The organism is Streptomyces sp. NPDC102451 (assembly GCF_044765485.1).
GTDB lineage: Bacteria > Actinomycetota > Actinomycetes > Streptomycetales > Streptomycetaceae > Streptomyces.
In genome coordinates this window covers 395013-452683 of sequence record NZ_JBIWKD010000006.1, presented here as the reverse complement: position 1 = coordinate 452683, position 57671 = coordinate 395013, and the positions used below count along the sequence as shown (strand labels likewise).

Sequence of the window (57671 nt, the reverse complement as noted above, 5' to 3'; positions counted from 1 at the left end):
AGCCCCCGGCCGCCCTCGTCGCTGAGGTCGGCGTGCTGGATCTGCGGCAGGTCGGGCCCGGTGTCGGCCAGCTCCACCTGGAGCCGCTCGTCGCACAGCAGCCGGAGCCGGCCCGGGCCGCCGCCGTAACGCATGGCGTTGCCGACCAGTTCGCTGACCACCAGCTCGGTCACGTCGGCGAGTTCGGTCAGGTCCCACCGTGCCAGCTGTTCGGTGACCAGCTTGCGGGCGGTGGAGGCGGGGTTGCCGTCCGTGGGCAGGTCCCACTCCCGCAGCCGCACGTCGGGGGAGAGCTCGTGGCCGCCCGCGACCAGCAGCACCGCCTCGTCGAACCGGCCGTCGTCCTGCCGCGGCGAGGTGAGAGGACCGCCGGCGTCGAGCTGCTCGGGCGTCATCGCGGCCACGGACGCGCGCAGCCCCTCCAGTTGTACGTCCACGTCGTCGGTGCGCGTCTTGATCAGGCCGTCGGTGTAGAACACGAGCCGGCCGCCGACCGGGCCGCGCAGCCTCAGCGGGTCGTAGGGGATGACCCCGGCGCCCAGCGGCGCTCCGATCGGCACGTCGGGATACGTGGCGGTCCCGTCCGCGTCCACCAGCAGCGGCGGCGGATGGCCCGCGCTCGCGATGGTGTAGCTGGAGTCCGCCGGATCGTAGACCGCGCACAGACAGGTGGCGACCTGGTCGTCCTCCAGGTCCCGGGTGGCCAGGTCGAGCCGGGCGAGCAGCCGGTCGGGGGCGATGTCCAGCATCATGAGCGTACGGGCGACGGTCCGCAGCCGGCCCATCGTGGCGGCGGCGGGCAGTCCGTGGCCGGTGACGTCGCCGACCACCAGCGCCGTGCGCCCGCTGGGGAGCGCCACCACGTCGTACCAGTCGCCGCCCACCCCGTGCGCGTCGACGGCCGGCGCGTAGTGGGCGTGCACCCGCAGGCCGGGGGTGTGCGGGGTGGCGCGCGGGAGCAGGGAGCGCTGGAGCGAGACGACGTGCTCGCGCTCCCGCCCGTAGAGCCGGGCGTTGTCCATGAACACGGCTGCCATGGAAGCGAGTTGGCTCGCCAGATCCAGGTCGGCGCGGTTGAAGGGCGGACTGTCACCGGCGCGTACGAAGTCGGCGGAGCCCAGCAGGACCCCTCGGGCGGTCAGGGGCACCGCCATGTAGCTGTGCACCCCCTGACGGCGCATCGCCTCCGCCGCACTCGGGGTCGGCGCGACGCGCTCGTAGTCCTCCGCGGTCATCCGGCTGACCAGGACGGGCCGGCCGTTGCGCAGGCACTCGGTGGTCAGCAGGGTCTCGCGGCGCTCCCGGCGGTCGACCACCTCGCCCACCGGGGCGGGTTCGAGTTCGTCCAGCGCGTCGATGGCCCGCACCGCCATGGCACGGGTGACGGGCACCGCGGCGCCGGTGACACGCTCCCCCTCCTCGCCGCGCAGCACGGACTCCAGCAGATCGACGGCGGCGGCGTCGGCCAGCCGCGGGACGCTGAAGGCGGCCAGCTCCTCGGCGGTCCGCTCCAGGTCGAGCGTCGTGCCGATCCGGGTGCTCGCCGTGTTGAGCCAGCGCATCCGGGCCGCGGTGGTGAAGCGGTCGCCCCGGGGCGGTCCGGCGGGTTCCGGCCGGCGGATGTGCAGCTGCCGGGACGTGCCGTTCTGCGCGGCCAGCCGACGGGCCAGGCGTCTCGCTCGGCCTCCGCCGCCGTTCACCGTGCTGACCTCCACTCGCGCCCGGTGGGACGCCTCGCTGTCATGCCGGTGGCCTCGCGGCCGGACCGGCAGGGCTGTCATGTTAGCGAGATCACGGCGAAATCACCCCTGCCGGTACCCGGTGGACCGGTGGGGGCACGGGACGGGCCCGGCGCGCGAGACGCCGGGCCCGCCGTGGGCGGACGAGTTCAGCGCAGGATCACCCCGCCGCCGTCGACCGTGGCAGCGTTCGGCACGGCGACCAGGCCGAGTTCCGCGCCCGAGGCCAGCAGCCGGTGCGAGGGCAGGACGCGCACGGTGTAGCCGTAGGGGCCCGTACGGTCGAGGGCGAGCGGGCCCTCGTAGAGCCAGCGGCCCTCCAGGTCGTGGCCGCCCGCCGGCTTCAGCGGGAACGTCTGGGCCTCCGCGATCGCGTCCCCGGAGTCGACCCGCCCGGCGACCACCTGCACCTCCACGTCCTCCGGGTCGAGACCGCCCAGCGCGATCCGGACCCGGAGCGCCAGGGTGGACCCCAGCTCGGCGGAGCCGCCGACGACGGTGTCGGCGGAGGCCTCCACATGGTCGACCGTCACCTGCGGCCAGGCCGCACGGATCCTGGTCTTCCAGACGGCGAGCTCACGGGCGGACGCGGGCTCCAGCGCCCGGCGGGACTGCGCCGCGGGGGCGTAGAGCCGCTCGACGTACTCCCGCACCATGCGGCCCGCGAGGACCTTGGGGCCCAGGGTGACCAGGGTGCGGCGGACCATCTCGATCCACCGCTGGGGCAGGTCCTCGGCGTCGCGGTCGTAGAAGCGGGGGGCGACCCGGTCCTCGATCAGCGCGTAGAGGGCGTTGGCCTCCAGTTCGTCGCGCCGCTCCTCGTCGGTGGCGGGGCCGTCGGCGGTGGGGATCGCCCAGCCGAAGTCGGGCTCGTACCACTCGTCCCACCAGCCGTCGCGCACCGAGAGGTTGAGGCAGCCGTTGAGCGCCGCCTTCATCCCGCTGGTGCCGCAGGCCTCCAGGGGGCGCAGCGGGTTGTTGAGCCAGACGTCGCAGCCCGGGTAGAGCTTCTGCGCCATCCCCATGCCGTAGTCGGGCAGGAAGACGATGCGGTGGCGTACCCGCGGGTCGTCGGAGAAGCGCACCAGCTCCTGGACCAGCCGCTTGCCGCCGTCGTCGGCGGGGTGGGCCTTGCCGGCGACGACGATCTGGATCGGGTGGGTCGGGTGGAGCAGCAGCTCACGGAGCCGGTCGCGGTCGTGCAGCATGAGCGTGAGGCGCTTGTACGAGGGCACCCGGCGGGCGAAGCCGATGGTGAGCACGTCCGGGTCGAGCACCCCGTCGATCCAGCCCAGTTCGGCGGTGCCGGCGCCGCGCCTGCGCCAGGAGGCGTAGAGCCGCTTGCGCACCTCGGTGACGAGCTGCTCGCGCAGCCCGCGGCGCAGCTCCCAGATCTCCCGGTCGGAGACGGCGGTCACGGCGTCCCAGCGTCTGGGGGTGCCCGCCGCCCCGCCCTCCCCACCGGTCCCCCGGCCCACCTCGGCTCCGGCGAGGGCGTTCTCCGTACGTTCGGAGCCGAACTTGCCGGCGCCGAGCCGGAGGACCTCGGGCGCGACCCAGGTCGGGGCGTGCACCCCGTTGGTCACCGAGGTGATCGGCACCTCGGAAGGGTCGAATCCCGGCCACAGCCCGGAGAACATCTCCCGGCTGACCGCGCCGTGCAGGGTGGAGACCCCGTTGGCGCGCTGGGCGAGCCTCAGCCCCATGACCGCCATGTTGAAGAGGTCGGGCTCACCGCCCGGGTACGTCTCCTGCCCGAGGCGCAGGATCCGCTCCACGCCCACCCCGGGCAGCTCGCCGTCGTCACCGAAGTGACGGGCCACGAGCTGGCGCTCGAAGCGGTCTATCCCGGCGGGCACCGGGGTGTGTGTGGTGAAGACCGTGCCGGCGCGCACGACCTCCAGGGCGGCGTCGAAGTCCAGGCCGGTCTCGGAGAGCTCCCGGATCCGCTCCAGGCCGAGGAACCCGGCGTGCCCCTCGTTGGTGTGGAACACCTCGGGCGCCGCGTGGCCGGTCAGCCGGCAGTAGGTGCGCACGGCGCGGACACCGCCGATGCCGAGCAGCATCTCCTGGAGCAGCCGGTGGTCGCTGCCGCCGCCGTAGAGCCGGTCGGTGACGTCGCGTTCGCCCGGCGCGTTCTCCTCGACGTCGGAGTCGAGGAGCAGCAGCGGGACACGCCCGACCTGGGCCTGCCAGACCGAGGCGTACAGCGAGCGCCCGCCGGGCAGGGCGAGCACCACCCTGCTGGGGGTGCCGTCGGCCTCCCGCAGGAGGGTGAGCGGCAGCTCGTTGGGGTCGAGGACGGGGTAGTGCTCCTGCTGCCAGCCGTCGCGGGACAGGGTCTGGCGGAAGTAGCCGTGCCGGTAGAGCAGGCCGACCCCGATGAGCGGTACGCCGAGGTCGCTGGCGGCCTTCAGATGGTCGCCGGCCAGGATGCCGAGCCCGCCCGAGTACTGGGGCAGGGCGGCGGTGACCCCGAACTCGGGGGAGAAGTAGGCGATGGCCGCGGGGAGCTCCGCGCCCTGGGAGAGCTGGTCCTGATACCACCTCGGGCCGCCGAGGTACTCCTGGAGGTCCTCGGACACCTCGGTGAGCCGGTGCATGAAGTGCTGGTCCCCGGCCAGCTCGGCGAGGCGTGCCGCGGAGACGGCGCCGAGCAGACGCACGGGGTCGGCGTCCGCGGGCCGCCAGCCCTCCGGGTCGGCCGCCTGGAAGAGCTGTTGGGTCTCGGTGTGCCAGGACCAGCGCAGGTTGCGTGCGAGGTCGCTGAGCGGTCGCAGGGGTTCGGGGAGGACGGGACGCACGGTGAATCGACGAATGGCCTTCACGTATCCCACCTTTACAGGGGACGTACGGATCCGAGGGGACGCACGACGGTGGGCGCCCTCTCCGTCACCCTCGACGGTAGCGGTGTGCCGTGTCGCGCAGCCACGGCGCGCGACCGGCTCAGTGGGTCCGGCCCGGCGCCCTCCGCCCGCCCCGGTCCCGGGCGCTGCACCGTGCGCGCCCTCCCTCCTCCGGCTCCCGGGCCACCCCTGTCACGGGCGTCCCGCCGGTACCTGGGATCCCTGCCGCCCCATGGGCCAGATGCGCCAGTTACGTACCCATCCGTCACGGGCGATATGGCTGATTTCCCCACCTCACGCGGGCTTGTGGCACCCCTCACCGCAGGGAAGGCTTCGGGGGTGCCCACTCGTCGGCCGGGGGACCGGCGTGCGGCCCACAGCGCGTGCTCCGTTTGCACCCAGGAGTTAACACACCACCGGGTTGGCCGCCCGAAAACGGTGGGAAGGCTCCCCCGGTAGGACAGCGGTTTCCCAGCCGGTGACACCCCCGCGCTGCACATCCCAGGTGCCCCCGGTCGGAGCAGGAATCCCCCGCGCACCTGCCATTCGAGTGCCATTCGAGTGAACGCGGACAGGAGCGGCCATGCCCACAGCCCGCCAGCCGTCAACCGAGCAGCTACAAAGGACGCAACCCCACCATCGCGGCGCGCGCGGTCAGCCCTTCACGCCCACGTCGCGCGCCGTGCATGCCGAGCTCCGACCCCCAGGTGATTCCATGATCGGTCGCATTCCCGTCCTGGACGTCCGTCCGCTCGTCGACTGCGGCAGACGGCCGGCCAAAGCCGTCGCGGGCGAGACCTTCGAGGTCAGCGCCACCGTGTTCCGCGAGGGCCACGACGCCGTGGCCGCCAACGTCGTCCTGTGCGACCCGGCCGGCCGGCCCGGTCCCTGGACGCCGATGCGCGAGCTGGCCCCGGGCACGGACCGGTGGGGCGCCGACGTCACCCCGGAGTCGGAGGGGCACTGGACGTACACCGTCGAGGCGTGGAGCGACCCGGTCACCACCTGGCGCACGCACGCGCAGATCAAGGTCCCGGCGGGCATCGACACCGAGCTGATGTTCGAGGAGGGTGCCGGGCTGTACGCCCGCGCCGCCGAGGGCGTACCCAAGAAGGACGGGCGCGAGGCCGTGCTGGCCGCCGTCGACGCCCTGCGCGACACGAGCCGCCCCGCGGCCTCCCGGCTCGCGGCCGCGCTGACCGCCGAGGTGGACGAGGCGCTGGGCCGCCACCCCCTGCGCGAACTGGTCACCGCGTCCCGGCCGCTGCCGCTGACCGTCGAGCGCCGGCGCGCCCTGTACGGCTCCTGGTACGAGCTGTTCCCGCGCTCCGAGGGCGCGCGCCTGGAGCAGGTGGAGCCCTCGAAGCCGGCCCGGAAGCGGGCGGCGAAGACCGCGAAGACCGCTGCAGCCAAGCCCGCCAAGGTCACGGCCGCCAGGAAGAAGACCGCGGCGACGGTCACCGCGGAGCTCCCGCCGCCGGCCCCCCGGACGATCAGCGGCACCTTCCGGACCGCCGCCGAGCGGCTTCCCGCCGTCGCGGCGATGGGGTTCGACGTCGTCTACCTCCCGCCGGTCCACCCCATCGGCACCACCCACCGCAAGGGTCCCAACAACAGCCTCACCCCCGGAGCCGACGACCCGGGCGTGCCCTGGGCGATCGGTTCGGCCGAGGGCGGCCACGACGCCGTCCACCCCGACCTCGGCACCATCGAGGACTTCGACCACTTCGTGGCGACGGCCCGCACGCTGCGGATGGAGATCGCACTGGACTTCGCCCTCCAGTGCTCCCCGGACCACCCGTGGGTGAGTGAGCATCCGGAGTGGTTCCACCACCGCGCCGACGGGTCGATCGCGTACGCCGAGAACCCGCCCAAGAAGTACCAGGACATCTATCCGATCGCGTTCGACACGGACCTGCCCGGGATCGTCAGGGAGACCGTGCGCATCCTGCGGTTCTGGATGGCGCACGGCGTACGGATCTTCCGCGTCGACAATCCGCACACCAAGCCGGTGGTCTTCTGGGAGAAGGTGATCGCCGACATCAACCGCACCGACCCGGACGTGATCTTCCTGGCGGAGGCCTTCACCCGGCCCGCGATGATGCGCACGCTGGCCTCGGTCGGCTTCCAGCAGTCCTACACGTACTTCACCTGGCGTAACACGAAGCAGGAACTCACCGAGTACGTCACGGAGCTTTCGGGCGAGAGTTCCTCGTACATGCGGCCCAACTTCTTCGTGAACACGCCCGACATTCTTCCCGGTTACCTCCAGGAGGGCGGCCGCCCCGCTTTCGAGACCCGGGCCGTGCTGGCCGCGACGCTGTCCCCCTCCTGGGGTGTGTACGCGGGCTTCGAGCTGTACGAGAACACCCCGGTGCGTCCCGGGAGCGAGGAGTACCAGGACTCCGAGAAGTACCAACTCAGGCCCAGGGACTGGGAGTCGACGGAACGTGAGGGCCGCTCGCTCGCTCCTCTGATCACCTCCCTCAACCGGATCCGTCGTCGCCATCCGGCGCTCCAGCAACTGCGCGACGTCCACTTCCACCCGGTCGACAACGAAGCGCTGATCGCCTACAGCAAGCGCTCGGGTTCGGACACCGTCCTGGTGGTCGTCAACCTCGACCCTCACCACACCCAGGAGGCCACGGTCTCGTTGGACATGCCGCGTCTCGGCCTCGACTGGCACGAGAGCGTGCCGGTGCGCGACGAGCTCACCGGCGACACCTATCACTGGGGCAGGGCCTTCTATGTGCGTCTCGAGCCGGGTGTGACACCCGCGCACATCGCGGTCCTGCGACCGTCCCCGCCGACCGGAGGGTCACCCACACCATGATCGTCAATGAGCCTGTCCACGACCTGTTCGAGGACACTCCCGCCAAGGACCGCGATCCCGACTGGTTCAAGCGCGCCGTCTTCTACGAGGTACTCGTCCGGTCCTTCCAGGACTCGAACGGGGACGGCGTAGGTGACCTCAAGGGCCTCACCGCCAAGCTGGACTATCTGCAGTGGCTGGGCGTCGACTGCCTCTGGCTGCCGCCGTTCTTCAAGTCACCGCTGCGCGACGGCGGTTACGACGTATCCGACTACACGGCCGTGCTGCCGGAGTTCGGCGACCTCGCCGACTTCGTGGAGTTCGTCGACGCCGCGCACCAGCGCGGCATGCGCGTGATCATCGACTTCGTCATGAACCACACGAGCGACCAGCACGACTGGTTCCAGCAGTCCCGGACCGACCCGGACGGGCCGTACGGCGACTACTACGTCTGGGCCGACGACGACAAGCAGTTCCCGGACGCGCGGATCATCTTCGTCGACACGGAGACGTCCAACTGGACCTTCGACCCGGTCCGCAAGCAGTACTACTGGCACCGCTTCTTCTCGCACCAGCCGGACCTCAACTACGAGAACCCGGCGGTGCAGGAGGAGATCATCTCGGCCCTGCGCTTCTGGCTGGACCTCGGCATCGACGGCTTCCGGGTCGACGCCGTGCCCTACCTCTACCAGCGCGAGGGGACCAACTGCGAGAACCTCCCCGAGACCCACGGCTTCCTCAAGCGGGTCCGCAAGGAGATCGACGCCAACTACCCGGACACGGTGCTGCTGGCCGAGGCCAACCAGTGGCCGGAGGACGTCGTCGACTACTTCGGCGACTACACGGCCGGCGGCGACGAGTGCCACATGGCGTTCCACTTCCCGGTGATGCCGCGGATCTTCATGGCCGTACGGCGCGAGAGCCGCTACCCGGTCTCCGAAATCCTGGCGAAGACCCCGGCGATCCCGTCGGGCTGCCAGTGGGGCATCTTCCTGCGCAACCACGACGAGCTCACGCTCGAGATGGTGACGGACGAAGAGCGCGACTACATGTACGCGGAGTACGCCAAGGACCCGCGGATGCGGGCCAACATCGGCATCCGCCGCCGGCTCGCCCCGCTCCTGGACAACGACCGCAACCAGATCGAGCTGTTCACGGCGCTGCTGCTGTCCCTGCCCGGCTCCCCGATCCTCTACTACGGGGACGAGATCGGGATGGGCGACAACATCTGGCTCGGCGACCGCGACGCCGTACGCACCCCGATGCAGTGGACGCCCGACCGCAACGCCGGTTTCTCCTCCAGCGATCCGGGGCGGCTCTACCTCCCCACGATCATGGACCCGGTCTACGGCTACCAGGTCACCAACGTCGAGGCGTCCATGGCCTCGCCGTCGTCGCTGCTGCACTGGACGCGGCGGATGATCGAGATCCGCAAGCAGAATCCGGCGTTCGGCCTCGGCTCGTACAACGAACTGCCGTCGTCGAACCCCGCGGTGATCGCGTTCACCCGCGAGTACAAGGACGATCTCGTGCTGTGCGTCCACAACTTCTCGCGGTTCGCGCAGCCGACGGAGCTCGATCTGCGGGCGTTCGACGGGCGTCATCCGGTGGAGCTGATCGGCGGGGTGCGCTTCCCCGCCGTCGGTCAGTGGCCCTATCTGCTGACTCTCGCCGGGCACGGTTTCTACTGGTTCCGGATGCGGAAGGATGCTCCGGTCAGCTGACCGCCGGTGACGGTCTGCTGACGGCGCCTCACCTCATGGGGCGCCACCCGCGGGGCGGTTTCCACCGCCCCGCACGGGGCACTCTCCCCCATATCGAGCTCTTCCGGGCTCCTTCGGGCTCTTCCTGGCCCATCGATCGAGTCCGTACGGACCATCCTCACCCGACACGTCCCGCACAGCCGGACAGCCATTGCCGCAATCCGGGACACTCTTCGCATCCTGTGGTGTGCCCGGGGAAAGGACGCGATGCCATGTCGGAGGCTGCATCCACTCGAGTCGCCCTGGCGAAGAGCACAACATCCCGAAAGACGACAAGAAGACATACGCCGAGCGCCACGGGCACCACCGCCCTGCTGCCGTCGCTCGCCCCGCTGCTCCACGAGTGGGTGCCCCGGCAGCGCTGGTTCGCGGGCAAGGGGCAGCCCGTCACCGGGTTCTCCCTCGTCGCGGCCACCGAGATACTGCCCCTGGACGCCACGGGCACGGGCCCAGGGCTGCTGCATCTGCTCGTCCGGGTGCACCAGCCGGACGGCCGCCCCGCGCCCGCCCAGGGGGACTGCTACCAGCTCCTGCTCGGCGTGCGCACCACACTGCCCCCGCGCCTGGCCGACGCGCGCATCGGACAGGTCACGGAGGGACCTCTGTCCGGCCGCACCCTGTACGAGGGGCTGCACGATCCGCGCGTCGCCGACCTCCTGCTGGAACGATTCCGTAACCCCGGGTCACTCGGCCCCCTGCGCTTCGACCGGGCCGAGCCCATCCCGCCGGGGCTCACCCCACGCGTCCTGGACACCGAGCAGTCCAATTCCTCGCTCGTCTACGGGGACGCGTTCATCCTGAAGATCTTCCGCAGGGTCTTCCCGGGCACCAACCCCGATCTCGAACTGCCGCTCGCGCTCGGCCGCGAGGGCTGTGGCCGGGTGCCCGCCCCGGTGGCCTGGTTCGAGGCGACGACGAGCCCGGAGCCGCTCACGCTCGGCGTGCTGCAGCCGTTCCTGCGCGGTGCTCAGGACGGCTGGCAGCTGGCGCTCGCCGCGCTGGCCGCCGGCCGGGACTTCGTACCGGAGGCGCACGCGCTCGGCCGGGCGACCGCCGAGGTCCACACGGCCCTCGCCGCCGCGCTGCCGACGCCACCCCTGGCGCACGACCGGACCAGGGACCTGGTGGCCGGGATGGTGGAGCGTCTGGAGGCCGCCGCCCGGGCGGTGCCGGCGCTCGTCCCGTACGTACCGGGGCTGCGCACCGCCTTCGACGCGGTCGCGGCGCTCGGGGACACGGGGTGCGGGTGGACGGCGCAGCGGGTCCACGGCGATCTGCACCTCGGCCAGACCCTGCGGGGTGACGACGGCTTCTGGTCGCTGATCGACTTCGAGGGCGAGCCCGCCAGGCCGCTGCCCGAACGGCGTGCCCCGCAGCCGACGGTGCGCGATGTCGCGGGGATGCTCCGGTCGTTCGACTACGCGGCCCGCTCGCACCACCCGTGGAACCCGGAATGGGCGGCCCGCTGCCGTGCCGCGTACTGCGAGGGCTACGCCCGCGCGGCGGGCGCCGATCCACGCGCCGACCCGGAGCTGCTGCGCGCCCACGAGACCGACAAGGCGGTGTACGAGGTGCTGTACGAGGCCCGCCACCGTCCCGACTGGCTGCCGGTCCCGATGGCCGCCATCCAGCGCCTGGCCGCCACGCCGGCGTGACCTCCGCTTCCCCCACCCATCCGCCGAGCCTTTCGAGCCTTCCGAGGAGGCAGTCTCTGTGACCGCCCGCAAGCCGTCCCGCAAGCCGTCCGATCCCCTAGAGGTCCCGCCCACGGCCAAGCCGGTGACCACCGAGGTCACCGCCTCCGCCACGACGCCCTCCAGCACGCCCGCCGCGGCCCCCGCTCCGGCGGACGCGCCCGCCGACGCGCCCCCACCGCCCCCGGCCAAGCGCGCCCGGGCCAGGAAGGCGACGGCCGCGGCCACCGGCACCCCGCCCCGGCCCCGGCGCGGCGGGGGCAGCAAGAACGTGCTGCCCGCCACCGCCCTGGACGACGCGGACCGGGGCCGGCTGCTCGCCGGTGAGCACCACGACCCGCACGGCGTGCTGGGCGCGCACCCGACCTCGGGCGGAGTGCTCTTCCGGGCGCTGCGCCCCTTCGCGCGCTCGGTGACCGTGCTGGCCGAGGGCAAGCGGTCCGAGCTGCAGAGCGACGGCGACGGCCTCTTCTCGGGCGTCCTGCCGCTGCCCGCCGTGCCGGACGGGTACCGCCTCCAGGTCGCCTACGACGACAACACGATCGAGGTGGAGGACCCGTACCGCTTCCTGCCCGCCATCGGCGAACTCGATCTGCACCTGATCGGCGAGGGCCGGCACGAGGAGCTCTGGAAGGCGCTCGGCTCGCAGCCGATGGAACACCAGGGGGTGGCCGGCACCCGCTTCACGGTCTGGGCGCCGAACGCCCGCGGGGTCCGTGTCACGGGCGACTTCAACTACTGGGACGGCACGGCCTTCCCCATGCGCTCGCTCGGCGCCACCGGAGTCTGGGAGGTCTTCCTCCCCGGCGTCGGCGAGGGTTCCGTCTACAAGTACGACATCTGCCGGCCCGACGGGTCGCACACCCAGCGGGCCGACCCGATGGCCCGGCACACGGAGGTGCCGCCCGCCACGGCCTCGGTGGTCACGGCCTCGCGCCACGAGTGGCAGGACGCGGACTGGATGGCCCACCGGGGGGACCGCCCGGTCCACGAGGCCCCGTTCTCCGTCTACGAGATCCATCTCCCCTCCTGGCGGCCGGGTCTCAGCTACCGCCAGCTGGCTGCCCAACTCCCCTCGTACGTAAGGGAACTCGGCTTCACACACGTGGAGTTGATGCCGGTCTCGGAGCACCCCTTCGGCGGCTCCTGGGGCTACCAGGTCACCGGTTTCTATGCGCCGACGTCCCGCATGGGCAGCCCGGACGACTTCCGCTTCCTGGTCGACGCGCTGCACGCGGCGGGCATCGGCGTCCTCATGGACTGGGTGCCGGCGCACTTCCCGCGCGACGACTGGGCGCTCGCCGAGTTCGACGGCCGCCCGCTGTACGAGCACTCCGACCCGAACCGGGCCGCGCACCCGGACTGGGGCACCCTGGAGTTCGACTACGGCCGCAAGGAGGTCCGTAACTTCCTGGTCTCCAACGCCACTTACTGGTGCGAGGAGTTCCACATCGACGGGCTGCGCGTCGACGCGGTGGCCTCCATGCTCTACCTGGACTACTCCCGCGAGGACGGCCAGTGGTCGCCGAACGAGTTCGGGGGCCGGGAGAACCTGGACGCGGTCTCCTTCCTCCAGGAGATGAACGCGACGGTCTACCGCCGTAACCCCGGTGTCGTCACGATGGCCGAGGAGTCCACCGCCTGGGACGGCGTCACCCGCGCCACGGACAGCGGCGGGCTGGGCTTCGGGCTGAAGTGGAACATGGGCTGGATGCACGACTCGCTCGTGTACATCTCCAAGGAACCGATCCACCGCAAGTACCACCACAACGAGATGACCTTCTCGATGGTGTACGCGTACAGCGAGAACTACGTGCTGCCGATCTCGCACGACGAGGTGGTGCACGGCAAGCAGTCCCTGGTCACGAAGATGCCCGGCGACTGGTGGCAGCGGCGCGCGAACCACCGCGCCTACCTCGGCTTCATGTGGGCCCACCCGGGCAAGCAACTCCTCTTCATGGGGCAGGAGTTCGCACAGGGCGCGGAGTGGTCCGAGGGCCATGGCCCGGACTGGTGGCTGCTCGACGAGACGTACGAGGCCTCCGGCGACCACCGGGGCGTACGCACCCTGGTCACGGACCTCAACGCGGTCTACAACGCGCTGCCCGCGCTCTGGCAGCGGGACACCTCGCCGGAGGGCTTCAGCTGGATCGACGGCGGCGCGGCCGAGGACAACGCGTTCTCGTTCGTCCGCTACGACGCGGACGGCTCACCGCTGATCGCGGTCTCCCACTTCTCCCCGGTGGTGCGGCACGACTACCGCATCGGCGTACCGGACGGGCCGGAGGCCTGGGTGGAGGTCATCAACACGGACGCGGCCCGCTACGGCGGCAGCGACGTACGCAACGAGGAGCCGCTGAAGCCGGAGGCGGTACAGGCGGACGGCAGGGACACCAGCATCACGCTGACACTCCCGCCGCTGGCGACGGTGTGGCTACGGCCGGCCTGACGGCCTGATGGGGCAGGGCGGCGCACCTGGAGGTCCAGGTGCGCCGCCCCTCCTCGGTGCCGCTGCAGCGCCACTTGCCGGCGGTCAGTACACCGTGTCCTGCTGGTCCGGCACGACACTGCCGTCATCACGCCGCACGGGGCCGAAGCCGCCCCCGGGCTCGGTCCAGGCGGCGGTCGCGCAGGGGTACGCCGTGGTCCTGCGGGGCAGCGGCTCGATGAACATGGGGTTCACGACCCAGCGGCCGTCGGCGTTGTCGTAGGCGCGGCACATCACCTCGTTCTTGTTGCGGTTGAGCACGAGGTGCGCGCCGGTGGCGTCGCCGACGAACGTCACGTCGGTGTCGGCGTCACCGCCGCCGAGCGTGATCCGCCGGTCCGGGGCCTGCTTGCTCCAGGCGGCCCGGCCCTCGATCCCGTAGATCTCCTGGTTGATCCAGCAACGCTTGCCGTCGATGTACGGGATGGCCTCGCCCTCGGTGCGGCCCACCCCGCCGCAGCCCTCGTTGCGGGTCGTGATGCGGCCCTCGTCGTCGAGTACGGAGCGGATGGCGACGGTGTGCGCGCGGTCGATGCCGACGCCGCGCGACCAGACCTCGGTGACCGGCTCGGAGCCCGCCGAGACGATCCAGACGTCGAAACCGGCCTTCCGGAGCGTACGGATGAGGTCACGCTGCTGTTCGTAGTAGCGGACGTAGGCCGGAAGGACGTGGGTACCGACGGTGCGGGTCGCGCCGACGGGCGCGGCAAGGGCCTCCTCGCGGGCGGCCTCGGTGTACGCGCGCAGTTCGGGGACGGTGTGTCCGGCGAACAGCTGGGGTACCCACGCGTACTGCGGAACGGTGCGCCGGTGATTCCACTCCCCGGCGAAGGCGGCCTCGCCGCTCATCGTGGTGCCGTCCTCACGGATCTGGAGGATCTCGCAGTCTGGGGCAGTGGGCCGTCGGTGTCACGGCCGCGCGGGCGGCCGGGGCGGCGGCCAGGGTCGAGGTCCACGCGAGAAAACGGGAGGGAATTCGGACGCAGGCCCTGGGGAGTCCCTCATGCCTGTTGTCCGAAAGCCCATCCTTTTCGTCCGCGAGGTCAGACCGCCGCCGGGAGGACGTCCTCCAGCTCCTGGAGGAGGCGGCGCTTCGGGCGGGCGCCGACCATCGACTTCACCGGTTCGCCGTCCTGGAAGACCATCAGGGTCGGCATGGACAGCACCGCGTAGCGGGCGGTGATGCCCGGGTTGTGGTCCACGTCGATCTGGACGATCTTCAGGCGGCCGGCCTCCTCCCTGGCGATCGCGCTGAGCACCGGGGCGAGCTGACGGCAGGGGCCGCACCAGTCGGCGGTGAACTCGACCAGGACCGGGACGCCCGTCCCCCGTACCTCCTCGTCGAATGTGGTGTCGGTGACCTCGGCTACGCCTTCTGCGTGGATCATCGGTCCTCGTCCTCCCAGTTCAGTTCACAACGTGGTTCGGGGCCGCCCGGCACCTCGGCCGAGGCCTCCAATTCGGCGCGGGCCAGCTGGGCGCCCACCTCCGTACGGACCGACCGGAGCTGGCCGATCAGCGCGTCCAGTTCGCCGAGTTTGCGGCGGTAGACGGCCAGTGAGGCCGGGCAGGAGTCGCCCGCCGGGTGGCCGGCGCGCAGGCAGTCGACGAAGGGGCGGGTCTCCTCCAGGTCGAACCCGAAGTCCTGAAGGGTCCGGATCTGCCGGACCATCCGCAGGTCGCCCTCGTCGTACGTGCGGTAGCCGTTCTCCGCGCGGCGCGCCTGCAGCAGGCCCCGTGACTCGTAGTACCGCAGCGTCCGTGTCGTCGTCCCGGCGCGTTCGGCCAGTTCCCCGATTCGCATACCGCGACGGTAATCCTTGACGTCGGCGTCAAGGCAAGGGGAGCAGGAGGGAGCAGGAGGGTGCGGCGTTCGGGAAGTGACGCTGCCGGGGCCATTGACGGCCGCCCCGGGTGCAACTACATAACTCTGAGAGCGCTCTCAATCGCACGTCCCCGGCACCGTCCCCACCGGAGGTCCCCTTGCGTACGAGCCGCACCACCCCTCACAGACCCCACGGACGTACGTCCGTCCTCGCCGCCCTCACCGCCCTGGCCCTCACCCTCGCCGGAGTGATCACCGTCGCCGGATCCGGGTCCGCCCGGGGTGACGTGCCGACCGCGCCCGGCTGGAATCTGCAGTGGAGCGACGACTTCGACGGCGCGAACCGCAGCCTGCCGTCCTCCGCGAACTGGCAGATCGACACCGGTCACGGCTATCCCGGCGGCCCCGGCAACTGGGGCACCGGCGAGATCCAGAACTACACCGCCAGCCCCGACAACGTCAGCCTCGACGGCGGCGGCAACCTCCGCATCACACCGCTGCGCGACAGCGCGGGCAACTGGACCTCGGGCCGCATCGAGACCAAGCGGGCCGACTTCAAGGCGCCGGCCGGCGGCACCCTGCGCATCGAGGCCCGCGTCCAGATGCCGAACGTCACCGGCAACGCGGCCCTCGGCTACTGGCCCGCCTTCTGGGCGCTGGGATCGCCGTACCGGGGCAACTACTGGAACTGGCCGGGCATCGGCGAGTTCGACATCATGGAGAACGTCAACGGGATCAACTCCGTCTGGGGCGTGCTGCACTGCGGCGTCAACCCGGGCGGCCCCTGCAACGAGACCACCGGCCTCGGCAACAGCCGCGCCTGCCCGGGCGCGAGCTGCCAGTCCGCCTTCCACACCTACCGCTTCGAGTGGGACCGCGCCGTCACCCCCAACGCCCTGCGCTGGTACGTCGACGATCAGCTCTTCCACAGCGTCACCCAGAGCCAGCTGGACGCCACGACCTGGGCGAACATGACGGACCACGCCGGGTACTTCCTCCTGCTGAACCTCGCGATCGGCGGCGCCTTCCCCAACGCGCTCGGCGGCTCCACCCCGACCGCCGAGACCGTCCCCGGCCGGCCCATGCTGGTCGACTACGTGGGCGTCTGGACCCGGGGCGGCGGCGGCACGACCGACCCGCCCACGGACCCGCCGTCCGGCTCCTCCACCCTCGCCCTGCGCAGTGCCGGCGGCCTCGGGGCCGCCCAGTCCGCCGCCTCGTCGGTGACGGTGGCGTCGGCGGGAGGCGGCAACCACGACGGCACCCCGCACAGCCCGCAGACGTTCACGGCGACGGGCATCACCCGGGCGTACGACGGCGGGGCGACCCAGTTCGACATCTTCGCCGACTCGGGCACCACGATCGCCAACGGGCAGCAGGTGAGGGTGAGTTACGACCGGACGGGCGACGGGTCCTGGGAGCGTGCGGAGACGTACAACTACTTCGCCACCGATCCCGTCAGCGGGTACGAGCACTACACCCAGGCCAAGGGACTCAAGTCGTCCACCGGGAGCCACGGCAACCTGTCCGGCGGCACGGTGAAGGTCGAGATCTGGAACGCCATCGGGAACGGCCCGAGCACGGTGGGCGTCGGCAACCAGTCGGTGGTCCACATCCCGTACGGCTGAGGAGCCGAGGCCCGCGTGTAGAACGGGTAGTACGCTGAATCCATGAGCGACAGCAGCGAAGTCCCTCTCCGCGAGCTGAATCAGCAGACCTCACGGGTCATGGCCCGTGTGCAGGCCGGGGAGACGGTCACCATCACGAAGGACGGTGTCCCCATAGGGGACATCGTCCCCCGGGGGCTGCCGCTGGGCAGGCCCGCCTACCCCTTCCGTACCGACCCCATGGGACCGCTGGACCTCCCCGACCTGGGCGGCCCCGAGCTCACCGACGACGAGATCGACGCCACGCTTCGGGGCATGGGCTCGGCCGATGTCTGACGTCCCCGTCGCGATCGCCGACACGAACGCGCTGTACCGCCTCTTCACACCCAAGGACCCCCGCCACGCGGCACACCGCGACGCCTTGGGCAAGGTGGGACATCTCGTGGTGCCTCCCATGGTTCTGACCGAGCTGGACTACCTGCTCACCTCGAAGATCGGAGCGGGCGCCTCGATGAACGCGCTCGACTTCGTGGCGCGACAGGTCGAGGCCCGCCGCTTCGAGATCCCCGATGTCGCGTCCCACCTGCGGAGCACGATGGCCGTCATGCGCGGGTACCAGGACGCCGACAACGGCCGGGGCGTCGGCCTGACCGACGCGATGAACGTCGTGCTGGCGGCCGCCTACCGCACAGCCGATCTCTTCACGTCCGACCGGCACTTCCGGATCATGCGTCCACTCACCGGCCACTCCGTGTTCCGGCTCCTGCCGGACGATCTGTGAGCCGGTGCCCCGGAACCGCCGGTGCGTGATCAGGCGGTGCGGAGGTAACAGGTGTAGTCGCCGGTCACCTCCGTCGTCGTCCCGCCCGCGCCCGCCGTCCGGCCGACGACGACCGAGACGCTCACGCTGGACTCCCCTACGAAGCTGAACCAGTCCGCATAACGGCCGCCGCGCCGCCAGTCCTTCGGCGCGGCGGCGTAGGCACGCTCGCACTGCGCCCTCGCGTAGGCGTCACCGTTCACGATCTGCCGCTTGCCGGGGAGCGTGCGGTCCACCTTCTCCTGGGCCAGCACCCGCAGGTCGTGGCGGGCCGTGCAGTCCACGGGCCGTACGACCACCGTGGTGCCGAGCCCCGTGTCGCCGGTGGTGGCGCACCGGCCGGCCTTCAGCGAGGCGATGGGCACCAGGACCTCGCGGGCGTCCTCGACGGGGCGGCCTCCCTGGTCCGGGCCCCCGGACTTCACCGGCTTGCCGAAGTCCCCGAGCCGGTAGGAGGCGCGCAGCTGCGTCGATACGAACGCGGCGGTCCCGGCGTCACGGGTTGCACCCGTCGCCGCCTGGAACTGCTCGGCGAGCGGCAGCCCGTAGACCGCCTTCCCCGCCTCGGCCTTGTCCCCCGCGCCGCATCCGGCCATGCCGATGATGACCGGCAGCAGCAGTGCGACCGCAGCTCCCCGGTGTCGTGCGGCCCTCAGTGTCCCCACCCCTTGTGCCTGGTCAGGACACCTTTTGCGCCTGGTCAGGACAGTGATGATCCCCGGACCGGCCACACCGCACCAGCACGGGATGATCGCGCTGTCCGCACATCGCGCGGCAGGGCATACGCGAGCGGCCGGTACGGGGGTCCCGTACCGGCCGCTTCAGCGGGTGTTACGCCTTGACCAGCGAGGGCTGCTCCTCGCCGCCGTCCCTGGCGTCCGGGACGTGCGGCTCGCCGCCGTGGGCGTCGTCCGTCATCGTCTGCTCGTCGAACGGGAGGGCGCCGGAGAGGACCTCGTCCACCCGGGCCCGGTCGATCTCCTTGGTCCAGGTGCCGACGAGCACCGTGGCCACCGCGTTGCCCGCGAAGTTCGTCAGGGCGCGGGCCTCGCTCATGAAGCGGTCGATGCCGACGATCAGGCCGACGCCGTCGACCAGTTCCGGGCGGTGCGACTGGAGGCCGCCCGCGAGGGTGGCGAGACCGGCGCCGGTGACGCCCGCGGCACCCTTGGAGGCGATCACCATGAAGACCAGCAGCGAGATCTGCTCGCCGATGCTCAGCGGATCGCCCGTGGCGTTGGCGATGAAGAGCGAGGCCATCGTGAGGTAGATCGCGGTGCCGTCGAGGTTGAAGGAGTAGCCGGTCGGCACGGTGATGCCGACGACGGGCTTGCTGACGCCCATGTGCTCCATCTTCGCGATCAGCCGCGGCAGGGCCGACTCGGAGGAGGAGGTGGAGAGGATCAGCAGGAACTCACGGCCCAGGTACTTCAGCAGGGAGAAGATGTTGACCCCGGCCACCAGGCGCAGGATCCCGCCCAGGATCAGGAAGACGAAGAGCGCACAGGTGACGTAGAAGCCGACCATGATGATCGCGAGGGACTTCAGGGCGTCGACGCCGGTCTCACCGACCACCGCCGCCATCGCACCGAACGCGCCGACCGGGGCCGCCCACATGATCATGGCGAGGATGCGGAAGACGAGGCGCTGGATGTGGCCGATGCCCCGCAGGACCGGCTCGCCGGCCGAGCCCATGGCCTGGAGCGCGAAGCCCGCGAGCAGGGCGATGAGCAGGGTCTGCAGGACCTCGCCCTCGGTGAAGGCCGACACCATGGTCGTGGGGATGATGCCGAGCAGGAAGTCCACGGTGGACTCGCTGTCGCCCGCCTGCGCCTCACCCGCGGCGCGGGCCGCCTCGGTGAGGTGGAGGCTGGAGCCCGGCTCCAGGATGTTGCCGACGACCAGGCCGATGGCCAGGGCGACGGTCGACATCACCAGGAAGTAGCCGAGGGCCAGACCGCCGACGGCGCCGACCTTGGCGGCCTTCCGTACGGAGCCGACCCCGAGCACGATCGTGCAGAAGATGATCGGCGAGATCATCATCTTGATGAGGTTGACGAAGCCCGTGCCGATCGGCTTGAGCTCCACGGCGAAGTCCGGAGCCACGAGGCCCACCGTGATGCCCAGCACCACGGCGGCGATCACGGCCAGGTAGAGATAATGGGTGCGGTCCCGTCGTGCGGCTTTCTCTGCCACGGGGGTCTCCTCGGGTGTGTGGCGGCTCCCCGTCCCTGGGGGCCCCGGTGACTATTCACTTCCCTGTGACGGCCGTCACCCTTGCGTTCATATCGTTCACAGACGCTTATCGGCCACCTTGGGCCCGCGGTCCGCGCCAGGCAGACTGTGAGGCATGCGCCTGCCCCGTACCCTCCCCCGCAGCCTGGCCGGCCAGCTGTTCGCGATGCAGGCCCTGCTCGTGGCCGCGGTCGTGGCCGGGTGCGCCTTCTTCGCATACGCCTCGGGCCGCTCGCAGGCCGAGGAGACCGCGGCCCGCCAGGTGCGGGCGGCCGCCCTCGCCATGGCCGAATCGCCGTCGGTGCGGGAGGCGATCCGTACCCCGGACCCCTCCGCCGTACTCCAGCCGTACGCGGAGCGGGTCCGCGAGGAGACCGGGATCGCGTTCGTCACGATCATGAATCCGGAGGGGGTCCGCTGGACCCACCCCGACCCCACGCAGATCGGCCGGAGCTTCATCGGGCACACCGACCGCGCGCTGCTCGGCGAGACCTTCGAGGAGACGTACGCCGGCACGCTCGGGCCGTCGATACGGGTCGTCACGCCCGTCCGCGACGGCGACCGGATCGTCGGCCTGGTCAGTGCGGGCATCACCGTCGAGCGGGTCTCCACCCAGGTGCGTGAGCAGCTGGGCGCCCTGGGGACGGCGGCCGGCGTCGCCCTGGCGCTCGGCGCGCTCGGGACGTACGTGATCAACGCCAGACTGCGGCGGCACACGCACGGGATGAACGCCCGGGAGCTGAGCCGGATGCACACCTATCACGAGGCCACGCTGCACGCGGTGCGCGAGGGGCTGCTGATGCTGGACGGGCAGCGGCGGGTCGCCCTGATCAACGACGCGGGCCGGGAGCTGCTGGGGCTGGCGCCGGGGGCGGTCGGGCGCAGGGTCGACGAGCTCGCGCTGCCGGCGCCGCTGACCGGGGCGCTCCTGGCGTCCGAGCCGCGGGTGGACGAGGTCCACCTGACGGCGGACCGGGTGATCGTCGTCAACACCAGCCCGGTGGTCGGCGGCGAGCGGCGCGGCACGGTCGTGACGCTGCGGGACCACACGGAGCTCCAGGCACTGTCGGGCGAGCTCGACAGCGAGCGCGGTTTCACCCAGGCGCTGCGCTCGCAGGCGCACGAGGCGGCGAACCGGCTGCACACCGTGGTGTCGCTGATCGAGCTGGGCCGGGTCGACGAGGCGGTGGACTTCGCGACGGCGGAGCTGGAGCTGGCGCAGGTCCTCACCGACCGGGTGGTGGGCGCGGTCGCCGAGCCGGTGCTCGCGGCGCTGCTGCTCGGCAAGGCGGCGCAGGCCAACGAGCGGGGGGTGGAGCTGGTGCTCGGCGAGGACAGCCTGATCGACGACAGGGCGCTGCCGCCCTCGACGGCGCCGCGGGACCTGGTGACGATCCTCGGCAATCTCATCGACAACGCGGTGGACGCCGCGTCGGAGGCGGCGACGGGCACGGGCGCCGCCTCGGCGACGGGCGAAGGCACCTCCGGGGCGACCGGCACAGGCGCCGCCGTCCCCGCGCAGCGCACCGCGGCCCGGGCCCTGGTCACCGTGACCGCGCGGACGGAGTCCGGCGAGCTGCTGCTACGAGTGGCGGACACCGGCGCCGGGATCGGCCCGGACGACGCGGACGAGGTGTTCCGGCGCGGCTGGACGACCCACGGCACGGGCCGCGGCCTGGGCCTGGCGCTCGTGCGGCAGGCGGTCCACCGCAACGGCGGGACGGTGACACTGGGCCGGGCGCCGGACGGCGGCGCCGAGTTCACGGTGCGGCTGCCGCTCACCGGCCGTACGGCGGGGACGGAGGTGGCCGCACCGTGATCAGGGTGCTGGTCGTGGAGGACGATCCGGTGGCGGCGGACGCCCATCAGCTGTACGTGGACCGGGTCCCGGGTTTCGAGGTCGCCGCCGTCGCCCACTCCCGGGCGGAGGCCGTACGGGCGCTGGACCGGACGGAGGTGGACCTGCTGCTGCTCGATCTGTACCTGCCCGACGGGCACGGCCTCCAGCTGCTGCGTTCGCTGCGGGCCGCCGGGCACGGAGCGGACGTCATCGCGGTGACGTCCGCGCGCGATCTGGCGGTGGTGCGGGAAGGCGTGTCGCTCGGTGTCGTGCAGTACGTGCTGAAGCCGTTCACCTATCCCACGCTCCGGGACCGGCTCGTGCGGTACGCCGAGTTCCGGGCCGCGGCCGGTGAGGCGAGCGGTCAGGAGGAGGTGGACCGCGCGCTCGGCGCGCTGCGGGTCTCGGACCCGGCGACGCTGCCCAAGGGGCTGAGCGGTCCGACGCTGGAGGCGGTGACCCGGGCCCTGCGGGAGGCGCCGGAGGGGGTGACCGCGGCGGCCGCCGCGGAGGAACTGGGGATCTCCCGGATCACCGCCCGCCGCTATCTGGAGCATCTGGTGACGGTCGGCCGGGCCGTGCGGCGGCCGAGCTACGGTCAGGTCGGCCGGCCCGAGCTGCACTACCGCTGGGTGGCTGAAACCCACTGATGCTCCCGGCCCCGCCGAAGGGGGGCACCCTAGGAGGATCATACGAAGGGTGAACTGATAGGAACAGCCTGTAGCCAGGCCGTTCCCCGCCTTCTACGGTGGGGCCGTGCACCCATCCCCGCCCTTCAACGCCCCCGCCGCGCGCCGCTTGCGCGAGGCGCTGGGAATGGCTCCCGGACATGTTGCGTACGGGCTCGGCGCCCAGTACGGACTTCGGATCACCGCCGAGACGGTGATGGCCTGGGAGCGTGGGACGGCCCTGCCGGGCGAACGCGAACTGATGGCGCTGGCCGGTGTGCTGTGGTGCGCACCGGGCGAACTCCTCGCCGCCGCCAGCACCTTGCGCGAACACCGGCTGGCCCGGGATATCGCGGTGGACGACCTGGCACGGACGCTCGGGATGACGGCCTCCGCGTACCAGCGCATCGAGGAGACGGGCCGCTGGCGCGGCAACGAGCGCCAGGCCGCGGCACTCTGCGACGCGCTGGACATGTCCGCGGCGCAGTTCCTGACGGCGACCGGCCGGAACGAGGAGCTGGCGGATCTGCTGACCAGGGCGGTGACGACCCGCTGGCAGGCGTACGTACGCCCGGTGGACAAGCTCGTACCGCTGGACCGGATCCTGGTCCAGGACGTGCTGGAGCAGTTGCACGCCGACTACCAGGCCCTGATGGTGTCCACGCTGAGCTGGAACACCACGGGCCGGGACCGGGCCGGGACGGCGGGCGACGAGGGGCGGGAGTTCCTGGACCGGGTGGTCGAGGAGTTCTGGCGTACGGCCGGCATCTGAGCGACGCGCGTACGCGGCGAACGGCCGGCAGCTGGGCCGGCGCACACGGCGGACGGCCCCGGCCGCGTGAAGGGCCGGCCGGGGCTGGTCGGCTCAGAAGACCGACTCGGCCTCGTACATCCGGTCGCTGGGAACCGTCTTCAGCCGGGTCACCGCGTCCGCCAGCGGTGCCATCACGATCTCGGTCCCGCGCAGCGCCGTCATCCGGCCGAAGTCACCGCGGTGCACGGCCTCCACGGCGTTCCACCCGAAGCGGGTCGCGAGCACCCGGTCGTACGCGGTAGGCGTGCCGCCGCGCTGGACATGGCCGAGAATGACCGGCCGGGCCTCTTTGCCGAGGCGCAGCTCCAGCTCGGCGGCGAGGCGGTTGCCGATGCCCTTGAAGCGCTCGTGGCCGAACTGGTCGATCTCACCCTTGGCGTACGGCATGGAGCCCTCGGCCGGGTGCGCTCCCTCGGCGACGCAGATGACGGCGAACTTCTTACCGCGCGCGAAGCGTTCCTCGACCATCTTGACCAGGTCGTCGACCTCGAAGGGCCGCTCCGGCAGGCAGATGCCGTGGGCGCCGCCGGCCATGCCGGACTCCAGCGCGATCCAGCCCGCGTGGCGGCCCATGACCTCGACGACCATGACCCGCTGGTGCGACTCGGCGGTGGTCTTGAGCCGGTCTATGGCCTCGGTCGCGACGCCCACCGCGGTGTCGAAGCCGAAGGTCCGGTCGGTGGCGGAGATGTCGTTGTCGATGGTCTTCGGGACGCCGACGACGGGCATCCCGGCGTCGGAGAGCATGCGGGCCGCGGTGAGCGTGCCCTCTCCGCCGATCGGGATCAGCGCGTCGATGCCGTAACGGAGGGACAGTTCCGCGCAGTTCTCGGCGGCTTCGCGCAGCCGGTCGCGCTCCAGGCGTGCCGAGCCGAGGATCGTGCCGCCGCGCGCCAGGATGCCGCTGACCGCGTTCAGGTCGAGGGGCCGGAAGTGGCCGTCGAGCAGCCCCTTGAAGCCGTCCTCGAAGCCGATGACCTCATCGCCGTGCCCCACCACGGCGCGGTGCACGACCGACCGGATCACAGCGTTCAGGCCTGGGCAGTCGCCGCCTGCGGTGAGAATTCCGATGCGCATCCTGCTCTGTCTCCTGCTCGCTAGTGCCATGCATTCCGGGGACCCGTCGTGAAACCCCCGTACCGTGAGCCATGACGATTGTCCCACGCCGAGCCGGGCCCTCGCGCTTCCTGCTGTGCCGCGAGCCCTGTACGCGGCCCGGGAACGGCCCGCCCGAGGCGCGGTGCCCGGCGGGCGGCTTACCTGCCCCGGTGGGTATCGTCAAGGGGACAATGCCAGCCAAACAGGACGGGAGACCACGCGTGGCGCGCAGTGTGTACGTGACCGGGATCGACCGGGGAGACGGCCGTCAGGTCGTCGATCTGGGAGTCATGGAGCTACTGACGCGTCAGGTCGACCGGGTGGGTGTCTTCCGGCCACTCGTCCACGACGGCCCCGACCGGCTGTTCGAGCTGCTGCGGGCCCGCTACCGGCTCTCGCAGAGCGCGGAGACGGTCTTCGGCCTGGACTACCAGGAGGCCTCCGCGGTCCAGGCCGAGAAGGGTACGGACGAACTGGTCTCGCTGCTCGTCGAGCGCTTCCACCGGGTGGCCCGCGACTACGAGGTGGTGCTGGTCCTCGGCAGCGACTTCGCCGCCACCCAGCTCCCCGACGAGCTGGCCCTGAACGCGAGGCTGGCCAACGAGTTCGGCGCCTCGGTGATCGCGGTGGTCGGCGGCAAGGACCAGGACGCCGGGTCCGTACGGGCGGAGACGCGCAACGCCTACCGGGCGTACGCCGGTCTCGGCTGCGACGTCCTGGCGATGATCGTGAACCGGGTGGCGTCCGAGGACCGCCAGGAGATCGCCGAACGCCTCAGGGCGCAGCTCCCGGTCCCCTGTTCCGTGCTGCCGGACGATCCCGCGCTCTCCGCGCCTACCGTCGCCCAGATCACCACCGCACTGGGCGGAACGGTTCTGCTCGGCGACGACTCGGGCCTGGCCAGGGACGCGCTGGACTTCGTGTTCGGCGGGGCCATGCTGCCGAACCTCCTGAAGGCCCTGACCCCGGGCTGCATGGTCGTCACCCCCGGCGACCGGGCGGACCTGGTCATCGGCTCGCTCGCCGCGCACAGCGCCGGCACCCCGCCCATCGCGGGCGTCCTGCTGACCCTGAACGAGCGCCCGGGCGAGGAGATACTCCGGCTGGCCGCCCGCCTCGCACCGGGCACCCCGGTCGTCGCGGTGGCCGGCGGATCCTTCCCCACGGCCGGTGAACTCTTCGCGCTGGAAGGCAAGTTGAACGCGGCGACGCCCCGCAAGGCGGAGACCGCCCTCGGCCTCTTCGAACGCCATGTGGACACCGGCGCCCTGCTGGAGCGGATCTCGGTGGCCCGCAGCGGCCGGGTCACCCCGATGATGTTCGAGCACGAGCTGCTGGAGCAGGCCCGCTCGAACCGCCGCCGGGTCGTCCTGCCCGAGGGCACCGAGGAGCGCGTCCTGCGCGCCGCCGACGTACTGCTGCGCCGCGACGTCTGCGATCTGACCCTCCTCGGGGACACCGACGTCATCCGCAAGAAGGCCGCCGACCTGGGCATCGACCTCGCCGGGACCCAGCTCGTCGACCCACAGACCTCCGAGCTGCGCCAGAGCTTCGCCGAGCGGTACGCCGTACTGCGCGCGCACCGCGGGGTGACGGTGGAGCTGGCGTACGACGTCGTCTCGGACGTCAACTACTTCGGCACCCTGATGGTCCAGGAGGGCCTGGCCGACGGCATGGTCTCCGGCTCGGTGCACTCCACGGCGGCCACGATCCGCCCGGCGTTCGAGATCATCAAGACGAAGCCGGACGCCTCGATCGTCTCGTCGGTGTTCTTCATGTGCCTCGCCGACAAGGTCCTGGTCTACGGCGACTGCGCGGTCAACCCGGACCCGGACGCGGCGCAGCTCGCGGACATCGCGGTGCAGTCGGCGGTCACCGCGTCCCGCTTCGGTGTGGACCCCCGGATCGCGATGCTCTCGTACTCGACGGGCACCTCGGGCTCCGGCGCCGACGTCGACAAGGTGCGGGAGGCGACGGAGCGGGTACGCGCCTCACGGCCGGACCTGAGGATCGAGGGCCCGATCCAGTACGACGCGGCGGTCGAGCCGTCCGTCGCCGCGACCAAGCTGCCGGCGTCGGAGGTGGCGGGCCGGGCGACCGTGCTGATCTTCCCGGACCTCAACACCGGCAACAACACCTACAAGGCGGTCCAGCGTTCGGCGAACGCGGTCGCGGTCGGCCCGGTCCTCCAGGGGCTGCGCAAGCCGGTCAACGACCTGTCCCGCGGCGCGCTGGTCCAGGACATCGTCAACACGGTGGCCATCACCGCGATCCAGGCGCAGGGCGAGGAATGACCGCGATGACCACCGACCCGAGCAGCGGAGGTTCCCGCTCCATGAACGACGCCCACCGTGTACTCGTGCTGAATTCCGGCTCCTCGTCGGTGAAGTACCAGCTGCTGGACATGCGCGACCGCTCACGGCTGGCCACCGGCCTCGTCGAGCGGATCGGCGAGTCCACCTCCCGGCTGGTGCACACCCCGCTGAAGGGCGGGGAGCCCCGCGAGCGGACCGGCCGGATCGCCGACCACGAGCAGGCGCTGAAGGCCGCGGCCGAGGAGCTGGCGGCCGACGGCCTCGGTCTCGACTCTCCCGAACTGGCGGCGATCGGGCACCGCGTGGTGCACGGCGGGCTGAGGTTCAGCGAGCCCACCGTGATCACCGACGAGGTGCTGACGGAGATCGAGCGGCTCGTCCCGGTGGCCCCGCTGCACAACCCGGCGAACATCACCGGGATCCGTACGGCGCAGGTGCTGCGCCCGGACCTGCCGCAGGTCGCGGTCTTCGACACGGCGTTCCACACGACGATGCCGGAGGCCGCGGCGCGGTACGCGATCGACGTGGAGACCGCCGACGCGCACCGCATCCGCCGCTACGGCTTCCACGGCACCTCGCACGCGTACGTGTCGCGCAGGACGGCTGAGCTGCTGGGCCGGCCGGTGGCCGACGTGAACGTGATCGTGCTGCACCTGGGGAACGGGGCGTCGGCCTCCGCGGTGGCGGGCGGCCGGTGCGTGGAGACGTCGATGGGGCTGACCCCCTTGGAGGGGCTCGTCATGGGTACGCGGTCCGGGGACATCGACCCGGCCGTCACCTTCCACCTGAAGCGGGTGGCGGGGATGTCGGCGGACGAGATCGACGTCCTGCTGAACAAGAGGAGCGGCCTGGTCGGCCTCTGCGGCGACAACGACATGCGGGAGATCCGGCGCCGGGTGGACGAGGGCGACGAGCGTGCCGCGCTCGCGTTCGACATCTACATCCACCGGCTGAAGAAGTACATCGGCGCCTATTCGGCGGTCCTCGGCCGGGTGGACGCCGTGGTGTTCACGGCGGGGGTCGGGGAGAACTCGGCCCCGGTGCGGGAGGCTGCGCTCGCGGGGCTGGAGGGTTTCGGCCTGGCCGTGGACGCCGGCCGCAACGCCGTACGGTCCGGCGAACCGCGGCTGATCTCGCCCGACGACGCGCGGGTGGCGGTCGCCGTCGTGCCTACGGACGAAGAGCTGGAGATCGCCGGCCAGACCTTCGACCTGGTCCACAACTGAGCGGGCCCGCGCCCCTTTGTATCTTCCACCAGACGGAATATTCCGCAGTGAAACAAACCGATAGGATCCGCCTCATGCGCCGTTCCAAAATCGTCTGCACCCTCGGTCCCGCCGTCGACTCCCATGAGCAGCTCGTCGCTCTGATCGAGGCCGGCATGAGCGTGGCCCGTTTCAACTTCAGTCACGGTTCCCACGAGGAGCACCAAGGCCGTTACGACCGCGTCCGCAAGGCCGCCACCGAGACCGGCCGTGCCGTCGGAGTCCTCGCCGACCTCCAGGGCCCCAAGATCCGTCTCGGGAAGTTCGCCGAGGGTCCTGTCGAGCTGGTCCGCGGGGACGAGTTCGTCATCACCTCCGAGGACGTCGCGGGCGACAAGTCCATCTGCGGCACCACCTACAAGGGCCTGCCCGGTGACGTCACCAAGGGCGACCCGATCCTGATCAACGACGGCAACGTCGAGCTCAAGGTCGTCTCGGTCGACGGCCCCCGGGTCACCACCATCGTCATCGAGGGCGGTGTCATCTCGGACCACAAGGGGATCAACCTCCCCGGTGCGGCCGTCAACGTCCCCGCGCTGTCCGAGAAGGACGTCGAGGACCTGCGGTTCGCCCTGCGGATGGGCTGCGACCTGGTCGCCCTGTCCTTCGTGCGGGACGCCGAGGACGTCAAGGACGTGCACAAGGTGATGGACGAGGAGGGCCGCCGGGTCCCCGTCATCGCCAAGGTCGAGAAGCCGCAGGCCGTCGAGCACATGGAGGGCGTCGTCGCCGCCTTCGACGGTGTGATGGTCGCCCGCGGTGACCTCGCCGTCGAGTATCCGCTCGAGAAGGTCCCGATGGTGCAGAAGCGCCTCATCGAGCTGTGCCGCCGCAACGCCAAGCCGGTGATCGTGGCGACCCAGATGATGGAGTCGATGATCACCAACTCGCGGCCGACCCGCGCCGAGGCGTCCGACGTCGCCAACGCGATCCTGGACGGCGCAGACGCGGTCATGCTGTCGGCGGAGTCCTCCGTCGGCGCGTACCCGATCGAGACGGTCAAGACGATGGCGAAGATCGTCGTCGCCGCCGAGGAGGAGCTCCTGTCCAAGGGCCTCCAGCCGCTGGTGCCGGGCAAGAAGCCCCGGACGCAGGGCGGTTCGGTGGCCCGCGCGGCCTGCGAGATCGCGGACTTCCTGGACGGCAAGGCCCTGGTCGCCTTCACCAAGTCCGGCGACACCGCCCGCCGCCTCTCCCGCTACCGCACGGCCCAGCCGATCCTGGCCTTCACCACGGAGGAGGCCACCCGCAACCAGCTCGCGCTGAGCTGGGGCGTCGAGTCCTACGTCGTGCCGCACGTGGACAACACGGACGCCATGGTCGACCTGGTCGACGCCGAGCTGCTGAAGCTGAACCGCTACAGCGACGGCGACACGATGGTCATCACGGCCGGTTCGCCTCCCGGCGTCCCCGGCACCACCAACATGGTCCGGGTGCACCACCTGAGCGGCGAGCGCGACTGACGCCGTACGACCGACACGGCTGTGGCCCGCACCCCCGGACGACGGGGGTGCGGGCCACAGCCGTTGTGCGGCTCCCGGACGGGTCTTCGGTCAGCTGTTGCCGCCGGTGAAGTAGTTCTGCAGACCGGGGACCTTGAGCGATCCGCCGAACTGCCCTGCCTGCTTCACCGTGGCGTTGGTGAAGAAGGCGAACGGCACGTTCAGCGGCGGCGGGGTCTCCGGGCTGAAGGTGACGGGGATGAGGCCGAAGAGGTTGCCCTTCAGCTCCTCCGTGTACATCGTCACCTGGCCGTTGCGGATGGTGGAGGTGGAGCCCTCCTCCGCCTTGACGTGACCGGTGGTGCCGGCCGGACCCTTCGTCAGCTGGTGCAGGTCCTTGATGTCGATGGTGTCGGCGGTGAACTTCAGCACCTTCTTGATGCTGCCGTTGTACGTCTTCACCTCGACGATGCCCGCGTAGTCGAGCCCGGTGAGCGTGAGCTTCGAGGTCTCCAGCGTCCACGGGTCGTCCGGAAGCAGCGGGAGGCCCTGCTCCAGGTCGGCCGCGGCGAGCGCCTCGGGGTCGGCGGTCGGGCAGGGGAAGCGCTCCTTGGCGCCGTCCGGGATGTCCTCGTCCTTGACCGGGTCGAGGCCCTTGACGTCGTCGTCGAGCTCCTCGACGCCCTTGCCGGCCTTCTCCGCCGCGTCACGGATGGCGTCGGTGGTCTTGTCGACCGTGTCCTTCGCCGCGTCCGTGGCCTTCTCGGCGGGCTTCGTGGTGGCACTCGCCGACGGCTTCGGGGCCTCGGTGGTGGCGCTGGGGGACGGCTCGGCCGTCTCCTTGTCCGGGCCCTCGAAGAGGTCCTTGAGCGCGTCACCGACACCCAGCGGGTCGAGGGGGTTCTTCGACTCGGTGGGCGTGGGGCTGGCCGACGTGGCGGCCTTGTCCCCGGCGGTCTCCGTGGACTTGTCCTCCTCGGAGGCGCTCGCGGAGGGCTTCGGAGCCGCGGTCCCGTCGTCCTTGCCGCTCTCCTCCTTGCCGGCGTCGTCCTTGCCGGCGTCGTCCTTGCCGGCGTCGTCCTTGCCGGCGTCGTCGGACGGCGTGGCGCTCGGGGTCGGCTCCGTCTCGGGTTCCTGCGACTCGGACGGCTCGTCGGAGCGGGTCACACAGGGCCCGGGCGCGAATGGGATGTCCGAGTTGTCGTCGGCCATGGCCAGCTTGGGGGTGAGACCCATGCCCACGAAGACGGCCGTCGGCATCGCGGCGAGCGCGAAGGCCTTCTTGCCCGCGGGTATGTGCAGCTTCGTCAGGAGCGACTTCCTGGGCGCCGCGTGGCGGGGCCCGCTTCGCTCCGGGAAGTCCTCCGGACCGATGTCGTTCAACTGCGTGTCATCACCCCGCACGATGCCTCCCACCGTCAGCCTCCGCCGCCGCCTTGAACAGCGTCGGCCTCCGCGGGGCCTCTGCGGTGTCGTGGGACTCCTGACGCTGCTCCGGCACCTCGGAGGTGTCGTCCCTGGACGTCTGCTGCGCCTCCGCGACGCCGGACGCCGGGGCGTCCTTGGCCTCGCCGGGCACCCAGGCGATCGAGAGGGCTCCGCCGAGGAGGGCGAACAGGAAGCCGACGATGAAGCCGCCTATGTTGGCGACGGGGATGGAGATCAGCGCGAGCAGGATCGCGGCCACACCGGCGAACACCCGCACGATGTGGTGGAACCACATCGTGAGGCCCAGCGTGATGAGCAGGACCCCGATGATCAGCGAACCCGCCCCCGCGGTGGTGGACATCGCGATCGTCATGTTGCCGAGGTGCATGTTGGCGTACGGGAAGTACGCGATGGGTAGACCACCCAGAATGGTGAACAGGCCCGCCCAGAACGGCCGGTTACCCCGCCAGGTGCGGAATCCCCGCCGGTAGACGGTGAGGTAGTGCTCGTTCTGCCCTGTGGACTCGGGGCTCATGGAAAACAGCTCCCTGGAACCGGTACTGCTGTGAGAAGAGAAGGGGTGGGCAGCCGGAGGCCCTCACGGAACTCCGGCCGCCCGGGCGAGTGCTAGAAGCACTCCTTGACGCCCTTGTGCAGCTTCAGGCTCAGGTTGCTGAGCTTGAAGGTGCCGGCGGTGGTTGCCCACGCCGTCTGCTCCACGTTGGACAGCGTGGCCGTCTCGGCACGCTGCGCGAAGCCGTTCGGGTTGACGGCCTTCTCGGTGCCGGACTGGATACCGGGCTTGCCCACCGAACCGGCGGCGACGCCGATGTCGATGTTCTCGAAGTACGCGTCCGCGTCGAGCTGTGCGACGTCGAGGTAGAGGTTCGTCGCCTCGACGGGCTTCTTCGGGTCCGTACCCGCCTTCAGCTGCAGGCTGACGCTGCCGAGACCGAAGGGAAGGTCAGGCGTGACCACCGACTGGCACATGTTGGTGATCGTGGCGCTGCTGAAGCCGGAGACGGCGACCGGGTGCGCCGCGTCCTTGCCGTTGAGGTCCTTGCCGACAGCGACGCTGCCGTACTGGACGAAGTCCTTACCGACGAGCTTGTCGGTGCTGACCTTGAAGCTCTGGCCGGAGACGCTGAACGACGCGGCGAGCGCGCCCTGCGCCAGGCCGACGCCGACTGCGGCGGTCGCGACGACGCTCGGCACCATGACCAGAGCAAAACGCTTCCATCTGGTACCACCGCGAACCTGCGAACTCATAAATTTCCTCCTTCTCGGACGTACATCTCCGGTACGGGCAGGTGCCCGCCCTGGGATGGGAGAAGTGCTACGTCCTCGGGAAGGAGAGCGCCCGGACCGGAGGCGCGTACCGCATCCGAATCACCGGCGATCACCCCCGAGCGACAACCACTGGCCGCGCGTCTGCGCGACCGGTTCGGACAGGCCCCGCCCAGGGGCAGGAACCCCCCTGTCCGCGATCGGCGCCACTGCCGCCGACCACCCGGTGGGGACCCAACAGGCCCACCTGCGCCGACTGGCCGTCGGGCTGGCGGGTATTGGACCGAGCGTGGCCGATCGTGGTGCATTCGCGGCTGTGACACAAGGGGGGTCGTTACTGGCTAGTAACGACCAGATAACCAGGATGCGACAGGGGGGTACCGCCCGGCCACACAGGGTGGCACCAAAGGGACGCGCGAACGGCGGGATTACAGCCCGAAACCGGACAGACCGCCGGAGGCGATTTACTACGAGTAACAGCGCGTTCTTTTATCAAGTTTTGGTAAAGCGCACGTGTTGATTGTCGTTCACCCGCGAAAACGGCCGTGGCGCCCCGAGGGCTCCACGGCCGTGTTGTCACATCAGAACAAGACGCGCGCCAGGGCGGTCCGGGCGGCGGTGACCCGGGGATCGTCGGGGCCGATCACCTCGAAGAGCTCCAGGAGCCGCAGCCGTACGGCGTCGCGGTCGTCGCCGAAACTGCGGCGGACCGTCTCGACGAGCCGTCCGAAGGCGTCCTCGACATGGCCGCCCACGAGGTCCAGGTCCGCGGCGGCCATCTGCGCCCCCGGCTCGGCCGGGTTCTCCGCGGCTTCCTTGCGGACCCGCTGCGGGTCGAGGTCCACGACGCGGCCCAGCAGTTCGGCCTGGGCGAGGCCCAGCTTCGCCTCGGTGTTGGCCGGGTCGTCGGCCAGGACGCTCCGGTACGCCTCGATCGCGCCGGCGAAGTCGTTGGCGTCGAGCGCCTGCGCGGCGGCTTCCAGCTGTGCGTCGTACGGCCCGGCGGGCACCTCGGCGGGGGCGTTCTCCTCGTCCCCGGCTCCCGCGTCGGGGTCGACGGCGATCCCGGTGAGACCGAACCGCTCCTCGCCGACCTGGATCAGCTGGTCCAGCGTCTGGCGGATCTGGCTCTCGGGGGCCGCGCCCTGGAAGAGCGGGAGGGCCTGCCCGGCCACCACGGCGAAGACCGCCGGGATGCCCTGGATCCCGAACTGCTGCATCAGCATCTGGTTGGCGTCGACATCGACCTTGGCCAGCACGAAGCGGCCGTTGTACTCGACGGCGAGACGCTCCAGGAGCGGGCCGAGCTGCTTGCACGGCTCGCACCACTCGGCCCAGAAGTCGATGACGACGGGCACTTCGGTGGAGCGCTGGAGGACGTCGGTCTCGAAGCCCGCCTCGTCGACGTCGATCACCAGGGAGGCGGGTGCGACGGCACCGCCGCCCCCCTGCCGGGCGGACTCCGCGCGGGCCTGCTCCGCCTTCGCCTTGGCGTCGCCGGCCGCCTTCACAGCGGCAAGGTCGACGACGCCGCTCATGGACATGTTCCTAGGCTGCATACGTACATCCTCCCCCCTGGGCGCACTGTTCCGGAAAGCGATCCGCGAACCGGTCCCGCCCACAGCCACACCGGTGTGCGTGGCTCGCGGACGGAAACGGTCCCGGGGCCCTGAAAAACCCCGTGTTCGGCGCCGGGTCCCCACCCGCCGCCTGTGGCTGTCGATCAGTCGTGGCGCCACGACGGCCGGACCGTCGCTCCTTACGCTACGACCCGTAGCGTAACTGGCGGGACCCCCTCCGGGGCAAGAGCGGGCGGTGATCTGTCTCACGGATCCCCGGACCGGTCAGCAGTACTTACCGGCCGGTATGGTCGCCGCATGCTGAGCCGCCGCCCCACCGGACCCGCCCGGTCCGGACGACCCCGCAGTGCCGAAGCCGATGCAGCGATCCTGGAGGCGACCCGTGCGTCGCTGGTCGACCTCGGCTGGTCGAAGCTGACGATGGGCGACGTGGCGACGCGGGCGGGGGTCGCCAAGACGACTCTCTACCGCCGCTGGGCCGGCAAGAACGAGCTGGTGGTGGACGCGGTCGCCGTGCTCTTCGACGAGCTGGAGCTGCCCGACCTCGGCAGCCTCGCGGCCGATGTGGAGGCCGTGGTCCTCCAGTTCGCGGCACTGCTGGAGCGGCCGGAGACCAAGACCGCGCTGATGGCGGTGGTCGCCGAGTCGACGCGGGACGAGGCGCTCCGGGACCGTATACGCGATTCGATCGTGAACCGGCAGAAGCGGCTCGTCCTCCAGGGGCGGGAGCGCGCGCAGGAGCGCGGCGAGCTGCCCACCGAGCCGGACGCGGTGGTGGCGTCCCGCACCGCCGACCTGATCTTCGACGTGATCGCCGGTGCCGTGGTGCACCGCGCGCTGGTGAGCGCCGAGCCCGTCGATGCCGACTGGGCCCAGCGCTTCACCCTGCTGCTGCTCTCCGGCCTGGGGGCCGCGGCCTCGCAGGCGGACTGACCGCGCCTCAGAAGCCGGGCGGCTCCGTGTAGACGCCCCACTCGTCGCGCAGCACCCCGCAGATCTCGCCGAGGGTCGCCTCCGCCCGTACGGCCTCCAGCATCGGCCCGATCATGTTCGAGCCGTCGCGTGCGGCGGCCAGCATCGCGTCCAGCGCGTCACGGACCGCTCCGTCCTTACGGCCCTCCTTGCGCCCGGTGAGCTCGCGCACCTGCTCGCGTTCGACCTCGTGGCTGACCCGCAGGATCTCCAGGTCACCGGTGACGGACCCGTGGTGGACGTTGACGCCGACGACGCGCTTCTCGCCCTTCTCCAGCGACTGCTGGTACCGGAAGGCGGATTCGGCGGTCTCGCCGGTGAACCAGCCGTCCTCGATGCCCCGCAGGATCCCGGACGTCATCGGCCCGATGGGGTGCTTGCCGTCCGGGTGCGCCCGGGTGCCGCGCTCCTTGATCTGCTCGAAGATCTTCTCGGCGTCGGCCTCGATGCGGTCGGTGAGCTGCTCGACGTACCAGGAACCGCCCAGCGGGTCGGCGACGTTGGCGACGCCGGTCTCCTCCATGAGGACCTGCTGGGTGCGCAGGGCGATCTCGGCGGCCTGCTCGGAGGGAAGCGCGAGCGTCTCGTCCAGGGCGTTGGTGTGCAGGGAGTTGGTGCCGCCGAGGACGGCGGACAGCGCCTCCACCGCGGTGCGTACGACGTTGTTGTACGGCTGCTGGGCGGTGAGCGAGACCCCGGCGGTCTGGGTGTGGAAGCGGAGCCACTGCGCCTTGTCGGTCCTCGCGCCGTACGTCTCCTTCATCCAGCGGGCCCAGATCCGGCGGGCGGCGCGGAACTTGGCGATCTCCTCGAAGAAGTCGAGGTGCGCGTCGAAGAAGAAGGAGAGCCCGGGGGCGAAGGTGTCGACGTCCATCCCGCGGGAGAGACCGAGCTCCACGTATCCGAAGCCGTCGGCGAGGGTGTACGCGAGCTCCTGCGCGGCCGTGGCCCCGGCCTCGCGGATGTGGTAGCCGGAGACCGAGAGCGGCTTGTAGGCGGGGATGTCGCGGGCGCAGTGCTCCATCAGGTCGCCGATGAGGCGCAGGTGGGGCTCGGGCTGGAAGAGCCACTCCTTCTGCGCGATGTACTCCTTGAAGATGTCCGTCTGGAGCGTTCCGTTCAGCACCCCGGGGTCGATGCCCTGGCGCTCGGCGGCGACCAGGTACATGCAGAAGACGGGGACGGCGGGCCCGCTGATCGTCATCGAGGTGGTGACGTCGCCGAGCGGGATGTCCTGGAACAGGACCTCCATGTCGGCGGCGGAGTCGATGGCGACACCGCAGTGGCCGACCTCGCCGAGCGAGCGGGGGTCGTCGGAGTCGCGGCCCATCAGGGTCGGCATGTCGAAGGCGACGCTGAGCCCGCCGCCGCCGTTGGCCAGGATGGTCTTGTAGCGCTCGTTGGTCTGCTGGGCGTTGCCGAAGCCGGCGAACTGGCGGATGGTCCAGGTGCGGCCCCGGTAGCCGGTGGGGTGGAGCCCCCGGGTGAAGGGGTACTCGCCGGGCCAGCCGATCCGCTCGAAGCCCTCGTACGTGTCGCCGGGACGGGGCCCGTAGACGGGCTCCACCGGGTCACCGGAGAGCGTGGTGAAGTCCGCGTCGCGCTTGCGGGCCTTGTCGTAACGGGCCTGCCAGCGGCGGCGGCCTTCCTCGATCGCAGATGCGTCCATGCATCAAATTTACTAGGACGTCCTAGTAAATGTCGACGGCAAACCGCCCGGCGCTTTCGCGCGGGGCGGTCAGGGGTGTCCGGTCAGGCCTTGACGGCCTGCGGCGACGCGTCGGCGATCAGCGGCTCGACCTCCCGGACCACCTTGCGCTCGACGAAGAACGCGGCGGTCGGGATCGTGCCGGAGATCAGCACCCAGAGCAGCTTGCCGACCTGCCACTTCGCCTTGGAACCGAGGTCGAAGGCGAAGATCAGGTAGATGATGTAGAGGACACCGTGGATCTGCGAGACGACGAGCGTCAGACCCTCACCGGTGTCGAAGCCGTACTTGAAGATCATGCAGACGCACAGGATCAACAGCATGACGGCGGTGACGTAGGCCATCACCCGGTAGCGGGTCAGCACACTGCGTTTCATGACATCGAGCGTAACCGGGCGGCCGGGGCGATCTTGCGGCACCCTGCCCCTCACGACGAGGGCCGCTACTTGTCCTCGAAGTCCTGGGCGGCCACCCGCAGCGGGCGCAGCATCGCGAAGATCTCGGCGCACTCCTCGTCGTCGTACGCCCCGAGCCCGAAGTCCATCGCCATCAGGTCCTGGCTGGCCGCCTCGACGACCTCGCGGCCCTTGTCCGTGATGGAGGCGAGCGTTCCGCGGCCGTCGTTGGGGTTGGGGCGCTTGTCGACCAGCCCCGAGCGCACAAGCCGGTCGACGGTGTTCGTCACGGAGGTGGGGTGCACCATCAGACGCTCGCCGATCTTGGACATCGGCAGCTCACCGGCCTGCGAGAAGGTGAGCAGGACCAGCGCCTCGTACCGGGCGAACGTCAGCCCGTACGGTTTCACCACGGCGTCCACCTCGGCCAGCAGGATCTGCTGCGCACGCATGATCGACGTGATCGCGCCCATGGAGGGCACCGGCCCCCAGCGCCGGTGCCAGAGTTCCTCGGCGCGGGCGATGGGATCGAAGGGGAGGCTGAGCGGCTTCGGCACGGCACCGACCTTACCCACTGGTCACATGGCGGTCAGCACTGTCTCGCACTTCGGTACCGGACATGCGTTCTACGGACCTCCAGGACCAGGAGGAGCGTGCAGACCGTGCCGATCGCCCCCGAGTACGCGACCACCTGGTGCACGGGGACGAACTCCGCGGCCAGCCCGGCGAGGGCCATGCCGATCCCCTGGAACGTCATCAGCCCGGCGGTGAGCAGCGTCATGGCCCGGCCCCGCAGGTGCTCGGGGACCGCGTCGACGAACCACTGGTCGAGGCCGATGACGTACGCCGCCCCGGCCCCGGCCAGGACGAGAGCCCCCACGGCGAGGGCCGTGCCCGGGCGGAACGCGTACAGCACGAGGGGCAGCAGGCCGAGGGCCGCGACCGGCAGCGTGATCCGGGAGCGGGCCCGGGGGGAGAGCGCGGTCCCCACGTACAGCTCGGCACCGATGTGGCCGACGGCCATCGCGCACATCAGCAGTCCGACGGCCGAGGGGCCGGCACCGATCGCGTCCGCGTACGGCGCCGCGAGGGCCTCCGGGGCGACCACGAAGAAGGCCGGCACCCAGAAGAGCAGGAGCAGCCCCAGGATCCTGCGGTCGCCGAGGACGGCGCGGGCCCCGGCGAGCGACTCCCTGAGCAGGGCCCCGCCGGAGTCCCCTCCCGTCCGGGCGGGCCGGTCCAGGGTGCCCAGACGCAGCAGCGCCGCCGAGCAGAGGAACGTCACCACGGTGACCGTGATCGCGCCGCGCGGGGACAGCACGGTGAGCAGCACCCCGCCCGCGCCGAAACCGATGAGCATGGCGCTCTGCGAGACCAGTCGCAGCAGCGAGCGCCCCAGGACGTAGAGGTCGCCCTCCCCGAGGATGTCGGTGAGGGCCGCCGTGCGCGTCCCGGTGAAGACGGGGGCCACCGCGGCCACCGCGCAGCGCAGGGCGAGGAGCCCGCCGACCGGAGTGCCGGGGAGCACCATCACGGCGACGCAGCCGGCGCAGATCAGGTCGCAGGTGACGAGGGTGCGGCGGGCGGGGTACCGGTCGGCGACCCCGGCGAGGAGCGTGCCGCCGATGACGTACGGGAGGAAGCCCAGCGCGAAGGTGAGGGCGGAGAGCAGGGGCGAGCCGGTGAGGTCGTAGACGAGCACGGTGAGCGCCAGCTCGCTGACGACCACGCCGAGGAGCGAGAGCAGGTGGGCGGCGAAGACCGCCCGGAACTCCCGTACGGCGAAGACGGCCCGGTATCCCCCGGCCCCGGGGGTGGAGCCTGCCTCCGGAGCGGGGCCCGGGTCGGGTGAGGCGGCGCGCTCCGGGGGCAGGGCCGGGGACAGCGCCTTCGTGGCGGGCTCTTCGCGGGGTGTACCCGCCGGGGTGGTGTCGCTCGGCATGCACGCAGCCTGGCCGCGCGCCCACTCCCCTCCGTAGACTTTCGGCTCACGCCGAAAGTTGAGCCATGCCGTTCCATCTGTACTTCGACGAGAGCGACCTGCTCCGCTGCCGCTTCGCGCTCTCCCCGCTCTGGGAGACGCAGGAGGCGGTCCGCACGCTGCACCGCCCGGCACGGCACGGCTACCACCTGCCCTGGCTGCGGCAGATCCGGGTGGGCGCCGCGGGACTGGACCTCGCGCCGCTGTGGCTGGTGATGCCGGAGCGCGGCCACAACCCGGACTTCATCTGCCCGCCGCCGCTCGGACCGCTCGCCACCTTCGCCGAGGAGATCGCGGCCGTGCGCGCGACGGATCCGGCCACCGCCCGCGAGGACATGGCGCTCGCGCTCGCCGACACCCCGGGCGCCCTGCGCTCCCCCGCCGGACAGCGGATGCTGGCCGAGCCGGCGCGGGCGGTCCAGGAGCTGGCGGACCTGCTGGAGCGGGCCTGGACGGTGATGGTCGAGCCGCACTGGCCCCGGCTGCGCGCCCTGCTGGAGGCGGACATCGCCTACCACTCGCGCCGCCTCGCCGAGGTCGGCTTCGAGCGGCTGCTCGGCGAGATCAGCCCGCGGCTGCGCTGGACGGACTCCACCCTGACGGTGGTCGGCACCAGCGGGGACCACAGCCGGGTCCTGGGCGGCCAGGGGCTCGTCCTGATGCCCAGCGTCTTCGTCTGGCCGGATGTGGTCGGGGGCTACGAACCGCCCTGGCAGCCCGCCGTGATCTACCCCGCGCGCGGCATCGGCGGGCTGTGGACGGAGGCCGCCGACCGTACGCCCGACGCGCTCGCCCGGCTGCTGGGAAGGGCCCGCGCCGACGTGCTCTGCGCGCTCGGGGAACCGGCGGGGACGAGCGCGCTGGCCCACCGGCTCTCGCTCGCACCCTCCTCCGTGTCCGCGCACCTCTCGGCCCTGCGCGCCGCAGGCCTGCTCACCTCACGGCGCTACGGGCACCAGGTGCTGTACGAGCGCACCCCGCTGGGCATCGCGCTGGCGGCGCAGGAGCACTGAGCGGGGCCTGCGGCTCAGTTCCCCGCCGCGGGGGAGCTCGCGGCGGCCAGGGCGGGCTCCGCCTCCGGGACGGGGCTGCCCGCCGCACGCGACCGGTCCCGCGCCGGGCGGGCCCCGCGCTCACGCAGCAGCAGGAACGACCACACCACGACCGGGGCGAGGGCGGTCGCCAGGGCCGACAGCGCCCAGCCGCGCATCGCGGGGTGAGTGACGGTCAGCAGACAGCTCAGCAGTACGAACAGGCAGGTGGCGGCCGCCAGCGGGCGGCGGACCAGCGTGAGCGTGTAGCCGAGGAGCCGTCCGGGCTCCACCCGGAACAGCGCCTTCGCGTACTGCCTCACCAGCCTCCCGTACGCCTCCCGGGAGCGGCGCGGCCGCCGGGTGAACACGTCCGCCCGGGAGACGGGGCCCTCCGCGACGGCCGGGACGTCCGGGGTGTGGACGGAGCGCCAGTACCGTCCGGTCAGCGGGTTGCGCAGGCGGTGGATGGCGAAACCGGTGGCGATGTCCTCGGTGACGGACTCGTGGAAGCCGCCGGCCCGGCGCAGCGCCGCGACGCGTACGACGTGGCCCGTGCCGGTGAACGCGGGGGCGCCGTAGCGGTTGCCGGCCCGCTGGCTCAGCGCGTGGAAGACGTCCCGCAGGGAACCGGCGGCCCGGGGGCCGGCCGGCGCGGCGCCCGGCTGGAGCCGCGGCCCGACGACGAACGCGATGTCGGGGTCACGGAAGTAGCCCGTCGTCCGCTCCAGGAAGCCCTGCCCCGGGACGTGGCCGGTGTCCACGCGGGCGAACAGGTCGTAGGCGTCCCCGTGCTTGGCGAGCCAGGCGTTGTAGTTGCCGTGCTCCGTCCCCGCCTCGTGCGGGCCCTCCTCCCGGTTCCACTCGGGCACCCCGAGCCGGGTGAAGTGGTGCACGCCCAGCTCGGCGCAGAGCATCCTGGCCTCGGGGTCGTCGCCCTCGTCGAGCAGCCAGACGTCCAGCGGTCCGGGGTGCCGCATCCGTACGGCGCCCTCCAGGCCGGCCCGCACCATGGACAGGGGCTCCCTGCCGGGTACGTACGTGATGAGGAAGGCGAGCACGGTGCCGGGCTCGGGCGTCACCGGGACCGGGTCCCTCGCCACCGCCACGGCGTGGGCCACGGCGGCCGCGCCGGCGAGCACCAGGAGTTCGATCACGCCGACGGAGACCAGCGCCACGGAGTCGGCGAGCACCAGCCACCTCCGGCCGTCCCCTCGCGCGGTCCAGTGCGTGGGCCACAGCACGTGGAGCAGCAGCAGCCCGGTGACCGCGGGGGCGAGCGCCATCAGGAGGACGGCTCGTATTCGGTACCTCTCGGTGCGCCGGGGGCGGCGGAGCCGCACCCGGTAGCGCGCCCTGGGCGGCTCAGCGAGCGGACCCGTGAGACAGCCGCGGCTGTCGTGGTCGTGACCCTCGGACGGCATCACGCCTCCCATGGTCGGATATGCCGGTATCCCCACAGAAGGGGACATCTGACAAGGTGTCGACCCGGCAGGGTCCGACCGAGGGGATCCTTCGCCCGAACGGGAGAACCCCCACCCCCCGGGGGCTCCGGGGGGTGGGGGGTGCGGACGGGGCGTCAGCCCGCCAGGTGGCGCTCCACCGTCTCGACCTTGGAGGTCAGACCGTCGGTGACGCCCGGCCGGATGTCGGCCTTCAGGACCAGGGAGACACGGCCCGCACGGGCCTCGACGGCGGCGACGGCGCGCTTCACGACGTCCATGACTTCATCCCACTCGCCCTCGATGGAGGTGAACATCGCGTCGGTGCGGTTGGGCAGCCCGGACTCCCGGACGACCCGGACGGCGTCGGCGACGTACTCACCGACGTCCTCGCCGACACCCAGCGGGCTGACGGAGAAGGCGACGATCATGCGCTGACCGTCCCCTCGGCGCGGGCGCGGGCGGCGATGACGCCGTCGGCCTCGTACTTCTTGAGCAGCTTCTCGCCGTAGAGCCCGCCGAACGGCAGGACCGCGAGGAGGAAGAACAGGGCGACACGCTTGAACGGCCACTTGGCCTTGACCCACACGTCCAGCAGGAACACCAGGTAGATCGTGAAGAGGATGCCGTGCAGCATGCCGAGCGGCATCATCAGGAAGTCGATGTCCGAGACCCGGCTGAGCACCGAGCCGAAGAGGATCAGCGCCGGGAAGGACAGCGCCTCGGGAAGCGAGATGAGGCGCAGCCGGTGCAGGGCGGAAGCGGTCTTGATGTCCACGAGGGCACCTTCGGTGGGAGGGGGCGTGTCGGCTTGTGAACGCAGGCACAAGCACAAGCCATTGTGGCATCGCTCCCGGCCTCCCCGGGCGGGGGGTCCGCGTCGGGCCCCCGCGGTACGTATCGGCGCATATCAGGGTCGTCTCGGGGTCGGGACCGGCCGCCGGGCCCTGTCCGCGGGGCTCGCCTGCGGCTAACGTCGCACCGTGGCGATGTTCCGACTCCAAGGCAGCAAGACGCTCGCCGTCGACCTGACAGGCGATGCCGTCAAGGCGAAGAACGGCTCGATGGTCGCGTACGACGGCCGGATGGCTTTCAAGAAGATGTCGGGCGGCGGTGAGGGCCTGCGCGGCATGGTGACCCGCCGGCTGACCGGCGAGCAGATGGAGATGATGGAGGTGAAGGGGCAGGGCACCTGCTATTTCGCCGACCGGGCGAGCGAGATCAACCTCGTCTCGCTGCACGGCGAGAAGCTGTACGTCGAGGCGAGCAATCTGCTGGCCACCGACGCCGGGCTGCGCACCGGCACCACCTTCACGGGCCTCCGTGGCGGGGCGAGCGGCAACGGCCTGTTCACCACGACCGTCGAGGGCACCGGCCAGGCGGCGATCATGTCGGACGGCTCGGCCGTGGTGCTGCGGGTGACACCCCAGTGCCCGCTGAACGTCGACCCCGGCGCCTACATCGCCCACCAGGGCAGGCTCCAGCAGCACCTCCAGTCGGGGGTGAACTTCCGGACGTTCATGGGTGAGGGGTCCGGCGAGTCCTTCCAGATCCGCTTCGAGGGCGACGGGCTCGTCTACGTCCAGCCCAGTGAGCGGAACACCGTCGGGGGCGATGTCTGATGCCGTTCCGCGAGATCAACTCGAAGATGGTCGAGGCCGTGGTGGGGCCCGGCCAGAAGATGTACAGCCAGCGGGGCGCGATGCTCGCGTACCGGGGCGACGTCTCGTTCACCCCGAACATGCAGGGCGGACAGGGCGGCCTGGCGTCGATGATCGGCCGGCGGGTGGCGAACGAGGCGACCCCGCTGATGACCGTCGAGGGCAGCGGCACGGTGATGTTCGGCCACGGGGGGCATCACATCCAGGTGATCAACCTGGCCGGCGACACCCTCTACGTGGAGGCCGACCGGCTGCTCGCCTTCGACGGAACGCTCCAGCAGGGCACCATGTTCATGGGCTCGCAGGGCGGGGTGATGGGCATGGTGCGCGGCCAGGTGACCGGACAGGGGCTGTTCACGACGACCCTCAAGGGCCACGGCGCGGTCGCCGTGATGGCGCACGGCGGGGTGATCGAGCTGCCGATCACGCAGGGCAGGCCGGTCCATGTGGACCCCCAGGCGTACGTCGCCCACCACGGGGCCGTGACCAACAAGCTGTCGACCGCGCTCGGCTGGCGCGACATGGTGGGGCGCGGTTCCGGTGAGGCGTTCCAGCTGGAGCTCAGCGGCAACGGAGCGGTGTACGTCCAGGCGTCGGAGGAGAAGCTGTGAGCACGCCGGTGATTTTCGACCCGATGACGCTGCCGTCCGACGACAACGTCAATTCGTACACCTTCTGCGTGGAGCTCAAGGGGAGCCAGTGGTTCCTGCAGAAGGGCAAGATGATCGCCTACTACGGGCAGATCGACTTCAACGGCATCGGCCACGGGCGCTTCGAGCGGCTGATCCGCACGAGCTTCCACTCCCCGCTGCACGCGAGCGACTGGGTGGTGGCCGAGGGCAGCGGCAAGATGCTGCTCGCCGACCGGGCCTTCGACGTGAACTCCTTCGACCTGGAGGACGGCAACCTCACGATCCGGTCCGGAAATCTGCTGGCCTACCAGCCGACACTGGCGCTGAAGCAGTCCATCGTGCCGGGATTCCTGACGCTGATCGGGACGGGGAAGTTCGTCGCCGCGTCCAACGGTCCGGTGGTCTTCATGGAACCGCCGCTGCGGGTGGACCCGCAGGCGCTGGTGGGCTGGGCGGACTGCCCCTCCCCGTGCCACCACTACGATCACGGCTACATGACGGGCGTGATGGGCGGGCTGCGCTCACTGACCGGGATCGGCGGCACCTCGGGCGAGGAGCACCAGTTCGAGTTCGTCGGGGCCGGCACGGTGCTGCTCCAGTCGACCGAGGTGCTGATGCCCGAGCAGGCGACCGGCGCCGTGCCGCACGAGCCGGGCGTGCCGGGCGGCGGCGGTCAACACGGCTCCACCCCGCGCATGCCGGGCCAGCTGGGGGACCTCCAGCGTCGCTTCGGGCTGTGAACGGTAGTCTGCGGAGTGTGACGCCCGGCAGGCGCGTGCGCGGAGTCACACTCCCCCACTTCGTCCGGCTTTCAACATCTTAGGTAGAATCCATACATGGAGACCGAGACGGCCACCCGCTGGCTGACCGATGCGGAGCAGTGCGCCTGGCGCACCCACCTGGACGTCAGCAGGCTGCTGACGCATCAGCTGGAGAAGGACCTCCAGCCGTTCGGCCTGACCATGAACGACTACGAGATCCTGGTCAACCTCTCGGAGTCGGACGACCAGCGCATGCGGATGAGCGATCTCGCCGCCGCCACCCTGCAGTCCAAGAGCAGGCTCTCGCACCAGATCACCCGCATGGAGAACGCCGGCCTGGTCCGGCGCGAGCACTGCGAGTCGGACCGCCGCGGACTCTTCGCGGTCCTGACCGACCTGGGCGGCGAGACGATGCGGAAGGTCGCACCGCACCATGTCGAGTCGGTGCGGCGGCACTTCATGGACCTGCTCTCCCCCGAGGAGCTCACCGGGCTGCACTCGGCGCTGACCCCGATCGCGGAGCACCTGCGCGGCCGGCGCGGCAAGCCGTAGCGCGGACACCCTCAGGGGCGCTCCCGGCCCGGCAGTGGCAGCCGCAGTGTGAACCGTGCGCCGCCGGACGGCGCCGTACCCACCGTGAGCGTGCCTCCGTGCCGGGCGGCCACATCGCGGGCGATGGCCAGACCGAGGCCGGCCCCGCCGTCGTCACGGCTGCGGGCGTCGTCCAGACGTACGAAGCGCTCGAAGATCCGGTCCCGTTCGGCCTCGGGCACTCCCGGTCCGTCGTCCGTGACCTCCACGAGCACCTCGCCCCGCTCCGCCCGTACGGAGACGGTGACCGAACGCTCCGCGTGGCGCTCGGCGTTGTCCAGCAGGTTGCCGACGACCCGGACCAACTGACCGCGTGATCCGGTGACTTCGAGCGGTCCGGTCTCCGCCACGGACACCCGGGGCCCGATCCGGTCCGCCGTGCGCCGGGAGACCTCCTCGCGGACCAGCGCGCCCAGGTCGACCGCCGTACGCCCGGGCCGCTCCCCCGCGTCCAGCCGGGCGAGCAGCAGCAGATCGGCGGCCAGCACCTGGAGCCGCACGGTGTCGGCGACCGCGCCGGGGACGTCCAGCAGCTCCGGGTGGGCCTCCCCCACCTCCAGCTGGGTGCGGAGCGAGGCGATCGGGCTGCGCAGCTCGTGCGAGGCGTCGGCGACGAAGCGCCGCTGCCGGTCGACCGAGGCCTCCAGCACGGTGAGGGTCTCGTTGGTCGTGCGGGCCAGCCGCGCGATCTCGTCCCGCGAGCCGGGTTCGGGCACCCGGCGCCCGAGGTCCTCGGACGCCGTGATCGCGGCCAGTTCCCGCCGGATGCCCTCGACCGGCCGGAGCGCACGCCGGGTGACCAGCCAGGTCACCCCGGCGACGACCAGCAGCATGACGGGCAGCCCGGTCAGCATGGAGGTGCGGACGGTGTTCACGGCCTCCTGCTCGGCCGCGAGCGGGGCGCCCGCGTGGACGGTCAGGGTGACGTCCTCCTCCGTCGTCACCTCGACGGCGGCGAAGCGATAGTCCGCGGTATCGCCGTCGACGGTGGCCGTGCCGTTCGTGAAGTCGGGCGAATCGGAGGAGACCTCGCTGCGGGGCGGGTCGCTCCCGTCGTCATCGTCGTCGTCATCGTCGTCGCCCGGGCCGGGGGAGGGCGCCGGGGACACCGGTACGACCTGTGCCGTGCCCGTGCCCGAGATCGCCTCCAGGTCCTTGGAGACGGCCACCACGCGCCCCTCCTCGTCGGTCACCTGGACGGGGTGGTCGTCGTCGTCCAGGTCCAGCTCCGCGTACGTCGCGCCGAGCGCCAGCTCGCCGGCCACCTCGCGCGCGGTGACCTCGGCCTCCAGGCCCGCCCGGTCCGTCAGGTTGCCGCGCAGCACCAGCAGGACGGCCAGCCCGGCGGCGGTCAGCGCGACGGCGACGACCAGGGTGGCACCCAGGGCGGCCCTAGCCCGTACGGACCTCACAGCGCCTCCAGCCGGTAGCCCGCGCCGCGTACGGTGCGGATCGCCGTGGCGCCGAGTTTGCGGCGCAGGGTGCTGATGTAGACCTCGACGATGTTCGGGTCGCCGTCGTAGGCGAAGTCCCAGACGTGCTCCAGGATGTCCGCCTTGCTGACCACCTCGCCGGCCCGCAGCACCAGCTGTTCCAGGACGGCGAACTCCTTGGCGGTGAGCGCGACTTCCTCCTCGCCCCGGTGGACGCGACGGGCGGCGGTGTCCATCCGCAGGGTGCCGGCGGTCAGCACCGGTGAGGCGGACCCGGCGCGGCGGCGCAGCAGCGCCCGGACCCGGGCGACGAGCACGACGTACGAGAACGGCTTGGTCAGGTAGTCGTCGGCGCCCGTGTCGAGGCCCTCCGCCTCGTCGTACTCCCCGTCCTTCGCGGTCAGCATCAGGATCGGCGTCCCGTGCCCGGCGGCGCGCAGGGCGGCGCAGATCCGGTAGCCGTTCATCCCGGGCAGCATGATGTCGAGGATCACGAGGTCGTGGAGGCCCTGGCCGGCCAGGTGCAGGCCCTCCAGGCCGTCGTGCACGACGTCGACGGCGAAGCCCTCGGCGGTGAGTCCCCTCGCGAGGGACGTCGCGAGCCGCTTCTCGTCCTCCACGATCAACAGGCGCATGGGGACAGCCTCCCAAACCGGACCTGAAGAAGCCTTCAGGTGGCTTCAGGCTGCGTTCAGCATCGCCGGGCCAGTGTGGTTCCCGTCGCTCAGCAAGCCCATCCCACCGGGGAGGAACCCACCATGAAGCGCAACACCGCCATCGCCGCCCTCACCGCGGCCGTACTCGTCGGCGGCGGGCTCGCCACGACCGCCGCCTTCGCCGACTCCGACGGCGCGGGGAAGGACGACCGTACGGCCGCGACCGGCACGGACGCCGGGCGGGCCGGGACGGCTGCGACCGGGCGGATCACCGTGGACGAGGCCGTGGGCGCCGCACTGGAGGCCGTCCCCGGCACGGTCACCGAGGCCGAGCTGGACGACGATGACGACGGCCGCGACCGCACCGTCTGGGAGCTCGACGTGTACGGCTCCGACAAGGTCTGGCACGACGTCACCGTGGACGCCGGCAGCGGCAAGGTGCTGTCCGACCGCCAGGACGACGACAACGACGACCGCGACCGGCACGCACCCCGCTCGGCCGCCGTGTCCCTGGACGCCGCGCTGAAGGCGGCGCTCGGCGCGCAGCCCGGCACGGTGACGTCGGTGGACCTGGACGCCGACGACGACGATGACGACGGCGGCAGGCGCGGTGCGCCGCGCTGGGACGTCGATGTCGCGGGCAAGGACGGCAGGCAGCACGAACTGCACGTCGATGCCGGGAGCGGCAAGGTCACCGTGGACCACGACGACCACGACGGTGACGACGACTGATCCGTCCTCCGCCTGGCAGCGGCTCCCGGGCGGCCCGCACGCCGCCCGGGGGCCGTCAGCTGCCGGCCGGTGCTCCGGTGAGTCCCGCGACCAGTTCGTCAGCCGCCGCGTACGGGTCGAGGCCCCCGGCCACGATGCGTTCCGCCAGGGCGCCCAGCCGGCGGTCGCCGTGCAGGTCGGCGATCCGCTCACGGAGCGCGGTGACGGCGATCGTCTCGACCTCGCGGGCCGCACGCGCCGTGCGCCGCTCGGCCAGGACGCCGTGCTCCTCCATCCACGCCCGGTGCTTCTCCAGGGCCTCGACCACCTCGTCGAGGCCCTCGCCCCGGGCGGCGACCGTCTTCACGATCGGCGGCCGCCAGTCGCCGGGCCCCCGGGACTCCCCCAGGCCCAGCATGTGGTTGAGCTCGCGGGCGGTGGCGTCCGCGCCGTCCCGGTCGGCCTTGTTGACGACGTACACATCGCCGATCTCCAGGATCCCGGCCTTCGCCGCCTGGATGCCGTCGCCCATGCCCGGGGCGAGGAGGACGACGGAGGTGTCGGCCTGGGAGGCGATCTCCACCTCCGACTGGCCGACCCCCACCGTCTCCACCAGGATCACGTCGCAGCCCGCCGCGTCCAGCACCCGGATCGCCTGGGGCGCCGACCAGGCGAGGCCGCCCAGATGGCCCCGGGTGGCCATCGAGCGGATGTAGACGCCCGGGTCGGAGGCGTGCTCCGACATCCGGACCCGGTCGCCGAGGAGCGCGCCCCCGGAGAACGGCGACGACGGGTCGACGGCCAGGACCCCGACCCGTTTGCCGGCCTTCCGGTAGGCGGAGACCAGCGCCGAGGTGGAGGTGGACTTGCCGACACCCGGCGATCCGGTCAGGCCGACGACGTAGGCGTGGCCCGCCAGCGGTGCCAGGGCGGCCATCACCTCACGCAGCTGCGGCGAGGCACCCTCCACCAGGGAGATGAGCCGGGCCACCGCACGCGGCCTGCCCTCACGTGCCTGCTCGACCAGGGTGGGGATGTCCACCTTCACGCTCGGCCTCCTCGCTCGCTCGTACGGACTACTTGCCCGGTACGCGGATGATCAACGCGTCGCCCTGACCGCCGCCGCCGCACAGCGCCGCCGCGCCGGTGCCGCCGCCGCGCCGCTTCAGCTCCAGCGCGAGGTGCAGCACCACACGGGCGCCGGACATCCCGATGGGGTGGCCGAGCGCGATCGCGCCGCCGTTCACGTTGACCTTGTCGGAGGTGACGCCGAGGTCCTTCATCGACTGGACCGCGACGGCCGCGAAGGCCTCGTTGATCTCGATCAGGTCGAGGTCCTCGACGCCGATGCCCTCCTTCTTCAGGGCGTGCCGGATGGCGTTGGAGGGCTGCGACTGGAGCGAGTTGTCCGGGCCCGCCACATTGCCGTGGGCGCCGATCTCGGCGATCCAGTCCAGGCCCAGCGCCTCAGCCTTGGCCTTGCTCATGACGACGACGGCGGCGGCACCGTCGGAGATCTGCGAGGAGGTGCCCGCCGTGATCGTGCCGTCCTTGGTGAAGGCGGGGCGCAGCTTGCCCAGGGACTCGGCGGTCGTCTCGGGGCGGATGCCCTCGTCCTTCGAGAAGAGGACCGGGTCGCCCTTGCGCTGCGGGATCTCGACCGGGGTGATCTCGGCCTCGAAGATGCCGTTCTTCTGGGCGGCGGCGGCGCGCTGGTGGGACAGGGCCCCGATCTCGTCCTGGTCGGCACGGGCCAGGCCCAGGCGGGTGTTGTGCTTCTCGGTGGACTCGCCCATCGGGATGTTCTCGTAGGCGTCGGTCAGGCCGTCGTACGCCATCGAGTCGAGCACCTCGACCGCGCCGTACTTGTATCCCTCGCGGGACTTCGGAAGCAGGTGCGGGGCGTTGGTCATGGACTCCTGGCCGCCGGCCACCACGACGTCGAACTCACCGGCGCGGATCAGCTGGTCCGCGAGCGCGATCGCGTCGAGCCCCGAGAGACACACCTTGTTGACGGTGAGCGCGGGGACGTTCAGCGGGATGCCGGCCTTGACCGCCGCCTGACGTGCCGGGATCTGCCCCGCCCCGGCCTGGAGCACCTGGCCCATGATCACATACTCGACCTGGTCGCCGCCGATGCCGGCCCGGTCCAGCGCCGCCTTGATGGCGAAGCCTCCGAGGTCGGCTCCGGAGAAGCTCTTCAGCGAGCCGAGGAGCCGGCCCATGGGCGTCCGCGCGCCCGCGACGATGACTGAGGTGGTTCCGGTCGTTCCTGACATGAGGCGCAGCCCCTTGGATTGGAAGTGAACGAGGGTTTACCCGAATGTACTGAGCGGTACCGCGCCCGTCATCCGGCAGTGGGTGTGATCGCGCGCACGTTGCGTAACCATCCCCGGGGCGCTGCACTGGTTCCATGCTGACGCGAATCGACCACATCGGAATCGCCTGTTTCGACCTCGACAAGACGGTGGAGTTCTATCGCGCGACCTACGGATTCGAGGTGTACCACTCCGAGATCAACGAGGAGCAGGGCGTCCGGGAGGCCATGCTCAAGATCAACGACACCTCGGACGGCGGTGCTTCGTACCTCCAGCTGCTGGAGCCGACCCGCGAGGACTCCGCCGTGGGCAAGTGGCTGGCAAAGAATGGTGAGGGCGTGCACCACATCGCGTTCGGTACCGCGGACGTCGACGCGGACGCCGCGGACATCCGCGGGAAGGGCGTGCGGGTGCTGTACGACGAGCCCAGGACCGGATCGATGGGCTCCCGGATCACCTTCCTCCACCCCAAGGACTGCCACGGGGTGCTGACCGAACTTGTCACCTCGGCGACGGAGCACTGACCCGACCGATACCCGGCCCGGTAGAGTGGGCGGTTCCGGGCCGGGGCCGGGTCGGGGCCGCGCCGCGTCCCTGCCGTTGATCTGTCACCATTCCCCGGGGGACCGCTCGCCTGCGAGCGGTACTCGCACGGAGAGTTGCGACAGGGTTGGGGTCTCCCCGCTCGAACAGAGTTGAGAGCTCGGGGAAGGATGGGACCGCGCAGTGCGGGGCTACGAGAGCCAGCAGAGCCACCGAGCTGACGACGACCATCTCTCGCGGTTCGAAGCCGAGATGGACCGGCTGAAGACCGACCGGGAGAAGGCCGTCCAGCACGCCGAGGACCTCGGTTACCAGGTCGAGGTCTTGCGCGCCAAGCTGCACGAGGCACGGCGCAGTCTGGCGACCCGTCCCGCACACGACAGCGCGGACGTCGGCTACCAGGCCGAACAGATGCTCCGTAATGCCCAGATCCAGGCCGACCAGCTGCGTACCGACGCCGAGCGCGAGCTGCGCGAGGCCAGGGCGCAGACGCAGCGGATCCTGCAGGAGCACGCGGAGCACCAGGCGCGGCTGCAGGCCGAGTTGCACGCCGAGGCCGTGCAGCGGCGTCAGCGGCTCGACCAGGAGCTGGCGGAGCGCCGGCAGACCGTCGAGTCCCACGTCAACGAGAACGTCGCCTGGGCCGAGCAGTTGCGGGCCAGGACCGAGTCCCAGGCACGCCGTCTGCTGGACGAGTCGCGTACCGAGGCCGAGCAGTCGCTGGCGGCCGCCCGCGCCGAGTCCGCCCGGCTCGCCGACGAGACCCGCCGTCGCGTCAACTCCGAGGCGGAGTCGGCCCGTGCCGAGGCGGAGAGCACGCTGCTGCGGGCCCGCAGGGACGCCGAGCGGCTGATCGACGCCGCCTCCACGCAGGCCCAGGAGGCGACCAGTCACGCGGAGCAGCTGCGCTCGACGGCCACCGCCGAGACCGAGCAGACCCGGCAGCAGACCGCGGAGCTGAACCGCACCGCCGAGCAGCGCATGCAGGAGGCCGAGACCCGGCTGCGCGAGGCCCGGCTGGAGGCGGAGAAGGTCCTCGCCGAGGCGAAGGAGGCCGCGGTCAAGCGGCTGGCCGGCGCCGAGTCGCAGAACGAGCAGCGCACCCGTACGGCCAAGTCCGAGATCGCCCGTCTGGTCGGCGAGGCCACGAAGCAGGCCGAGGCGCTCAAGGAGGAGGCCGAGCAGGCGCTCGTCGACGCCCGGGCCGAGGCCGAGCGGGTGGTCGCCGAGGCCGCCGAGAAGGCCCGCACCCTGGCCGCCGAGGACGCCGCGGCCCAGCTCGCGAAGGCGGCCCGGAGCGCCGAGGAGGTCCTGACCAAGGCCTCCGACGACGCCAGGTCGACCACCAGGGCCGCCGGCGAGGAGGCCGACCGGATCCGCCGTGAGGCCGAGGCCGAGGCGGACCGGCTGCGCGGCGAGGCCGCCGAACAGGCCGACCAGCTCAAGGGCGCGGCCAAGGACGACACCAAGGAGTACCGGGCCAAGACCGTCGAGCTGCAGGAGGAGGCCCGCCGGCTCCGCGGCGAGGCCGAGCAGCTGCGCTCCGAGGCCGTGGCCGAGGGCGAGCGGATCCGTGGCGAGGCCCGCCGCGAGGCCGTCCAGCAGCTCGAGGAGGGTGCCCGCACCGCCGAGGACCTGCTCACCAAGGCCAAGGCCGACGCCGAGGAGCTGCGGACCTCCGCCGGCACCGAGAGCGAGCGCGTCAGGACCGAGGCGGCCGAGCGTGCCGCCACCCTGCGCAAGCAGGCCGAGGAAGCGCTGGAACGCAGCCGCGCCGAGGCCGAGAAGGTCCGCGTGGAGGCCGAGGAGCAGGCCACCGCCCTGACCACGGCCGCGGAAGAGGCGGCCGAGGCACTGCGCGAGGAGACCGAGCGCGGGGTCGAGGCCCGCAAGGCGGAGGCCGCCGAGGAGCTCACCCGGCTGCACACCGAGGCCGAGTCCCGGGTCACCGCAGCGGAGGAGGCGCTCGGCGAGGCGCGTACGGAGGCGGAGCGGATCCGCCGGGAGACGAGCGAGGAGTCCGAGCGGCTGCGCACGGAGGCCGCCGAGCGGATCCGGACGCTCCAGGAGCAGGCCACGACGGAGGCCGAGGGCCTGCGCACCGAGGCCGCCGCCGACGCCGCGCAGTCACGCGCCGAGGGCGAGACCGTGGCCGTACGGCTGCGCAGCGAGGCCGCGGCCGAGGCGGAGCGGCTGAAGACCGAGGCGCAGGAGAGCGCCGACCGGGTCCGCTCCGAGGCGGCTGCCGCCGCCGAGCGGGTCGGTGCTGAGGCGGCCGAGGCCCTGGCCGCCGCGCAGGAGGAGGCCAACCGCCGCCGCCGTGCCGCCGAGGAGGCTCTCGGCTCGGCGCGTGCGGAGGCCGAGCAGGAGCGCGAGCGCGCCCGCGAGCAGAGCGAGGAGCTCCTCGCCTCCGCCCGCAAGCGGGTCGAGGAGGCCCAGGCCGAGGCGCAGCGGCTGGTCGGGGAGGCGGAGAGCCGGGCTTCCGAGCTGGTCTCCGCCGCCGAGCAGACCGCCCAGCAGGTGCGGGACTCCGTGGCCGGGCTGCAGGAGCAGGCCGAGGAGGAGGTCGCCGGTCTGCGTTCCGCCGCCGAGCACTCGGCGGAGCGGACGAGGACCGAGGCACAGGAGGAGGCGGACCGCGTCAGGTCCGACGCCTACGCCGAGCGCGAGCGGGCCACCGAGGACGCCAACCGCGTCCGCCAGGTCGCCCACGAGGAGGCCGAGGCCGCCAAGACGCTGGCCGAGCGGACCGTCTCCGAGGCGATCACCGAGTCGGAGAAGCTGCGCTCGGACACCTCGGAGTACAGCCAGCGGGTCCGTACGGAGGCGTCGGACGCCCTGGCTTCGGCGGAGCAGGACGCCTCGCGCGCCCGCGGCGAGGCCCGGGAGGACGCCAACCGGATCCGTTCCGAGGCGGCGGCCCAGGCCGACCGGCTCATGGCCGAGGCGACGAGCGAGAGCGAGCGGATCCGCACCGAGGCCACCGAGCAGTCGGAGCGGTTCGTCGGAGAGGCGACCGACGAGGCTGAGCGGCTGCGCGCGGAGGCGGCGCAGACCGTCGGGTCGGCCCAGGAGCACGCGGCCCGCACCCGTGAGGAGTCGGAGCGGCTGCGCGCCGACGCCGAGTCCGCCGCGGAGCAGCTGCGCGCGGAGGCCCGCCAGGAGGCGGACCGGCTGCTGGACGAGGCGCGCGAGGCCGCGGCGAAGCGCCGTGCCGACGCGGCCGAACAGGCCGACCAGCTCGTGGCGAAGGCCCAGGAGGAGGCGCTGCGCGCCGCCACCGAGGCCGAGCAGCAGGCCGACAGCATGGTCGGCGCCGCGCGCAACGAGGCCGTGCGGATCACCTCGGAGGCGACGGTCGAGGGCAACTCCCTGGTGGAGCGGGCCCGTACGGACGCGGACGAGCTGCTCGTCGGCGCCCGCCGGGACGCCACCGCCACCCGGGAGCGGGCGGAGGAGCTCAGGGCCCGGATCGAGAGCGAGATCGAGGAGCTGCACGAGCGCGCCCGGCGCGAGACCTCCGAGCAGATGAAGACGGCGGGCGAGCGCGTCGACAAGCTGATGAAGGCGGCGACGGAACAGCGGGCCGAGGCCGAGGCGAAGGCCAAGGAGCTGCTTTCGGACGCGAATTCGGAGGCGAGCAAGGTCCGTATCGCCGCCGTGAAGCGTGCCGAGTCGCTCCTCAAGGAGGCCGAGACCAAGAAGGCCGAGCTGACCCGGGTGGCCGAGAAGCTGCGCGCGGACGCCGAGGCCGAGGCGAAGCAGATCGTCGACGAGGGCCGCCGGGAGCTGGACCTGCTGGTCCGCAGGCGCGAGGACATCAATACGGAGATCTCCCGTGTCCAGGACGTCCTGGAGGCGTTGGAGTCTTTCGAGGCTCCGGGCGGTACGGGTAAGGCCTCGGGCGGCGGTGCCGGGGGCGTCAAGGCCGGTGCGGCGGCGGGTAACCGGTCGGGGGGCAAGGCGTCGGACGGGTGACCGCACACCTTCGCCATGAACATTCAAACCTTCGGGTCGCAAGCGCTCCGGGGGTCAGCCACTCAAAAGGGGTGTCATTCTCCATACCAAAGCGGCATCTTCACGTTGACACGCCGCTCCGGCCCCTAGGATTCCCTCTAACACCTCACCGGTCTCATTCGACAGGAACCCCATGAGCGACCCTTCCTCCCCCTTCGGCTTCGAGCTCGTGCGACGTGGATACGACCGCGGTCAGGTGGACGACCGCATTACCAAACTCGTCGCCGACCGTGACAGCGCTCTCGCCCGTATCACCTCTCTGGAGAAGCGCATCGAGGAACTCCACCTCGAAACGCAGAACGCCCAGGCCCAGGTCAACGACGCCGAGCCGTCGTACGCCGGGCTCGGTGCCCGTGTCGAGAAGATCCTCCGCCTCGCCGAGGAGGAGGCGAAGGACCTGCGTGAGGAGGCCCGCCGCGCGGCCGAGCAGCACCGCGAGCTGGCCGAGTCGGCCGCCCAGCAGGTGCGCAACGACGCGGAGACGTTCGCCGCGGAGCGCAAGGCGAAGGCCGAGGACGAAGGCGTCCGTATCGTCGAGAAGGCCAAGGGCGAGGCGGGCACGCTGCGCACCGACGCCCAGAAGGACGCCCAGCAGAAGCGCGAGGAGGCGGACGCCCTCTTCGAGGAGACCCGCGCCAAGGCCGCCCAGGCCGCCGCGGACTTCGAGACGAACCTCGCCAAGCGCCGCGAGCAGTCGGAGCGCGACCTCGCGTCCCGTCAGGCGAAGGCCGAGAAGCGCCTGGCCGAGATCGAGCACCGCGCCGAGCAGCTCCGCCTGGAGGCCGAGAAGCTCCGTACGGACGCCGAGCGCCGGGCCCGTCAGACGGTGGAGACGGCTCAGCGTCAGGCCGAGGACATCGTGGCCGACGCCAACGCCAAGGCCGACCGGATCCGCAGCGAGTCGGAGCGCGAGCTGGCGGCGCTCACCAACCGCCGCGACTCGATCAACGCCCAGCTGACCAACGTCCGCGAGATGCTGGCGACGCTGACGGGTGCCGCGGTCGCCGCCGCCGGCTCCCCGGCGGAGGACGACTCCGCCACCCGTGGTGTCCCCGCCCAGCAGACCCGCTGAGCAAGGGCCCTACGTCAGCTGTACCCCTTTGCGCGCCCGGTTCCGCCTTTGTGGTGGCGCCGGGCGCGCGGCCGTTCTAGCGTGAACGCATGATCGAGCTCGACGGCCTCACCAAACGCTTCGGCAACAAGGTTGCCGTCGACCATCTGTCATGCCGGGTCAGGCCGGGAATGGTGACGGGGTTCCTCGGCCCGAACGGGGCGGGCAAGTCCACGACCATGCGCATGATGCTCGACCTCGACAACCCGACCAGCGGCAGCGTCCGGATCGACGGCCGGCACTACCGCGACCTCCAGGAGCCGCTCAAGCACATCGGGGCGCTGCTGGACGCCAAGTCGATGCACGGCGGGCGCAGCGCGTACAACAACCTCCTGTGTCTCGCCCAGAGCAACCGCATCCCGGCGAGCCGGGTCTCCCACGTCCTGGACACGGTCGGCCTGACCGCGGTGGCGAGGAAGAAGTCCAAGGGCTTCTCCCTCGGCATGGGCCAGCGGCTGGGCATCGCGGCGGCGCTGCTCGGCGACCCCGAGATCCTGATGTTCGACGAACCCGTCAACGGCCTGGACCCCGAGGGCATCCACTGGATCAGGAATCTGATGAAGGCCCTCGCCGCGGAGGGCCGGACGATCTTCGTCTCCTCGCACCTGATGAGTGAAATGGCTCTGACCGCCGACCACTTGATCGTCATCGGTCAGGGCAAGCTGCTGGCGGACACCTCGATGGCCGACTTCATCCACGAGAACTCCCGCAGTTTCGTACGGATGCGCTCTCCGGAACAGGAGCGCCTGCGCGATCTGCTGCACGCGGAGGGCGTCGTCGCGGTCGAGTCGGGCAACGGCACGCTGGAGATCGACGCTGAGGCCCCGGAGCGGCTCGGTGAGCTCGCCGGCCGGCACGGAATCGTGCTGCACGAGCTCAGCGCCCAGCGCGCGTCCCTGGAAGAGGCCTTCATGCAGATGACCGCGGGCTCCGTGGAGTACCACGCCCACTCCGAACGCGACGGTGCCCAGCCTCCGCCGGTGGGACCGCACTGGGGCGAGCAGTGGAACCAGCAGCGGACCGGCGGCTCCGCGGCCGGCGACCCCACGAAGGGGGTGTGACGGCATGGCATCGGTACCCGCGGTCCTGAATTCCGAGTGGACCAAGATCCGTACGGTCTCGTCGACCACCTGGACGCTGATCTGCGCGTTCGTCGTCACCGTCGCCATGGGCGCCGCCCTGAGCGCCCTGCTGAACAGCCAGTTCGACGACCTGTCCACCGCCGAGCAGGCCACCTTCGACCCGACCTATGTGAGCTTCTCCGGAATGGTCCTGGGGCAGCTGGCGATGGTCGTCTTCGGGGTCCTGGTGGTGGGCACGGAGTACAGCTCCGGCATGATCCGCACCTCGCTCTCCGCCGTGCCGCAGCGCGGATCGTTCCTCTTCAGCAAGATCGCGGTGGCGGGCGTCCTGGCGCTGGTGGTCGGCCTGGCCACCAGCTTCGTGACCTTCTTCCTCGGCCAGGCCCTGCTCGGCGACCGCGGCACCGACCTCGGCGCGGAGAACGTGCTGCGCGCGGTCTTCGGCGGCGGCATCTACATGGGCCTGATCGCTGTCTTCTCCATGGGCGTCGCCACGATGCTGCGCAGCTCGATGCTGTCGCTCGGCATCCTGATGCCGTTCTTCTTCCTCGTCTCGCAGATCCTGTCGGCGGTCCCGGGTGCCAAGAGCGTGGCTCGCTACTTCCCCGACCAGGCCGGATCCAAGATCATGCAGGTGGTTCCGGACGCCATGAACAGCGACCCGGCGCCGTACGGGCCGTGGGCCGGGCTCGGGATCATGGCGCTCTGGGTGGTCGCGGCGCTGGCCGGCGGCTACCTCGTACTGAAGAAGCGGGACGCCTGACCGGCACCCGGGACGCGGACGCTCCGCGTGACGGCTTGGCCGGAACCGCCCGCGGCTGGTTATCCTCCTAACTCTTGACGGGGGCGTGCGGCCACAGGCCTGGGCCCCGACGACAGATACGTCGATGGGGCTGGAGAATGATCGAGGCAGTCGGCCTGACCAAGCGCTACGGCGCGAAGACGGCCGTGCACAACCTTTCCTTCCAGGTGCGGCCGGGCGCCGTCACGGGGTTCCTCGGTCCCAACGGGTCGGGCAAGTCCACCACCATGCGCATGATGCTCGGCCTGGACCGGCCGA

The 57671-nt window shown here is 71.5% G+C and carries 47 protein-coding genes and 2 pseudogenes (2 of these 49 cut by a window edge); 26 read left to right on the top strand and 23 right to left on the bottom strand.

Annotated elements, in window-relative coordinates; genetic code table 11:
* On the bottom strand, positions 1–1700 hold the 5' portion of the coding sequence (locus ACIRD8_RS17565) for a SpoIIE family protein phosphatase (protein ID WP_403991867.1). 112 nt of this gene lie to the left of the window's left edge; 1700 of the gene's 1812 nt are visible here — the first part of the coding sequence; the start codon lies at positions 1698–1700; its stop codon lies off the left edge, out of view.
* A gap of 188 nt (positions 1701–1888) precedes the next feature.
* On the bottom strand, positions 1889–4567 hold the full coding sequence (gene glgP / locus ACIRD8_RS17560) for an alpha-glucan family phosphorylase (protein WP_403991727.1): 2679 nt from the start codon (positions 4565–4567) through the stop codon (positions 1889–1891).
* A 733-nt stretch (positions 4568–5300) separates the two neighbouring features.
* Between glgP and ACIRD8_RS17555 the strand changes: the two genes are divergently transcribed.
* From ACIRD8_RS17555 to glgB, 4 genes are all read left to right on the top strand, one after another.
* A complete protein-coding gene (locus ACIRD8_RS17555) occupies positions 5301–7418 on the top strand; it encodes an alpha-1,4-glucan--maltose-1-phosphate maltosyltransferase (protein ID WP_403991724.1) in 2118 nt (705 codons plus the stop codon).
* A complete protein-coding gene (treS, locus tag ACIRD8_RS17550; protein WP_403991721.1) occupies positions 7415–9121 on the top strand; it encodes a maltose alpha-D-glucosyltransferase in 1707 nt (568 codons plus the stop codon). Before ACIRD8_RS17555 ends, treS begins: the two co-directional genes overlap by 4 nt.
* 251 nt (positions 9122–9372) lie before the next feature.
* Entirely contained in the window at positions 9373–10815 is a 1443-nt protein-coding gene (locus ACIRD8_RS17545; RefSeq protein ID WP_403991718.1) for a maltokinase, read from the top strand.
* A gap of 58 nt (positions 10816–10873) precedes the next feature.
* A complete protein-coding gene (gene glgB / locus ACIRD8_RS17540; RefSeq protein ID WP_403991715.1) occupies positions 10874–13303 on the top strand; it encodes a 1,4-alpha-glucan branching enzyme in 2430 nt (809 codons plus the stop codon).
* Positions 13304–13387: 84 nt separating this feature from the next.
* On the opposite strand, the pseudogene ACIRD8_RS17535 reads toward glgB, so the two are convergent.
* The 3 genes and pseudogenes from ACIRD8_RS17535 to ACIRD8_RS17525 all read right to left on the bottom strand — a co-directional run.
* Positions 13388–14224 (bottom strand): annotated as a pseudogene (locus ACIRD8_RS17535) (haloacid dehalogenase-like hydrolase); the annotation flags it as partial.
* A gap of 161 nt (positions 14225–14385) precedes the next feature.
* Positions 14386–14730 (bottom strand): thioredoxin, encoded by a 345-nt coding sequence (gene trxA, locus ACIRD8_RS17530; protein ID WP_403991712.1) that lies wholly within the window; start codon positions 14728–14730, stop codon positions 14386–14388.
* Positions 14727–15146, bottom strand: a complete 420-nt coding sequence (locus tag ACIRD8_RS17525) for a MerR family transcriptional regulator (protein WP_403991709.1) — start codon at positions 15144–15146, stop codon at positions 14727–14729. Before ACIRD8_RS17525 ends, trxA begins: the two co-directional genes overlap by 4 nt.
* A 179-nt stretch (positions 15147–15325) precedes the next feature.
* Between ACIRD8_RS17525 and ACIRD8_RS17520 the strand changes: the two genes are divergently transcribed.
* The 3 genes from ACIRD8_RS17520 to ACIRD8_RS17510 are packed head-to-tail and all read left to right on the top strand — an operon-like array spanning position 15326 to position 17555.
* Positions 15326–16795 (top strand): glycoside hydrolase family 16 protein, encoded by a 1470-nt coding sequence (locus tag ACIRD8_RS17520; RefSeq protein ID WP_403991706.1) that lies wholly within the window; start codon positions 15326–15328, stop codon positions 16793–16795.
* A gap of 42 nt (positions 16796–16837) precedes the next feature.
* A complete protein-coding gene (locus tag ACIRD8_RS17515; protein ID WP_403991703.1) occupies positions 16838–17110 on the top strand; it encodes a type II toxin-antitoxin system Phd/YefM family antitoxin in 273 nt (90 codons plus the stop codon).
* Positions 17103–17555 (top strand): PIN domain-containing protein, encoded by a 453-nt coding sequence (locus ACIRD8_RS17510; RefSeq protein WP_403991700.1) that lies wholly within the window; start codon positions 17103–17105, stop codon positions 17553–17555. The genes ACIRD8_RS17515 and ACIRD8_RS17510 overlap by 8 nt, the downstream gene beginning before the upstream one ends.
* Before the next feature lie 29 nt (positions 17556–17584).
* Here ACIRD8_RS17510 and ACIRD8_RS17505 read toward each other — a convergent pair whose 3' ends face one another.
* Entirely contained in the window at positions 17585–18259 is a 675-nt protein-coding gene (locus ACIRD8_RS17505) for a hypothetical protein (RefSeq protein WP_403991697.1), read from the bottom strand.
* A gap of 166 nt (positions 18260–18425) precedes the next feature.
* On the bottom strand, positions 18426–19790 hold the full coding sequence (locus ACIRD8_RS17500) for a cation:dicarboxylate symporter family transporter (RefSeq protein WP_403991694.1): 1365 nt from the start codon (positions 19788–19790) through the stop codon (positions 18426–18428).
* Between the two features lie 154 nt (positions 19791–19944).
* Between ACIRD8_RS17500 and ACIRD8_RS17495 the strand changes: the two genes are divergently transcribed.
* From ACIRD8_RS17495 to ACIRD8_RS17485, 3 genes are all read left to right on the top strand, one after another.
* Positions 19945–21648 carry an ATP-binding protein gene (locus tag ACIRD8_RS17495; protein WP_403991691.1) on the top strand — a complete coding sequence of 568 codons (1704 nt, stop codon included), beginning with the start codon at positions 19945–19947 and terminating at the stop codon, positions 21646–21648.
* The gene (locus ACIRD8_RS17490) at positions 21645–22319 is read left to right on the top strand and encodes a response regulator (protein WP_403991687.1); all 675 of its coding nucleotides are present in this window, start codon (positions 21645–21647) and stop codon (positions 22317–22319) included. Before ACIRD8_RS17495 ends, ACIRD8_RS17490 begins: the two co-directional genes overlap by 4 nt.
* Positions 22320–22485: 166 nt before the next feature.
* A complete protein-coding gene (locus ACIRD8_RS17485; protein WP_403991864.1) occupies positions 22486–23109 on the top strand; it encodes a helix-turn-helix domain-containing protein in 624 nt (207 codons plus the stop codon).
* 93 nt (positions 23110–23202) lie between these two features.
* Here the strand turns inward: ACIRD8_RS17485 and ACIRD8_RS17480 are convergent, their stop codons facing one another.
* A complete protein-coding gene (locus ACIRD8_RS17480) occupies positions 23203–24228 on the bottom strand; it encodes an ATP-dependent 6-phosphofructokinase (protein ID WP_403991684.1) in 1026 nt (341 codons plus the stop codon).
* Between the two features lie 242 nt (positions 24229–24470).
* Between ACIRD8_RS17480 and pta the strand changes: the two genes are divergently transcribed.
* From pta to pyk, 3 genes are all read left to right on the top strand, one after another.
* Positions 24471–26543 (top strand): phosphate acetyltransferase, encoded by a 2073-nt coding sequence (pta, locus tag ACIRD8_RS17475; RefSeq protein ID WP_403991681.1) that lies wholly within the window; start codon positions 24471–24473, stop codon positions 26541–26543.
* A complete protein-coding gene (locus ACIRD8_RS17470; RefSeq protein WP_403991678.1) occupies positions 26540–27790 on the top strand; it encodes an acetate kinase in 1251 nt (416 codons plus the stop codon). Before pta ends, ACIRD8_RS17470 begins: the two co-directional genes overlap by 4 nt.
* 74 nt (positions 27791–27864) lie before the next feature.
* A complete protein-coding gene (gene pyk, locus ACIRD8_RS17465; RefSeq protein ID WP_403991675.1) occupies positions 27865–29292 on the top strand; it encodes a pyruvate kinase in 1428 nt (475 codons plus the stop codon).
* Between the two features lie 90 nt (positions 29293–29382).
* On the opposite strand, the gene ACIRD8_RS17460 is transcribed toward pyk, so the two are convergent.
* The 4 genes from ACIRD8_RS17460 to ACIRD8_RS17445 all read right to left on the bottom strand — a co-directional run bounded on the left by ACIRD8_RS17460 (position 29383) and on the right by ACIRD8_RS17445 (position 33545).
* Entirely contained in the window at positions 29383–30675 is a 1293-nt protein-coding gene (locus ACIRD8_RS17460) for a hypothetical protein (RefSeq protein ID WP_403991672.1), read from the bottom strand.
* On the bottom strand, positions 30665–31234 hold the full coding sequence (locus ACIRD8_RS17455; RefSeq protein ID WP_403991668.1) for a DUF6114 domain-containing protein: 570 nt from the start codon (positions 31232–31234) through the stop codon (positions 30665–30667). The genes ACIRD8_RS17460 and ACIRD8_RS17455 overlap by 11 nt, the downstream gene beginning before the upstream one ends.
* A gap of 92 nt (positions 31235–31326) precedes the next feature.
* Positions 31327–31968 (bottom strand): DUF6230 family protein, encoded by a 642-nt coding sequence (locus ACIRD8_RS17450; RefSeq protein ID WP_382984673.1) that lies wholly within the window; start codon positions 31966–31968, stop codon positions 31327–31329.
* Positions 31969–32567: 599 nt separating this feature from the next.
* Positions 32568–33545, bottom strand: coding sequence for a tetratricopeptide repeat protein (locus tag ACIRD8_RS17445; RefSeq protein WP_403991665.1), 978 nt, complete (start codon positions 33543–33545; stop codon positions 32568–32570).
* 318 nt (positions 33546–33863) lie between these two features.
* On the opposite strand from ACIRD8_RS17445, the gene ACIRD8_RS17440 reads away from it, so the two are divergent.
* Positions 33864–34499 (top strand): TetR/AcrR family transcriptional regulator, encoded by a 636-nt coding sequence (locus tag ACIRD8_RS17440; protein WP_403991662.1) that lies wholly within the window; start codon positions 33864–33866, stop codon positions 34497–34499.
* Between the two features lie 7 nt (positions 34500–34506).
* On the opposite strand, the gene ACIRD8_RS17435 is transcribed toward ACIRD8_RS17440, so the two are convergent.
* The 4 genes and pseudogenes from ACIRD8_RS17435 to ACIRD8_RS17420 all read right to left on the bottom strand — a co-directional run bounded on the left by ACIRD8_RS17435 (position 34507) and on the right by ACIRD8_RS17420 (position 38583).
* Positions 34507–36207 carry a methylmalonyl-CoA mutase gene (locus ACIRD8_RS17435; protein ID WP_403991659.1) on the bottom strand — a complete coding sequence of 567 codons (1701 nt, stop codon included), beginning with the start codon at positions 36205–36207 and terminating at the stop codon, positions 34507–34509.
* Positions 36208–36290: 83 nt separating this feature from the next.
* Complete coding sequence (locus ACIRD8_RS17430; RefSeq protein ID WP_403991656.1) at positions 36291–36623, bottom strand: DUF3817 domain-containing protein; 333 nt, start codon at positions 36621–36623, stop codon at positions 36291–36293.
* Between the two features lie 65 nt (positions 36624–36688).
* A complete protein-coding gene (locus ACIRD8_RS17425) occupies positions 36689–37198 on the bottom strand; it encodes a MarR family transcriptional regulator (RefSeq protein ID WP_356711533.1) in 510 nt (169 codons plus the stop codon).
* Positions 37199–37208: 10 nt separating this feature from the next.
* A pseudogene (locus ACIRD8_RS17420) lies at positions 37209–38583 on the bottom strand (MFS transporter).
* Between the two features lie 65 nt (positions 38584–38648).
* Between ACIRD8_RS17420 and ACIRD8_RS17415 the strand changes: the two are divergent.
* On the top strand, positions 38649–39635 hold the full coding sequence (locus tag ACIRD8_RS17415; RefSeq protein WP_403991653.1) for a DUF5937 family protein: 987 nt from the start codon (positions 38649–38651) through the stop codon (positions 39633–39635).
* A gap of 14 nt (positions 39636–39649) precedes the next feature.
* Here the strand turns inward: ACIRD8_RS17415 and ACIRD8_RS17410 are convergent, their stop codons facing one another.
* The 3 genes from ACIRD8_RS17410 to ACIRD8_RS17400 all read right to left on the bottom strand — a co-directional run bounded on the left by ACIRD8_RS17410 (position 39650) and on the right by ACIRD8_RS17400 (position 41873).
* Positions 39650–41077 (bottom strand): glycosyltransferase family 2 protein, encoded by a 1428-nt coding sequence (locus ACIRD8_RS17410; protein WP_403991651.1) that lies wholly within the window; start codon positions 41075–41077, stop codon positions 39650–39652.
* A gap of 155 nt (positions 41078–41232) precedes the next feature.
* On the bottom strand, positions 41233–41526 hold the full coding sequence (locus ACIRD8_RS17405) for an MTH1187 family thiamine-binding protein (RefSeq protein ID WP_015578763.1): 294 nt from the start codon (positions 41524–41526) through the stop codon (positions 41233–41235).
* On the bottom strand, positions 41523–41873 hold the full coding sequence (locus ACIRD8_RS17400) for a DUF3817 domain-containing protein (RefSeq protein WP_403991649.1): 351 nt from the start codon (positions 41871–41873) through the stop codon (positions 41523–41525). The genes ACIRD8_RS17405 and ACIRD8_RS17400 overlap by 4 nt, the downstream gene beginning before the upstream one ends.
* Before the next feature lie 211 nt (positions 41874–42084).
* Between ACIRD8_RS17400 and ACIRD8_RS17395 the strand changes: the two genes are divergently transcribed.
* The 4 genes from ACIRD8_RS17395 to ACIRD8_RS17380 all read left to right on the top strand — a co-directional run bounded on the left by ACIRD8_RS17395 (position 42085) and on the right by ACIRD8_RS17380 (position 44701).
* Entirely contained in the window at positions 42085–42717 is a 633-nt protein-coding gene (locus ACIRD8_RS17395) for an AIM24 family protein (RefSeq protein WP_403991861.1), read from the top strand.
* Positions 42717–43367: an AIM24 family protein gene (locus ACIRD8_RS17390; RefSeq protein ID WP_403991646.1), complete on the top strand. Its 651-nt coding sequence runs from the start codon at positions 42717–42719 to the stop codon at positions 43365–43367. Before ACIRD8_RS17395 ends, ACIRD8_RS17390 begins: the two co-directional genes overlap by 1 nt.
* The gene (locus ACIRD8_RS17385) at positions 43364–44128 is read left to right on the top strand and encodes an AIM24 family protein (RefSeq protein ID WP_403991644.1); all 765 of its coding nucleotides are present in this window, start codon (positions 43364–43366) and stop codon (positions 44126–44128) included. Before ACIRD8_RS17390 ends, ACIRD8_RS17385 begins: the two co-directional genes overlap by 4 nt.
* Before the next feature lie 96 nt (positions 44129–44224).
* Positions 44225–44701: a MarR family winged helix-turn-helix transcriptional regulator gene (locus tag ACIRD8_RS17380; RefSeq protein WP_403991641.1), complete on the top strand. Its 477-nt coding sequence runs from the start codon at positions 44225–44227 to the stop codon at positions 44699–44701.
* A gap of 11 nt (positions 44702–44712) precedes the next feature.
* On the opposite strand, the gene ACIRD8_RS17375 is transcribed toward ACIRD8_RS17380, so the two are convergent.
* Both ACIRD8_RS17375 and ACIRD8_RS17370 read right to left on the bottom strand, forming a co-directional pair.
* Positions 44713–46152: an ATP-binding protein gene (locus ACIRD8_RS17375; protein ID WP_403991638.1), complete on the bottom strand. Its 1440-nt coding sequence runs from the start codon at positions 46150–46152 to the stop codon at positions 44713–44715.
* Complete coding sequence (locus ACIRD8_RS17370; protein ID WP_403991635.1) at positions 46149–46808, bottom strand: response regulator transcription factor; 660 nt, start codon at positions 46806–46808, stop codon at positions 46149–46151. Before ACIRD8_RS17370 ends, ACIRD8_RS17375 begins: the two co-directional genes overlap by 4 nt.
* Before the next feature lie 123 nt (positions 46809–46931).
* Here ACIRD8_RS17370 and ACIRD8_RS17365 point away from each other — a divergent pair, with 123 nt between their 5' ends.
* Entirely contained in the window at positions 46932–47561 is a 630-nt protein-coding gene (locus ACIRD8_RS17365) for a PepSY domain-containing protein (RefSeq protein ID WP_403991632.1), read from the top strand.
* Positions 47562–47616: 55 nt separating this feature from the next.
* On the opposite strand, the gene meaB is transcribed toward ACIRD8_RS17365, so the two are convergent.
* Positions 47617–48588, bottom strand: coding sequence for a methylmalonyl Co-A mutase-associated GTPase MeaB (gene meaB / locus ACIRD8_RS17360; protein WP_403991629.1), 972 nt, complete (start codon positions 48586–48588; stop codon positions 47617–47619).
* 28 nt (positions 48589–48616) lie between these two features.
* Positions 48617–49819: an acetyl-CoA C-acetyltransferase gene (locus tag ACIRD8_RS17355; protein WP_403991626.1), complete on the bottom strand. Its 1203-nt coding sequence runs from the start codon at positions 49817–49819 to the stop codon at positions 48617–48619.
* Positions 49820–49953: 134 nt separating this feature from the next.
* Between ACIRD8_RS17355 and mce the strand changes: the two genes are divergently transcribed.
* The 6 genes from mce to ACIRD8_RS17325 all read left to right on the top strand — a co-directional run.
* Positions 49954–50382: a methylmalonyl-CoA epimerase gene (gene mce / locus ACIRD8_RS17350; RefSeq protein WP_403991623.1), complete on the top strand. Its 429-nt coding sequence runs from the start codon at positions 49954–49956 to the stop codon at positions 50380–50382.
* Between the two features lie 202 nt (positions 50383–50584).
* Positions 50585–54379: a polarized growth protein Scy gene (gene scy / locus ACIRD8_RS17345; RefSeq protein ID WP_403991620.1), complete on the top strand. Its 3795-nt coding sequence runs from the start codon at positions 50585–50587 to the stop codon at positions 54377–54379.
* A 172-nt stretch (positions 54380–54551) separates the two neighbouring features.
* Positions 54552–55490 carry a cellulose-binding protein gene (locus ACIRD8_RS17340; protein ID WP_403991618.1) on the top strand — a complete coding sequence of 313 codons (939 nt, stop codon included), beginning with the start codon at positions 54552–54554 and terminating at the stop codon, positions 55488–55490.
* Between the two features lie 89 nt (positions 55491–55579).
* A complete protein-coding gene (locus ACIRD8_RS17335; RefSeq protein WP_403991615.1) occupies positions 55580–56590 on the top strand; it encodes an ABC transporter ATP-binding protein in 1011 nt (336 codons plus the stop codon).
* 4 nt (positions 56591–56594) lie between these two features.
* Positions 56595–57374, top strand: coding sequence for an ABC transporter permease subunit (locus ACIRD8_RS17330; RefSeq protein WP_403991612.1), 780 nt, complete (start codon positions 56595–56597; stop codon positions 57372–57374).
* A 137-nt stretch (positions 57375–57511) separates the two neighbouring features.
* Positions 57512–57671, top strand: the beginning of a protein-coding gene (locus ACIRD8_RS17325) for an ABC transporter ATP-binding protein (protein ID WP_403991609.1). Its footprint extends 968 nt past the window's final position; the window shows 160 of its 1128 coding nt (coding positions 1–160); the start codon lies at positions 57512–57514; the stop codon falls past the right edge of the window.

What these genes read in the sequence shown, in the direction of transcription:
- ACIRD8_RS17555 (WP_403991724.1), top strand. Translation starts at nt 5,301, where the DNA reads ATGATCGGTCGCATTCCCGTCCTGGACGTCCGTCCGCTCGTCGACTGC.
- treS (WP_403991721.1), top strand. Translation starts at nt 7,415, where the DNA reads ATGATCGTCAATGAGCCTGTCCACGACCTGTTCGAGGACACTCCCGCC.
- ACIRD8_RS17545 (WP_403991718.1), top strand. Translation starts at nt 9,373, where the DNA reads ATGTCGGAGGCTGCATCCACTCGAGTCGCCCTGGCGAAGAGCACAACA.
- trxA (WP_403991712.1), bottom strand. Translation starts at nt 14,730, where the DNA reads ATGATCCACGCAGAAGGCGTAGCCGAGGTCACCGACACCACATTCGAC.
- ACIRD8_RS17525 (WP_403991709.1), bottom strand. Translation starts at nt 15,146, where the DNA reads ATGCGAATCGGGGAACTGGCCGAACGCGCCGGGACGACGACACGGACG.
- ACIRD8_RS17515 (WP_403991703.1), top strand. Translation starts at nt 16,838, where the DNA reads ATGAGCGACAGCAGCGAAGTCCCTCTCCGCGAGCTGAATCAGCAGACC.
- ACIRD8_RS17510 (WP_403991700.1), top strand. Translation starts at nt 17,103, where the DNA reads ATGTCTGACGTCCCCGTCGCGATCGCCGACACGAACGCGCTGTACCGC.
- ACIRD8_RS17495 (WP_403991691.1), top strand. Translation starts at nt 19,945, where the DNA reads ATGCGCCTGCCCCGTACCCTCCCCCGCAGCCTGGCCGGCCAGCTGTTC.
- ACIRD8_RS17485 (WP_403991864.1), top strand. Translation starts at nt 22,486, where the DNA reads ATGGCTCCCGGACATGTTGCGTACGGGCTCGGCGCCCAGTACGGACTT.
- ACIRD8_RS17480 (WP_403991684.1), bottom strand. Translation starts at nt 24,228, where the DNA reads ATGCGCATCGGAATTCTCACCGCAGGCGGCGACTGCCCAGGCCTGAAC.
- ACIRD8_RS17470 (WP_403991678.1), top strand. Translation starts at nt 26,540, where the DNA reads ATGACCGCGATGACCACCGACCCGAGCAGCGGAGGTTCCCGCTCCATG.
- pyk (WP_403991675.1), top strand. Translation starts at nt 27,865, where the DNA reads ATGCGCCGTTCCAAAATCGTCTGCACCCTCGGTCCCGCCGTCGACTCC.
- ACIRD8_RS17455 (WP_403991668.1), bottom strand. Translation starts at nt 31,234, where the DNA reads ATGAGCCCCGAGTCCACAGGGCAGAACGAGCACTACCTCACCGTCTAC.
- ACIRD8_RS17450 (WP_382984673.1), bottom strand. Translation starts at nt 31,968, where the DNA reads ATGAGTTCGCAGGTTCGCGGTGGTACCAGATGGAAGCGTTTTGCTCTG.
- ACIRD8_RS17445 (WP_403991665.1), bottom strand. Translation starts at nt 33,545, where the DNA reads ATGCAGCCTAGGAACATGTCCATGAGCGGCGTCGTCGACCTTGCCGCT.
- ACIRD8_RS17440 (WP_403991662.1), top strand. Translation starts at nt 33,864, where the DNA reads ATGCTGAGCCGCCGCCCCACCGGACCCGCCCGGTCCGGACGACCCCGC.
- ACIRD8_RS17435 (WP_403991659.1), bottom strand. Translation starts at nt 36,207, where the DNA reads ATGGACGCATCTGCGATCGAGGAAGGCCGCCGCCGCTGGCAGGCCCGT.
- ACIRD8_RS17430 (WP_403991656.1), bottom strand. Translation starts at nt 36,623, where the DNA reads ATGAAACGCAGTGTGCTGACCCGCTACCGGGTGATGGCCTACGTCACC.
- ACIRD8_RS17415 (WP_403991653.1), top strand. Translation starts at nt 38,649, where the DNA reads ATGCCGTTCCATCTGTACTTCGACGAGAGCGACCTGCTCCGCTGCCGC.
- ACIRD8_RS17410 (WP_403991651.1), bottom strand. Translation starts at nt 41,077, where the DNA reads ATGCCGTCCGAGGGTCACGACCACGACAGCCGCGGCTGTCTCACGGGT.
- ACIRD8_RS17405 (WP_015578763.1), bottom strand. Translation starts at nt 41,526, where the DNA reads ATGATCGTCGCCTTCTCCGTCAGCCCGCTGGGTGTCGGCGAGGACGTC.
- ACIRD8_RS17395 (WP_403991861.1), top strand. Translation starts at nt 42,085, where the DNA reads ATGTTCCGACTCCAAGGCAGCAAGACGCTCGCCGTCGACCTGACAGGC.
- ACIRD8_RS17390 (WP_403991646.1), top strand. Translation starts at nt 42,717, where the DNA reads ATGCCGTTCCGCGAGATCAACTCGAAGATGGTCGAGGCCGTGGTGGGG.
- ACIRD8_RS17380 (WP_403991641.1), top strand. Translation starts at nt 44,225, where the DNA reads ATGGAGACCGAGACGGCCACCCGCTGGCTGACCGATGCGGAGCAGTGC.
- ACIRD8_RS17370 (WP_403991635.1), bottom strand. Translation starts at nt 46,808, where the DNA reads ATGCGCCTGTTGATCGTGGAGGACGAGAAGCGGCTCGCGACGTCCCTC.
- ACIRD8_RS17365 (WP_403991632.1), top strand. Translation starts at nt 46,932, where the DNA reads ATGAAGCGCAACACCGCCATCGCCGCCCTCACCGCGGCCGTACTCGTC.
- ACIRD8_RS17355 (WP_403991626.1), bottom strand. Translation starts at nt 49,819, where the DNA reads ATGTCAGGAACGACCGGAACCACCTCAGTCATCGTCGCGGGCGCGCGG.
- mce (WP_403991623.1), top strand. Translation starts at nt 49,954, where the DNA reads ATGCTGACGCGAATCGACCACATCGGAATCGCCTGTTTCGACCTCGAC.
- ACIRD8_RS17340 (WP_403991618.1), top strand. Translation starts at nt 54,552, where the DNA reads ATGAGCGACCCTTCCTCCCCCTTCGGCTTCGAGCTCGTGCGACGTGGA.
- ACIRD8_RS17335 (WP_403991615.1), top strand. Translation starts at nt 55,580, where the DNA reads ATGATCGAGCTCGACGGCCTCACCAAACGCTTCGGCAACAAGGTTGCC.
- ACIRD8_RS17330 (WP_403991612.1), top strand. Translation starts at nt 56,595, where the DNA reads ATGGCATCGGTACCCGCGGTCCTGAATTCCGAGTGGACCAAGATCCGT.